49 protein-coding genes and 1 pseudogene are annotated in these 57,671 nt (G+C 57.8%); 26 read left to right on the top strand and 24 right to left on the bottom strand.

From position 1 onward, the window contains the following. Positions 1–169: 169 nt before the first annotated feature. Positions 170–376, bottom strand: coding sequence for a hypothetical protein (locus I6F37_RS34225; protein ID WP_225130962.1), 207 nt, complete (start codon positions 374–376; stop codon positions 170–172). Between the two features lie 302 nt (positions 377–678). Here I6F37_RS34225 and I6F37_RS34220 point away from each other — a divergent pair, with 302 nt between their 5' ends. From I6F37_RS34220 to I6F37_RS34195, 6 genes are all read left to right on the top strand, one after another. Continuing rightward, positions 679–948: a hypothetical protein gene (locus tag I6F37_RS34220; protein WP_225130964.1), complete on the top strand. Its 270-nt coding sequence runs from the start codon at positions 679–681 to the stop codon at positions 946–948. Positions 949–1,855: 907 nt separating this feature from the next. Beyond that, positions 1,856–3,325, top strand: coding sequence for an acetyl/propionyl/methylcrotonyl-CoA carboxylase subunit alpha (locus tag I6F37_RS34215; protein WP_225130966.1), 1,470 nt, complete (start codon positions 1,856–1,858; stop codon positions 3,323–3,325). A 1-nt stretch (position 3,326) separates the two neighbouring features. After that, positions 3,327–3,830 (top strand): biotin/lipoyl-containing protein, encoded by a 504-nt coding sequence (locus tag I6F37_RS45800; RefSeq protein WP_225130967.1) that lies wholly within the window; start codon positions 3,327–3,329, stop codon positions 3,828–3,830. Position 3,831: 1 nt separating this feature from the next. Next, complete coding sequence (locus I6F37_RS34205) at positions 3,832–5,439, top strand: acyl-CoA carboxylase subunit beta (RefSeq protein ID WP_225130969.1); 1,608 nt, start codon at positions 3,832–3,834, stop codon at positions 5,437–5,439. A 490-nt stretch (positions 5,440–5,929) separates the two neighbouring features. Continuing rightward, the gene (trpD, locus tag I6F37_RS34200; protein WP_225130979.1) at positions 5,930–6,940 is read left to right on the top strand and encodes an anthranilate phosphoribosyltransferase; all 1,011 of its coding nucleotides are present in this window, start codon (positions 5,930–5,932) and stop codon (positions 6,938–6,940) included. A gap of 256 nt (positions 6,941–7,196) precedes the next feature. Next, positions 7,197–7,382 carry a hypothetical protein gene (locus tag I6F37_RS34195; protein ID WP_225130980.1) on the top strand — a complete coding sequence of 62 codons (186 nt, stop codon included), beginning with the start codon at positions 7,197–7,199 and terminating at the stop codon, positions 7,380–7,382. 281 nt (positions 7,383–7,663) lie between these two features. Here I6F37_RS34195 and I6F37_RS34190 read toward each other — a convergent pair whose 3' ends face one another. After that, the gene (locus I6F37_RS34190) at positions 7,664–7,954 is read right to left on the bottom strand and encodes a hypothetical protein (protein WP_225130982.1); all 291 of its coding nucleotides are present in this window, start codon (positions 7,952–7,954) and stop codon (positions 7,664–7,666) included. A gap of 740 nt (positions 7,955–8,694) precedes the next feature. Here I6F37_RS34190 and I6F37_RS34185 point away from each other — a divergent pair. The 6 genes and pseudogenes from I6F37_RS34185 (at position 8,695) to I6F37_RS46020 (ending at position 15,589) form a co-directional block, all read left to right on the top strand. Beyond that, on the top strand, positions 8,695–9,819 hold the full coding sequence (locus tag I6F37_RS34185; protein ID WP_225130984.1) for a M20 family metallopeptidase: 1,125 nt from the start codon (positions 8,695–8,697) through the stop codon (positions 9,817–9,819). Between the two features lie 840 nt (positions 9,820–10,659). Beyond that, positions 10,660–11,037, top strand: coding sequence for a hypothetical protein (locus I6F37_RS34180; protein ID WP_225130986.1), 378 nt, complete (start codon positions 10,660–10,662; stop codon positions 11,035–11,037). 151 nt (positions 11,038–11,188) lie between these two features. Continuing rightward, a complete protein-coding gene (locus I6F37_RS34175; RefSeq protein ID WP_225131013.1) occupies positions 11,189–12,721 on the top strand; it encodes a class I adenylate-forming enzyme family protein in 1,533 nt (510 codons plus the stop codon). A 163-nt stretch (positions 12,722–12,884) separates the two neighbouring features. After that, positions 12,885–14,201 (top strand): peptide ligase PGM1-related protein, encoded by a 1,317-nt coding sequence (locus I6F37_RS34170; protein ID WP_225130996.1) that lies wholly within the window; start codon positions 12,885–12,887, stop codon positions 14,199–14,201. Positions 14,202–14,842: 641 nt separating this feature from the next. Beyond that, positions 14,843–15,163, top strand: a complete 321-nt coding sequence (gene tnpB / locus I6F37_RS34165) for an IS66 family insertion sequence element accessory protein TnpB (protein ID WP_345944123.1) — start codon at positions 14,843–14,845, stop codon at positions 15,161–15,163. A gap of 96 nt (positions 15,164–15,259) precedes the next feature. Beyond that, positions 15,260–15,589 (top strand): annotated as a pseudogene (locus tag I6F37_RS46020) (hypothetical protein). 1,698 nt (positions 15,590–17,287) lie between these two features. On the opposite strand, the gene I6F37_RS34155 reads toward I6F37_RS46020, so the two are convergent. From I6F37_RS34155 to I6F37_RS34145, 3 genes are all read right to left on the bottom strand, one after another. Beyond that, on the bottom strand, positions 17,288–17,857 hold the full coding sequence (locus I6F37_RS34155; protein ID WP_225153935.1) for a hypothetical protein: 570 nt from the start codon (positions 17,855–17,857) through the stop codon (positions 17,288–17,290). A gap of 587 nt (positions 17,858–18,444) precedes the next feature. Beyond that, positions 18,445–19,122 carry a 2OG-Fe(II) oxygenase gene (locus I6F37_RS34150; protein ID WP_225129664.1) on the bottom strand — a complete coding sequence of 226 codons (678 nt, stop codon included), beginning with the start codon at positions 19,120–19,122 and terminating at the stop codon, positions 18,445–18,447. A gap of 6 nt (positions 19,123–19,128) precedes the next feature. Continuing rightward, positions 19,129–20,271, bottom strand: a complete 1,143-nt coding sequence (locus tag I6F37_RS34145; protein WP_225129665.1) for a GFA family protein — start codon at positions 20,269–20,271, stop codon at positions 19,129–19,131. 158 nt (positions 20,272–20,429) lie between these two features. Between I6F37_RS34145 and I6F37_RS34140 the strand changes: the two genes are divergently transcribed. Continuing rightward, positions 20,430–20,732: a hypothetical protein gene (locus I6F37_RS34140; RefSeq protein WP_225129667.1), complete on the top strand. Its 303-nt coding sequence runs from the start codon at positions 20,430–20,432 to the stop codon at positions 20,730–20,732. Between the two features lie 741 nt (positions 20,733–21,473). Here I6F37_RS34140 and I6F37_RS34135 read toward each other — a convergent pair. The 14 genes from I6F37_RS34135 to I6F37_RS34070 form a co-directional block, all read right to left on the bottom strand. Further along, on the bottom strand, positions 21,474–22,316 hold the full coding sequence (locus I6F37_RS34135) for an electron transfer flavoprotein subunit beta/FixA family protein (RefSeq protein ID WP_225129669.1): 843 nt from the start codon (positions 22,314–22,316) through the stop codon (positions 21,474–21,476). 655 nt (positions 22,317–22,971) lie between these two features. Further along, positions 22,972–24,795 (bottom strand): nif-specific transcriptional activator NifA, encoded by a 1,824-nt coding sequence (gene nifA / locus I6F37_RS34130; protein WP_225129671.1) that lies wholly within the window; start codon positions 24,793–24,795, stop codon positions 22,972–22,974. Positions 24,796–24,979: 184 nt separating this feature from the next. Beyond that, positions 24,980–25,816: an SDR family oxidoreductase gene (locus I6F37_RS34125; RefSeq protein WP_225129673.1), complete on the bottom strand. Its 837-nt coding sequence runs from the start codon at positions 25,814–25,816 to the stop codon at positions 24,980–24,982. 611 nt (positions 25,817–26,427) lie between these two features. Beyond that, positions 26,428–26,616: a hypothetical protein gene (locus I6F37_RS34120; RefSeq protein ID WP_225129675.1), complete on the bottom strand. Its 189-nt coding sequence runs from the start codon at positions 26,614–26,616 to the stop codon at positions 26,428–26,430. 14 nt (positions 26,617–26,630) lie between these two features. Further along, on the bottom strand, positions 26,631–27,743 hold the full coding sequence (locus tag I6F37_RS34115) for a nodulation protein NodZ (protein WP_275945329.1): 1,113 nt from the start codon (positions 27,741–27,743) through the stop codon (positions 26,631–26,633). A gap of 171 nt (positions 27,744–27,914) precedes the next feature. Further along, positions 27,915–29,939 carry a carbamoyltransferase gene (locus I6F37_RS34110; RefSeq protein WP_225129677.1) on the bottom strand — a complete coding sequence of 675 codons (2,025 nt, stop codon included), beginning with the start codon at positions 29,937–29,939 and terminating at the stop codon, positions 27,915–27,917. A 324-nt stretch (positions 29,940–30,263) separates the two neighbouring features. Beyond that, a complete protein-coding gene (locus tag I6F37_RS34105; RefSeq protein ID WP_225147986.1) occupies positions 30,264–31,052 on the bottom strand; it encodes an ABC transporter permease in 789 nt (262 codons plus the stop codon). 3 nt (positions 31,053–31,055) lie between these two features. Further along, the gene (gene nodI / locus I6F37_RS34100; RefSeq protein WP_225129681.1) at positions 31,056–31,970 is read right to left on the bottom strand and encodes a nodulation factor ABC transporter ATP-binding protein NodI; all 915 of its coding nucleotides are present in this window, start codon (positions 31,968–31,970) and stop codon (positions 31,056–31,058) included. A gap of 8 nt (positions 31,971–31,978) precedes the next feature. Continuing rightward, entirely contained in the window at positions 31,979–33,688 is a 1,710-nt protein-coding gene (gene nodU / locus I6F37_RS34095; protein ID WP_225129684.1) for a nodulation protein NodU, read from the bottom strand. A gap of 13 nt (positions 33,689–33,701) precedes the next feature. Then, positions 33,702–34,331 (bottom strand): nodulation methyltransferase NodS, encoded by a 630-nt coding sequence (nodS, locus tag I6F37_RS34090; protein ID WP_225129686.1) that lies wholly within the window; start codon positions 34,329–34,331, stop codon positions 33,702–33,704. A gap of 11 nt (positions 34,332–34,342) precedes the next feature. Then, on the bottom strand, positions 34,343–35,719 hold the full coding sequence (nodC, locus tag I6F37_RS34085; RefSeq protein ID WP_225129688.1) for a chitooligosaccharide synthase NodC: 1,377 nt from the start codon (positions 35,717–35,719) through the stop codon (positions 34,343–34,345). A gap of 17 nt (positions 35,720–35,736) precedes the next feature. Then, a complete protein-coding gene (nodB, locus tag I6F37_RS34080) occupies positions 35,737–36,348 on the bottom strand; it encodes a chitooligosaccharide deacetylase NodB (protein WP_225129818.1) in 612 nt (203 codons plus the stop codon). A gap of 44 nt (positions 36,349–36,392) precedes the next feature. Beyond that, entirely contained in the window at positions 36,393–37,025 is a 633-nt protein-coding gene (locus I6F37_RS34075) for a NodA family N-acyltransferase (protein ID WP_225129690.1), read from the bottom strand. Between the two features lie 56 nt (positions 37,026–37,081). Further along, positions 37,082–37,405 (bottom strand): hypothetical protein, encoded by a 324-nt coding sequence (locus tag I6F37_RS34070; RefSeq protein WP_225129692.1) that lies wholly within the window; start codon positions 37,403–37,405, stop codon positions 37,082–37,084. A 452-nt stretch (positions 37,406–37,857) separates the two neighbouring features. On the opposite strand from I6F37_RS34070, the gene nodD1 reads away from it, so the two are divergent. The 6 genes from nodD1 (at position 37,858) to I6F37_RS34040 (ending at position 45,024) form a co-directional block, all read left to right on the top strand. Further along, the gene (gene nodD1 / locus I6F37_RS34065) at positions 37,858–38,802 is read left to right on the top strand and encodes a transcriptional regulator NodD1 (protein WP_225129694.1); all 945 of its coding nucleotides are present in this window, start codon (positions 37,858–37,860) and stop codon (positions 38,800–38,802) included. A 635-nt stretch (positions 38,803–39,437) separates the two neighbouring features. After that, positions 39,438–40,430 (top strand): LysR family transcriptional regulator, encoded by a 993-nt coding sequence (locus I6F37_RS34060; protein ID WP_225129696.1) that lies wholly within the window; start codon positions 39,438–39,440, stop codon positions 40,428–40,430. Positions 40,431–40,791: 361 nt separating this feature from the next. Further along, complete coding sequence (locus I6F37_RS34055; RefSeq protein WP_225129698.1) at positions 40,792–41,208, top strand: hypothetical protein; 417 nt, start codon at positions 40,792–40,794, stop codon at positions 41,206–41,208. 121 nt (positions 41,209–41,329) lie between these two features. Continuing rightward, complete coding sequence (locus I6F37_RS34050; protein ID WP_225129819.1) at positions 41,330–42,049, top strand: MerR family transcriptional regulator; 720 nt, start codon at positions 41,330–41,332, stop codon at positions 42,047–42,049. A 266-nt stretch (positions 42,050–42,315) separates the two neighbouring features. Then, positions 42,316–43,428 (top strand): branched-chain amino acid ABC transporter substrate-binding protein, encoded by a 1,113-nt coding sequence (locus I6F37_RS34045; protein ID WP_225129700.1) that lies wholly within the window; start codon positions 42,316–42,318, stop codon positions 43,426–43,428. A 564-nt stretch (positions 43,429–43,992) separates the two neighbouring features. Continuing rightward, the gene (locus tag I6F37_RS34040; RefSeq protein WP_225129702.1) at positions 43,993–45,024 is read left to right on the top strand and encodes an LLM class flavin-dependent oxidoreductase; all 1,032 of its coding nucleotides are present in this window, start codon (positions 43,993–43,995) and stop codon (positions 45,022–45,024) included. A 397-nt stretch (positions 45,025–45,421) separates the two neighbouring features. Here I6F37_RS34040 and I6F37_RS34035 read toward each other — a convergent pair whose 3' ends face one another. After that, entirely contained in the window at positions 45,422–45,703 is a 282-nt protein-coding gene (locus I6F37_RS34035) for a hypothetical protein (protein ID WP_225129704.1), read from the bottom strand. A gap of 1,376 nt (positions 45,704–47,079) precedes the next feature. On the opposite strand from I6F37_RS34035, the gene I6F37_RS34030 reads away from it, so the two are divergent. The 3 genes from I6F37_RS34030 to I6F37_RS34020 all read left to right on the top strand — a co-directional run bounded on the left by I6F37_RS34030 (position 47,080) and on the right by I6F37_RS34020 (position 49,988). Continuing rightward, the gene (locus I6F37_RS34030; protein ID WP_225129706.1) at positions 47,080–47,460 is read left to right on the top strand and encodes a NolY; all 381 of its coding nucleotides are present in this window, start codon (positions 47,080–47,082) and stop codon (positions 47,458–47,460) included. A gap of 682 nt (positions 47,461–48,142) precedes the next feature. Next, positions 48,143–48,388, top strand: coding sequence for a hypothetical protein (locus tag I6F37_RS34025; protein ID WP_225129708.1), 246 nt, complete (start codon positions 48,143–48,145; stop codon positions 48,386–48,388). Between the two features lie 877 nt (positions 48,389–49,265). Then, a complete protein-coding gene (locus I6F37_RS34020) occupies positions 49,266–49,988 on the top strand; it encodes an outer membrane protein (protein WP_225129710.1) in 723 nt (240 codons plus the stop codon). Positions 49,989–50,288: 300 nt separating this feature from the next. Here I6F37_RS34020 and I6F37_RS34015 read toward each other — a convergent pair whose 3' ends face one another. The 3 genes from I6F37_RS34015 to I6F37_RS34005 form a co-directional block, all read right to left on the bottom strand. After that, a complete protein-coding gene (locus tag I6F37_RS34015; RefSeq protein WP_225129711.1) occupies positions 50,289–50,546 on the bottom strand; it encodes a response regulator transcription factor in 258 nt (85 codons plus the stop codon). Positions 50,547–50,611: 65 nt separating this feature from the next. Further along, positions 50,612–51,421 (bottom strand): LuxR family transcriptional regulator, encoded by an 810-nt coding sequence (locus I6F37_RS34010; protein ID WP_225129713.1) that lies wholly within the window; start codon positions 51,419–51,421, stop codon positions 50,612–50,614. A gap of 298 nt (positions 51,422–51,719) precedes the next feature. After that, positions 51,720–52,064 carry a hypothetical protein gene (locus tag I6F37_RS34005; protein ID WP_225129714.1) on the bottom strand — a complete coding sequence of 115 codons (345 nt, stop codon included), beginning with the start codon at positions 52,062–52,064 and terminating at the stop codon, positions 51,720–51,722. A gap of 562 nt (positions 52,065–52,626) precedes the next feature. On the opposite strand from I6F37_RS34005, the gene I6F37_RS34000 reads away from it, so the two are divergent. Then, on the top strand, positions 52,627–52,794 hold the full coding sequence (locus I6F37_RS34000) for a hypothetical protein (RefSeq protein WP_225129716.1): 168 nt from the start codon (positions 52,627–52,629) through the stop codon (positions 52,792–52,794). A 1,415-nt stretch (positions 52,795–54,209) separates the two neighbouring features. Further along, positions 54,210–55,544: an oxygen-independent coproporphyrinogen III oxidase gene (hemN, locus tag I6F37_RS33995; protein WP_225129718.1), complete on the top strand. Its 1,335-nt coding sequence runs from the start codon at positions 54,210–54,212 to the stop codon at positions 55,542–55,544. Positions 55,545–55,958: 414 nt separating this feature from the next. On the opposite strand, the gene I6F37_RS33990 is transcribed toward hemN, so the two are convergent. Continuing rightward, positions 55,959–56,291 carry a hypothetical protein gene (locus tag I6F37_RS33990; protein WP_225129721.1) on the bottom strand — a complete coding sequence of 111 codons (333 nt, stop codon included), beginning with the start codon at positions 56,289–56,291 and terminating at the stop codon, positions 55,959–55,961. Positions 56,292–56,459: 168 nt separating this feature from the next. Between I6F37_RS33990 and I6F37_RS33985 the strand changes: the two genes are divergently transcribed. Together I6F37_RS33985 and I6F37_RS33980 are read left to right on the top strand one after the other, a co-directional pair. Next, a complete protein-coding gene (locus I6F37_RS33985; protein ID WP_225129722.1) occupies positions 56,460–56,618 on the top strand; it encodes a hypothetical protein in 159 nt (52 codons plus the stop codon). Between the two features lie 300 nt (positions 56,619–56,918). After that, positions 56,919–57,320, top strand: coding sequence for a hypothetical protein (locus tag I6F37_RS33980; RefSeq protein ID WP_225129724.1), 402 nt, complete (start codon positions 56,919–56,921; stop codon positions 57,318–57,320). The last annotated feature ends 351 nt before the right edge of the window (positions 57,321–57,671 follow it).

Genomic DNA, 57,671 nt, shown 5'->3' with positions numbered 1-57,671 from the left:
CGTGTCGCGATCAGGAGCGCGCCACAGGACCGTCAGGATGCCTTGGCCCACGGTGCCCCTCAACGTCCCTTCCAGGCACTGACTTGCAGCTGAGCGACATTTTGCGCGGACCATTAGGTCGGGTAGCGATCAACGGGCTGGGGGCCTTTTGATGATCCGCAGGGACGCTTTACAGCTCTTCCTCAGGCCACGTATCGTCCTCGTTTTTGTGCATCCGCCACACGTGGGCACGCCGAGCCAGCTTGTCGTATTCCACGGCAATTTTAAGCAGCCTGTCTTTGGCTTTTCCGTCAGCGAGCGCTTCCGCTTTCTTTCGCGTTGCTTCCGCACGGCCTCGCCAGTGGTCGGGCTGGTAGAGTTTACTTTTCGGATTCATGCCGAGAGCATGCAATTGGCAGATCAAAGAAATGCGACACCGGCGCTCCGTATAATCACGTAACAGCGACGCTCGTGGCCTCGGTTGCCGAAGCGGGCAGTCGCCATGCACAGCTGCTATTCTGAAACACCAAAGTGCGCCTTGCAGCCGAGGCTCGTACGAAGAATGCACAGCCCCGACATCCTCAGACGATGGGATGCACGAGGGGCTTGAATCGGACCTAGCGTTAGATTGTACGATCCTGGACAAGTGGGAACCACGTCCGACAATCCAGCGGTCCGGACACGTCATGAGAATTGCGAATGTTTGAAACATCTAAACTCACCTGGCGCGACTCGATCAGGACGATAAGATCTTCCAGGCGCATCGTTGTCCGCGCTTCGTCGGAGCTGTTCCTGTCGCGGCTGGACGAAATCGCGCGTTTCGAGATCTGCACGGCAGGCGCTTCCATCACCGTAGCCTCGCCGGAACGGACGCAAGACGGAGGCTCCGCCTCAGATACCCCACCCAACGAACACGGGCGCGACTACACCAAACACAGTCTCGGCCCGCGCCATCATGGTTCGCTCTGAACGATCGAATGCATCATCAACCGTGGCTTGAGCGCACCTGGCTTTTGCCCGATCTCTCTGCCTCGCGATAGTTGGCACGTGCCCTTCCCGCCGGCTACCGCGTCAATAGTCGCCTGGCGGATAGGCTCAGCCAGAGTACCTAAGCACATGTCACGCCCAAGCAATGCCTCGCAACATCCAAGCATGCACAACCGCACAATCACCGGAAGCTCCGAAATGATCACTTGTTTGGCCAGCTCACCCGCCAGTGCATCCCCTCTTCGCGGAGCTCCACCACTAGGGCAGGTGTCGTTTCGTCGTGCCGGACAGATGACCAGCACCGTACAGTCAGACCGCAAAAGTGAAAGGACGAGCTTGCCGGCACAGCACTTAAGCAGTTCCAGCTTGTTTCGCGGTTGACAGGTCATGTTGGCACTTCGCGCAGGAAGAACAATACCGCTGCCCGACCGACCTAAAGGGATATCATGACTCAAAATCAACGAACTCAGCTGCCTTCGCGCCTCACACTCTACTACTGCGCCGTCGCTCTTGCCGTCGCAATGACAGCTCTAATACCCAGGCTGGTCAACGCGCGCGATCAAGCGCCGACCGCAGAGGAGAAAGAGGCTTGCATGGAGGACGTGTTCCGCCTTTGTAGCAGCCACATACCAGATCGCACCGCTATCACTGCCTGCCTCAGATCCAAGCAAGCGAGCCTCAGTCAGCAATGTCGCTACGTGATCTCCGTGCGCGACACTGGCAAAAAAAGCAGCGACTCGAAGTGAAGATGTGCTGCCTGTTCGTTTGCCTCATCCACAGAAGTGGTCCAAGCCTGACCTGCAGGACGGTCACCCGAGGTCAGATGACGAGCATGGCCGCCTACAATTGACCGACGCTCTGGTTCAATCGCGCTTGTCCGGATAGGCGAATGCATAAATTACCCTTCGATACGGTTCTGATCGCCAATAGGGGTGAGATAGCCGCACGTATCATCAAAACCTTGAACAAGCTTGGGCTTCGGTCTGCAATTGCCTACCATGAGGTTGACGCGGGAACCCCGGCCGTCTCAATGGCCGACCTGGCTATTCCGATCAGCGGCCGCACGCCGATCGCAAGCTATCTGGATATCGAGCAGATCATCGCTGCCGCCCGCAAGGCGAACGCCGGCGCGATACATCCCGGTTATGGAATGCTTTCCGAGAATGCGGAATTCGCCAGTAGAGTGACAAAGGCCTGTATTGTATTCATCGGACCCGCTCCAGAAACCATCGAGCTAATGGGCGATAAGATCCGCGCCCGTGAGTTCGTTCAAAGCAACGGCTTTCCAGTCGCACCCTGCGCCATCGAGGAAGATGATCCGGCCACATTCGTTTCGAGAGCGCGGGCTATTGGAGTTCCTTTGCTCGTGAAGCCATCATCTGGCGGTGGCGGCAAGGGAATGCGGATTGTACGCGACCTCGCTACGTTGGAGGCAGCCATTGAGCAGGCGAGCAGTGAAGCGCGTCGCTACTTTGGAGATGGCCGACTTTATGTTGAACGATATATCGAAAGACCGCGACACATTGAAGTACAGGTGCTCGGTGACGCCTTCGGTAACTTGGTCCATCTCTTCGAGCGCGAATGCTCGGTGCAGCGCCGTTTCCAGAAGATCATCGAGGAAACGCCCTCGCCAGCGCTATCACCAGAATTGCGGACCCGGATTTGCGAAACCGCCGTCGGCATCGCCCGTGCAGCGAACTATCAGAATGCAGGAACGGTCGAGTTCATTTTCAGCGGCGGAGAGTTCTACTTTCTAGAAATGAATACACGCCTTCAGGTCGAACATCCGGTGACCGAGATGATCACCGGCGTCGATCTGATCGCCGAACAAGTCTATGCGGCAGCGGGCCGAAAACTTGCACTTTCGCAGTCCGACATTCTTTCAAATGGGCATGCAATCGAGCTCAGGCTTTGCGCCGAGGCTCCCGAACGCGGATACGTCCCGACCACCGGCAAAGTACTTCTTCTCGAGTATCCGGATGGCGCACGAATCGACAGCGGCATCATGCAAGGCCAGCACATCACGGCGGCATTCGATCCCATGCTCGCCAAGATCATTGTGCATTCACCGAGCCGCATAGAGGCTGCTCTGAAAGCCTACCGCGCCGTTCGCGAACTGGTTCTACTTGGGTGCGGGACCAACGCGAGCTTGCTCGCACGGATTCTTTGCGACGAGGCATTTCTTGGCGGTCAGTTCCATACGGGATACCTAGAAGAAAATCCACATCTCGCCGCCGACAACTTTGCTGCCGAAATGTCTGCGTTCCTGGCATCTGCGGCTCTCCTGACAAGACCGGTCCGCGAGTCGGCCGATGCCGTGCCCGAGTTTCACGCAGCGCTCGGTAGTTGGAGAAATTGACGTGTATCACTCATTCGAGGTCGACGGCGTATATCATGAATTGTGGCTTTCACCCAACCAGCGAGACTACCGGCTCCATCTTCGAGACCAGGTGATTGCCCCTGTCGCGTTCAGCCATTGCAATGACAGTAGCGGCATCTTGACCATTGCGGGCCAGAGCGAACCGGTCAGATTCGCCATCGAGGGGGAGCTAATTCACCTCCACATCCGCGGCAGGACGCGCATTTTGCGCTACAACGACCCGTTGCGAGCGTGCGCATCCGGCAATAACGAGACTCACGCTTTGGAGGCCCGGGCGCCGATGCCCGGCTTTGTTGTTGCGATCACAGTTTCGTCCGGTCAATCGGTCTCGGCGGGAATGGCACTGATGACGATTGAAAGCATGAAGCTGGAAACGATCATACGCTCACCACAGGATGGCATCGTCCATCGGATTCACGTCAAGGAAGGTGAGAGCTTCGAGCACGACGCTGTGCTGGTCACGCTCTCTAAAGAAGGGCGCTGAAATGCAGCGGATCGGTTCCGTGGCGAACGTGAACTCGCAGGAATTTCGTCGCAACGACCTGCACAACAGACAACTTGCCGCCGAATTGAAAGAGCGCCAACGCGTTGCCCGCTTCCACAGGCCTGAGCGGGACTTCGAGCGGCTGCGTCGGCAGAATAAACTTTTTGTTCGTGAGCGGCTCGCGGCCTTGCTCGATCCGGAAACTCCGTTCCTAGAGCTTTCGACGCTGGCGGCTAACAAGGCATACGACGGCGAGGTGCCCGGCGCCGCCCAGGTTGTCGGCATCGGCATTGTGGCGGGGCGAGAGGTTATTGTTCACGCCGACGATGCCAGCGTGAAGAGCGGCGCATGGTATCCACTCTCGGTCAAGAAGATCGTGCGGACACTGGATATAGCCATCGAAAACCGTCTGCCGGTGGTTCACCTGTGCGACTGCGCCGGCGGATTTCTGCCTTTGCAGGCGGAATTCTTTGCTGATCGCTACCATGCCGGTCGAATTCTCCGCAATCAATCCGTTCTCTCGAAGATGGGGGTGCCGCAGGTCGCCATCGTCATGGGCCACTGCACCGCGGCAGGGGCCTACGTCCCTGCGCTTAGTGAATACAACATTATCGTCGAAGGCACTGGAGCGATTTTTCTCGGCGGTCCTCCGGTCGTGAAGGCTGCCACCGGCGAACAAGTGTCCGCCGACGAACTTGGCGGCGCTCTCATGCATACCAGCGTGTCGGGCACCTGTGATTACTTCGCAAGCTCCGAAATCCATGCGATTGCGATTGCCCGCGACGTCGTTGCTCGCTTCCACCAACCGGCGAAGACCTCGATCGATCGAGTGGTCCCCGAGCCGCCCGCCTATAGTGCGTCCGAACTCTACGGTATCATTCCAAACGACGCGCGAGCGCAGTTCGACATGCGAGAGATCATCGCTCGTCTGGTCGATGGCAGCCGATTTCAAGAATACCAGCCGCGGTATGCGACATCACTCGTGTGCGGCTTTGCGCGGCTTTATGGATATCAAATCGGGATCATTGCCAATAATGGCGTGCTGTTCGGCGACAGCGCGCTAAAGGGGGCTCATTTCATTCAACTGTGCGACAAGAACCGGACGCCCCTGCTCTTCCTGCAGAACGTAACTGGCTTTATGGTTGGCCGCGAATATGAACGGCGTGGGATCACCAAGGACGGCGCCAAGCTGATCATGGCGGTGTCCGGAGCGTCCGTGCCGAAGTTTACGATCGTTTGCAATAGCTCGCACGGCGCAGGAACTTACGCTATGTCGGGACGCGCGTTTGATCCTCGATTCGTGTTCAGCTGGCCGAATTCTCAGATATCTGCGATGGGCGCCGAGCAGGCCGCCGGAGTTCTCACACACGTCAAGGCGAGACAATTGGCTCGCGCCGGAGGGCGCCTCTCGGAGCAGGAATTGGCAGCCATTCGAGCACCAATTCTTGAAGAATATCGCGAGCGGTCAAGTGCCTATTATGCGACCTCGGAAATCTGGGACGACGGCATTCTTGATCCTGTCGATACCAGAACTGCCCTCGCAATCGCATTGAGCGCTTCGCTCAATGCGCCGATCGATGCGCCGCAATACGGCGTATTCCGACTGTAAGGCAGGACCGAACACGGCTGGCTCACCGCTTCATGCGCGCGGATCAACGGGACGCGTCGATCGCTCTATGAAGGCCGTCCTGCGCACCTTCATTTACAATCCGGTGGCGTTATTTTGTAGAGCCCAGCTGAGATCGGGCTCCATCTCCCCAGCACCAATACTCGCGAAGCAGGTAGAGGAAGCCGCTTCAATGCTCCACGACGGCGGCGCCCGACGCTAAAAGGCTTTGGCGGTGATCCGGTCGGAACACCGCGGTAAAGAGGCCGCTGCGGGCGTGGCAAGCGGGCGCGAGAGAGTGCCATCGGTCCTGGCATCAAGAAACTACAGTGTTCTACTGGCCGACGACCTCCTCTCGACGGCACGAAATGGAGAGCTTGACCCTCACGTAGCGTCAGGTTGTAGCCTCGCCGAGGGCGCCCACACTCAACCGACTGCCGCCTCAAACGTCGCGGAAGAGATCGAGGTTTGAACAAGGAACGTGTAAAGTTCGATGGAAGAGCTTAGATCGATCATTGGCAAAGTTGCCAGCGGCGCCACTCTGACGCGCGAGGAAACTGCGTCAGCCTTCGACAGCGTGATGTCGGGTTACGCGACTCCCTCGCAAATCGGAGGCTTGTTGATGGGGATGCGGGTCCGGGGCGAGACGGTCGAAGAAGTCACCGGGGCCGCCTCCGCGATGCGGAATAGAATGCTGCGCGTGGAGGCGGCTTGCGACCCCGTCGGTATCGCTGGCACGAACGACACCCCTATATATTCGGTCAACGTGTCGACGTGTGCTTCCTTCATCGTCGCCGGGGTCGGCATTCCTGTCGCCAAGCATGCCAACCGCGCTGCGTCTTCGGGTTCAAGCACCGCAGACGTGTTGGCGCGCCTCGGCGTGAAGGTCGATCTCAAGCCTGAAGCTATTGCACGTTGTGTACAGGAAGCCAACATCGGCTTCATGTTTGCCTCGGCCCATTATCCGGCGATGCAGCGCGTCGGCCAGATCCGGACAGCACTTGGAATCCACACGATCTTCAATCTAATCGAGCCTCTGTCCAATCCGGCCAGGGTCAAGCGGCAGATCGTTGGGGTATTATCTCCCGAATGGGTCCAGCCTCTGGCGTACGTCTTGAAGAACCTCGGTGCCGAGTCGGTATGGGTTGTTCATGGCTCGGACGGGCTCGACGAAATAACCCTTACCGGTCCAACCTTTGTTGCTGCGCTTGAGGCGGGTATAGTCCGCACCTTCGAAGTGACGCCGGAAGAAGCCGGGCTCCCCCGCTGCCGCGACGCGCTGGAGAGCGGCGATGCAGAGGCTAATGCCGTTGCGCTGCAAAATGTGCTTGATGGCGTACCAGGTCGATTTCGCGACGCTGCGCTTTTGAACGCGGCAGCGGCATTGGTTGTGGCCGGGCGGGCCTCGACCCTGCGGGAAGGCGTAGCACTTGGACAAGAATCACTTGATGGCGGCGCCGCAGCCGCTCGACTGAAGCGCCTGATCGCGGTTTCGAACGCGTGACAGCCGAGCTGGCCGATGTTCCAGTATTCCGACCAAGACTGTTGCTCACGAGCGCGAAAGTATTGCAGGCGTGAATGCGCGTCACTTCTGCGGGATTTCAAGGAGCGTGCGCCGCCTGCGCTCGCCCTCATCAAAGCAAGTCGCGCTGAGCACGCGGCCCGAGCGCCAACTTTTTTTCGACGAGAGTCTGCTGCAGCCAGAGTTGCCGAGGTGAGGACCCACGAGGAAGCGCGCTGCGCGCCAAAGGAGAGAATCGATGATGTCCTGGCTGAAGGTTGAAGCACAAGGATCTATTGCAGTGTTAGAACACATCATTCGGAAGTTCCGAGAATTGATCGATACAGATGGCTCGATCCCGCCGGAGTTGCGGGGAGCGCTGCACGCGACGCTGGATAAGCATCTTCTCGAGGCAAAAAAACGTATTCTCCTAAAGGCGCTTTAGGTACGCCGATGCCGTCTACATGCGGAGAAACTCTGGTAGCCGCGCGCCGGTACCGAAATCGGCATCATCCCCTCCGCCCGGCGGCCCAGCGAGGTTCCAGCCCAGCTGGTCGGATCGCGACCACAACTCTGTGTGCACTGGCGCGTCGGCGGCCGCTCAGCGCGGTTCTGCTTGAGAAGGGTCCTATTGAAACTCCTGGCGGCGGCAATTCTCAGTTCTGCCGCTGCAATCGCCGATCCCGATAACAAGGTGAGATACTGCACGTCCGTCTGGTCATGACTTCAGCTAATCCAGAGGACATCGAAGTCATAGCCGAGCTCGACCTGAGCTTGCTCGTCACGTAATTCCGACACCGGATACCTTATTAGGGGCCGCCCAATACGGATAAAAGTCGGAATCGGGTACAAGTCCAGAGGCAGATCATGAGCCACCAGTTTGAAATGCCGTCTATCCGACCGACAGAGTTCCGTCAGACCATGCGCAATCTGGCCAGCGGGTGTCGCCATCGTGACGAGCGGAACGGCAGCCGGACGACGTGGACTGGCGGTGAGTTCTTTGACGTCCATCTGCATGGAGCCGCCGTGCCGCTGGCGGTCGGGAGGGGCCCAAGGGTGTTCACCGCTTCGATACAGCGCCCACCGCTATTGCCGAACGCATTTTGCGCGCTCGAATGCGTTTTGTATGACCACAAGGTGCTTGGCACACATACCATCTTTATCGGATGAATTTATCGCGACCCGACAAGGCCGTGGCAATCCATTGATCAACTTCCGGGGCGCGGAACCCTACTGCTTGACTGAGCGCGGTGGCATCGATCCCTGGCCGCTTCCAGCGACAGTCGTCGAACAATCGACCGGGCTGCAACTGTTTCACTGATTAGAGCTCGTATTGAGAGGTCCGTCCCCTCAGCTCAGGCGATTTCGGCGCTTCGCCGCTCGTACGATGCTGCCGCTGGCCGGCGACCTTCCGCGTTGAGAGGCGTGGGGGTCACCTGGTCAGGACAATGCGATTTGCGCGGATCTCGCAGGAAGGTCCTGATCAGAATAATTACAGCTCACCAGAACGACCAACTCCAGAAGGGCCTTCTTCTTAGGTCCGCATAATCCCGTCGAAAACTACCAGCTTTGGTAGCTCAAGTTAAGATCGACAGGCGCGTACATCGTTGCCGCAGCAAGATCGGATCCAGAGGCACGCCTGGGTCACAACGGCTGGCGACCCTTTAGATGTTCGGCCTCGATTCTGATGTGAGTACATGGTTGATGTCATGATCTTGCAGAACGATAACAATCGAATTCAAAGGCGTCAGACAACTATGTCCAGCAACGCGTTCGAAATCGCCCCGATTCTCGAGGGCATTCGCCGCTGGGTCATGATCGAATCTCCGACGGAGCGGCCGGATCAGATCAACAAACTGGCTGATGTCGTCGCAGCAGGCTATCGCGACCTGCCCGCCAGCGTCGAGCGCGTTGCGGGGCATGACGGCTGCGGCGATCATTTGGTTATCCGCTCTTCTTGGGGGCAGGGCGTACCGGGCCTTCTAATCTTGAGCCATCTCGACACAGTCCATCCGATGGGATCCATCGAACGGCTACCCTTCAAGATCGACGGCGACAGTGCGTTCGGCCCCGGCATCTACGACATGAAGGGCGGCGCCTACCTCGCCTATCACGCATTCCGGCAGATCTGCGCCGATGACGCACGCCCGCCGCTCGGCATCACCCAGCTCTACGTCTCGGACGAAGAGATTGGCAGCCCAACCTCGCGCGCGCTGATCGAGGCCGAGGGCCGCAAGGCCAAATACGTGCTCGTGACCGAGCCGGCGCGCGACGGCGGCAAGGTCATCACCGGGCGCAAGGGCGTTGCGCGCTTCGAGGTATTCATAAAGGGTGCGGCCGCGCATGCCGGCACGCGCCCCGAGGACGGCCGCAGCGCGATTCGGGAACTCGGCCATGTGATCCAGACGCTGGAGGCGATGAACGATCTCACGCGCGGTATCACCGTCAATGTCGGCGTCGTCCGCGGCGGCACCAGGCCAAACGTGATCGCGGAACTGGCCTACGCGCAAGTCGACATGCGCGTCCCGACCATGGCCCATGCCGACGAGCTGGTGCCGAAGATTCTGGGCATCAGCTCGCGCACCGAGGGCGTCAAGGTGAAGGTATCAGGCGAATTGAACCGTCCGCCATATGAGAAGACCAGCGCCGGCGCCGCGCTTTACGCACACGCCAAACAGCTTGCTGCCGAGCTTGGATTCGAGCTGCTCGACGCGTTCAGCGGCGGCGGCTCCGATAGCAATTTCACCGCGCCGCATACCGCGACCCTTGACGGCCTTGGCGTCGATGGCAAGGGCGCGCATACGCATTATGAGCAACTCTACATCTCGTCGATTGAACCTCGCGCGCGGCTGCTGTACCGCCTCTATCAGACACTGCGATAATCGCGAAGTCAGTGACCACGAGGTACGTTGGATGACGCCCGCCGGCACATTCGCGGGATCGTTTCTCCAACGCCGCAAGGGCTATAGGCTGGTGCCCCTATCAGGCCGACCTCATCGAAAACTATCGGTCGGCCGCATTTGGCATCGCACGGTCGGCGCCAGATAGACGTGACTGAGCTATTCAATGACGGCGCAGCGGACTTCACGCGCGCAATCGGCTGCAAGGGCAGCGAGCGCCTGGTCGAAGGGCAAGCGTTTCCGGCAATGGGCTCATCGGCAGGCGACCCTGATCTCGACGGGAGACGAACTTTCTTGGCTCACATCGCAGCGCTGAATGCTTGCGACAGCACACCGGCCGGCGGCCCTTTTCCGGCAGCCTGAGAGCTTGGCCACGTTGTCACAGGCCCAAAAAAGGGCTTGAATCTCACGTAACGTTAAGTTGTACGGTCTTGAGGTTAGCACCTATCTCGGTCTGTCGCCGGGATTGTGAAGGATTGAGAATGTCTCAGCTGGTCAGATCCAAGCCCCCATGGTCGGTCGTGATCCTCATCCCCGATGCTGGGTCGGTCGGAAGGGCTATGCAGCGAGTGCCGGTTGCGGAGCTACTGCTCGCACGTAGCTTTGAATGGTTCGGCATTCCGGAACCGAGACTATGTGACTGTGCTGGGCCGGGCCACCAGACAGGCGTTGAGGTCAGAATTGATGGACGTAGACCTCCATCCGAAGCCCCAGCGGAGGGTCGCTGCTTCCTGAATCTGAACCAAACCCCTCCTCTGGCGCGACACCGCGCCAAAATCAGTTGGCCGAACCGGCTTTCCGCTCTGTTCAAACTGCTTTCCCATGGCTGGCAAGGCAGACGGCGGGCCTGCGCAGGTTTTCAAAGAGCCTGAGCTGCAAGTGCCGCTCCGCGCAACCACCCGGCATCGCAGATATTGCTTGGCATTCTGGAGCAGCAAGTTGAAAGCGCCCGACGACGTCAAGAAGGTCCTGTTAATCGACCATATTGAAGGCCAATGCCGTTGCATCATCGGCTTCAAAGATGGAGATGCCAGAGCGGCCTATATGTGCGGCGAGCCTGTATATCAAAGACGCGGCAAGAAACTGTCTTCGTGGTGTGCCTATCACTACCGACAGATGCACACGACCGCCGCCGAGCAGAGAGTCAGTGATCAATCGCCCGAGATCCCTCAAGCAATATCCATTGTTCGCAACCCATGACATCCATCAAGAAGGCCTAGGCCGTGTCATCATAGCCTGTACAAGGGCCAACCGAAGCATGTGATCGGAGCCTCGCCAAGCAATTCCGGGTTGCGGCTGAAGCGCATCGGGACAAACGTAATTTGCGAGCCTGAGGCGCATGGATAACAAGTTGGATCTCTGCACACTGATCGAGCGAAACGCTGCGTATACTCCCGGCAAAACCGCGATCCGTTTCGAAGGGCAGAGTCTCAGCTACGCCAGCCTCAATCGACGGATCGAGCGGATCGCTCGCGCCTTCAAGAGCCAGCTCGGCGTCCAAAGGGGAGACCGGATCGCGATCCTCAGCCTCAACAGGCCTGATTATCTGGCGCTGCTCTATGCGTGCGCGAGGCTCGGCGCAATCCTCATACCATTGAATTGGCGTCTTGCGGCCGCCGAGCACGCTTTCATTTTGTCGGACTCCGGGGCAAAAGTGCTCGTTCTTGAGCAGTGCTTCGGCGCAGCTTTGCCTGTCCTGACGAAGCAAGTGCCCCATGCCTCTCTTGTCGGGTTGGACTTTACGCCTCTCGGCGGCTGCAAATTGGACGATCTCCTGGACGGAGACTGTGGCGACGGACGCAATCCTCGCGCGGAGCCGTCTTGCCCGCTTCTGATCGTCTATACTTCGGGCACCACAGGGCGACCGAAAGGCGCCGTGCTGCGTCAGGAAGCGTTGCTCTGGAACGGCATCATGAGTCAGCACATGCATGACCTCACCTCGGCCGATCATACGCTGGCTGTTTTGCCGTTCTTCCACGTTGGTGGCTTGAACATCCAGACGACGCCGACTTTGCATCACGGCGCGACGGTGAGTATCCACACCCGCTTTGGGGCGGAGACCATGCTTGATGCGTTCGAGCGTGACCGGCCGAGCTTGGCAGCCCTGGTGCCAGCCATGATGCAAGCCCTGGCCAGCAATGGTCGATGGGAAAGCACCGACCTATCCTCGCTCAGAGCAATCTGTACCGGATCGACGATGGTGCCTCAGCACCTTGTCGAGCGCTTTGTCGCGCGCGGCGTTCCAGTCCTGCAGGTTTACGGTTCAACGGAGACCTGCCCGATCGCTGTGTATACGAAGCTCGGCGGAAATCTCGTGCCTGAGGGCTCAAGCGGCTTGGCAGGTCTCTGCTGCGAAGCGGCGATCCTGGATGATTCGGGCCGCAAGTTGCCGCCCGGTAACCCAGGCGAAATCGCAGTCCGTGGACCCAACGTTTTCTGCGGATATTGGGGCAATCAACAGGCAACGCGTGAGGCTCTTAGCAATGGTTGGTATCGCACTGGGGACATTGGCCGCTGCGACGCAGATGGATATATTTGGGTCCACGACCGCAAGAAAAACCTGATCATTTCGGGCGGAGAGAATATCTATCCGGCAGAAGTAGAGCGTGTGCTTGCGGACCATCCGGATGTCGCGGAATGCGCCGTGGTCGGTCGACCCGATGCGCGCTGGGAAGAAGTACCGGTCGCTTATGTGATCAAGCGACCGGGCGCCCGGGTCGAGGCGGAAGCGCTGACGGCACATGTCCAGTCACAGCTCGCCCGTTTTAAGGTGCCGCGCGAAATCATTTTCACACAAGAACTACCGAAAACCGCGTTGGGCAAGATCCAGCATTTTTTGCTGAAGGATCGCCACGTGATCAGCCCGAAAGGAGCTATCAATTGAGATCGGCAGATTGGAGGCGCGCCGTACTCTCCCGCTACATCGCAGGTGATATCGAGACGGCGCAAAATCAACCTTCGCTCAGTGCCTCACCACGGCGCAGCAAGTTCAACATTGTGGCCTGACGATCCCTGTCTGATCGCGTCCAGATGCCCGGAGGTCGCGGATGCCGCGGATCTTGATCATGAATGCCGGTACGGCTCAAATGTCGGGCGCCGATCTGACATCAGCTCAACTTTCGCTGGCCGCCAACTCGGCATACCGTTCAGCGTGGTTTGCCCAGCACGGCGACCTAATAGTCTCCCCGGTAGTCATCCCGGCGGATCTGCTATCCTTCATTGGCGCGACGCTCGATTTCGACGCATCGAGTCTTTTTCTCCTTGTACCTGAAGGCGGCCGCCAATCGCCGGTCCTTGATGACTGCACATTGCTGTCCAAGACTGTCGTTGAGCGCATCAACCGACATATTCGTCAGAAATCAAACTGGCGATTGCATCCCTGCTACTCTACTGAAGGCGTCGCACGCCTGGCGGCCATGCTGGGCATACCGCAGACCGGCGACGACTTCGCTCTGCAGCGAGGGCCTGATCTGTTGAACCGCAAGAGCCACTTCCGTCAATTGGCGACAAGCGTCGCACTTCCGCTGCCCAATGGATCTGTCACGACGGACTCAAACGAACTATTCAGAGCGGTCACTTCCCTCAGATCCGAGACCGGCAGAGTCATTGTAAAGCTGGACAATGGAGCCGGTGGGGTCGGAAATGTCATCCTGACCGGCAAAGAAAGCGATCCACTACCTGGGGCAAGAGATACCCGGCTAATTTCATGGCCGTCGTTTGATCCTGACGCGCTTTGGTCTGAGATGACAACAGCGTCGTGTAGGACGCTGGTCGTGGAGTCGTACCACCTGGCCCGGTCTTTGTTCTATCTCGAGTATGAAATCGAGGATGATGGTTCAATCGTTTTCATCAACAGTGGAAACATACGTCTGCGTAAAAGCACAGATCGATCCGAAAGAGCTCTGATCTGGACAGGACTTGAGCTTCCAAGTGACCTGACGAACGAGCAATGGTTGACCGCCCAGGCACACGCCTACCGATTTGTGGCACTTGCGCGAGACCTGGGATATCGCGGAATGATCAACATTGACGCCATTTTCGCGAATCACGGTCGGTTGCTGTTTAATGAAGCGAACGGCCGCTGGGGTGGCGGCTCGGTGTTACACAGTATTGCGGTCCGACTGCTGGGCTTCGACTATTCCGGTTGCAACGTTATTTTATCCGTGAGAAATGTTCGATCACGATCCCTCCAAACAGCGCATGATCGTTTCGGCAAGGAAGGATTTCTATTCGACCGCACACGCAAGGAGGGCGTGATCCCGCTTGCTGCCGACGAAGAGGCTGGCACGGTGGAGTGCCTTGTGATCGCGCGCGACAGGCCCGCGGCCCGCGATCTGCAGCACCGCCTACTGAGAATTGCTTGATTGAGATCCCATCGACCATATCTTGGACCGTTCAATTGATCCGAACTTGCCCCTGCTTTCGATCGCACCTTGAAACCCGTACCTGAGGACGTGACGTGAATGTCTGCTCCGTCTCGCTCTGGCTCTGTCAGCCCAAATCGCGGCTACCCTTAAGTCGCTCGTGCGTGCCGATCGGCGGTAAGCCTCCGAGAAGAGACGCCTTGCAGCGGACTGGCCTGATAGTTGAGAAGATCAGTGCGCTGAATCGACTTGAGGTGGTGGAAACAGGCCGGCGGCGCTGGTCTGAGAGGATAAGGCTCGGATTGCTTTGGAAAGCATGTCCGAGCCACGCCTGGTTGCGGCGACAGCGCGGCGATATGGCTTGTCGCGTTCTCTGCTGGTGACTTGGCGAAGGGCCGTCGCGGCAGACCGGACCAAATCCGAGGCTGGCTTTGTCAAGGCAGTTGTGGCCGAGGGTGGGGCATGGCCCCGGTGGCGGCCTCATCGGAGAGCGCGACAGCACATTGGACGGAGCATCGGATTGAGATAGAGCTGGCTGGCGGGCGGCGCGTCATTGCCGATGCGAGGCTCGACGTTGAGGCGCTTCGTCGGACTATCGAGGCTCCGGATCCGGGGTGATTCCAATCCCTAGGGGAGTTCGGGTGTGGCTGGCGACGGGCCACACCGACATGCGCAAAGGCTTCGTCTCAATTTCGTTGCAGGTCCAAGAGGTGCTGCGCCGTGATCCCCTGAGCGGTCGCTTGTTCTGCTTCCGCGGGCGCCGGGGCGATCTATTGAAGGTGATCTGGCATAACGGCCAGGGAGCATGCCTGTTTACAAAGAAGTTGGAGAGAGGTCGTCTTATATGGCCGTCGCTGGCGGACGGCGTGGTGTCGATCTCGCAGGCACAGATGAGCTATCTTTTGTCCGGCATCGATTGGCGCAATCCCCAGGAGTCCTTGCGTCCAACCAGCGTGGGCTGAGAGTTTGTCGTTTGAATCCGGCGGCGAACATGATTCCATTTGGTCATGGACTCCGCCGGCGACGGACTGCCGCCCGATCTCGCTGCCGCGCATGCAATGATCCTGGCCGAGCGTGCGGCCAGGCTTGCGGCGGGGGGCCAAACTTGCTGAAGCGGCCAATGCCCAAGCAAAGCAATCGAGCAGCAAGCGCTGATCTCCCACCTCAAGCTCGAGATTGAGAAGCTGCGGCGGACATTTTATGGGACGCGCTCGGAGCGGTCGGCGCGACTGCTCGATCAATTGGAGCTGGAACTTGAGGAGCTCAGGCGGCCGCAACTGAAGATCTACAAAGGAAGCGCCAATCAGATCATGGCCTTCAAGATGGACGTTTCGGTGCTGTCCAGGCCAACGAAACCGCTGACCCGCTCTACTCTCCGAACTACCTGAACCTTAAGCTTGCGGAGTGATCCGCTCAAAACGCGCGGCCCTGAGAGCGGGCCGCGAGTTAGACCACCGCACCCGTATAGCTTTCGAGCAGTCCGCACCCGTTTGTTCGGGCGGCATTCGCACACAATCAACATCCACAACAGCACGACCGCTAGGGGGTCCGTCAGGCCAATCCAAGTGGGACCGCACAGAAGTTCAACGAGAAGGGGCGGCATGGTAGCAAACGCTTTTCTCCATGGGCCTCATTCATCAATGATACTCAGCCACCCCGGGCTCCAAGCGCCCACAGGCAAGCGACCGTGATTGCGGTGAAAACGAACACAGCGCCAATTGCTAGCGCAATTTCCATCGTCGGCTTCCTTCTATTGCGCGGACCACCCACCAGACGGTGTATGTGAAGGAATTCCTCCGCCAATCGACTATCTGGACACCATTGTCCGTCACTCTCACGGAGAAGTGGGTTGAGGTGCAATAATCAAGGCCGCTGTAGAGTCGTGGGCACTTGGGCCCCGGTAGCCAATGCGGCTCCGCACCGAAGTGATATATACTCGGTAGCGCACCGGCCATGGGACATTCACTTTCGAAGTCGTAACCGTTTGTTATGCTCGCGGTTACGCGGACTCTGATTCTGTTGTACCTGCGGCCTTCATGTTCGTACACGCTGAGGACTTCACGACCGAACGCATGAGCGAACGCGATAGCCGCTGAAGCCGCTCGAATACGTTGCTCCATGTTGCCTCGCGAGCAATAGCGGGGCGGACCCGAAATGGCACTGAAACATGTCAGGCCCGCCCCAGCATCACAGCCCCTGCAAGACCGGTGACGCTCACTGCACCCAAGCAAGCAACGTGCCTTTTTTCAAAAGGCTGCTGTACCTCGCCTGGCTGTGTGTACTTGTCCAGTTTGTCCTATTTTGTTCTGTCCCATAGTCCGTTAGGACGCAAAATGTTTGCAACCCGACATTCGCGTGTCAACGTTGAACTCAAGCGCAGGTAAGCTCGCAATCGCACAGAAGGGCGATCGCATCGCTCCGGAAGTAGCGCTGACGCTTGCAATCTACACCCTGCCGATCCCAAGCAGCGATGGGAATTACTCAAGAGTCCAGGTTTTATTCTGAGTATCGCCGACAATAAGCTGTGCATCGACAACAAAACCGCGTCACGAAAGATGGCAATCCTACTTGGCTCTACCAATTCAACGGGTCAGTTGCTCAGCAGTGGAATTTTGTACCCCTAATGGAGCTTAGTGTTCCAGAGTGACTGCCTCAAGGGGCGCGACGATTCGCGGCGCGCACAAACCGAATTCCGCTGATTACTCGCAAAGTGCGTCTGGTACGATCATCCTGCAGGCGCAAATCCGAGTCGTAAGGCAAGCACGAAAATGAGTTCATGGGACGGGCTTAGCCCTGGCCAGTTCTTGGCGCGAGTAGCGTTTTCACTCGCTGTAACGTCCGCCGTCGTCGCCGTGACTTTCTTCGTAATCCGCTACATGGCGGGCTTTCATCGATGATCACAGCAGGCGCAGTGATCAAACATCGCGCTCTGCCGGACAAACCGATAATACGCGCAGCAAAACCGCGAAAGAAGGCGATGGAATGCCGAATTTAGGCGCCCATGCGGGATTTGTTGCATTAGTCGGTTTTCATTGAGCATTGAGCGCTACGATTTCATCGCTGAACGAGTGGCCTCACGAGGCAATCTAGGCGGCCTGGAAGGAACACAACGGGAGTCTTTTGGCTATTTGCTGCACAGGAGCAGAACATCGGTAACCATTTGTACCGTATGGGCAGGTTCGGCGGATGAGGTGCTCGATGTGCAGCGGCTTCGTCTGGCCGCTCGCCCCTCGCGACAATCGTCTAATCAGCGCTCGCTTCGCGTCTACCACAAAGTACTCCGCAATTAGGCCGTTCTGCTGCCGGGCCATGCCGGCCGCTTGCAGACGGGAGCCGAGACGTGCTGCGAGCTGCTCTGCGACGGTGTTGTTGTGAGACCCAGCGGAGTCATAGTGATAGGCAACAGGGGCGGCGGGCACGCGGCGATCAACCAGCAGCAGCGACCAGTCGGCGCCGCCGCCAGTAACACCACCATCGTTCACAGTCACGAACAGGAAGTTGGCGGTACCTTTGTCATCCTGATCATTGACAATCTGCCGGAAGGTTTGTGCGTCGTCGCTCCGGCTCCGGATTAAGCGCACCAGCTGGGCTTGCTCGGGTTGAACGAATCGGGTCTGGGCGATGAGATCCGGATCGTTCCTGTGCAACTCGTCCACGAGGGCGTGGTCGGCCGGGCGTCTGCCGACGGGGAGACCGACAAGTTCTCTTTGCTGGCCCGCGCTGCCCGACTCATGGAGCTTCCCTCGAGTTGAGGTAAAGTCCATCCGTTCTCTCTTTCGAAATGAATACTCAGGACTCGGCTAATGCAGGACGATCGAGCAAAACACCGCGCGCGATTAGGGGCTTCAGACGAGACTTCTCTTCTGATGGACCCTGCAAAGGCCCAGTCCCCGCACATCCGTCGCAAATTAGCCCGAGCATTCGGCTGTTTGCTAGGTGTGTAGCTGTCGAGAACCTGACGACAACAGGGCCTTCCCGCGCGCGGCGCGATTACACCATCACGCGCCGACACGCCTCTCGGTTCGAGGCAGCGACGATGACTTACCACAACTACCCTGAGCAAACCTTTGCTCGGATTACGCGTGGTGGCCTTTATACAGGCAGCAAAGCTAGCTGTGGCTTCTGACCTGCATTGTGGCAGCCTTTGCGAGCGACAGTCTGACCACAAGATGGCCAAGCTACCAATCTCTCCTGAGAGCTCACCCGTTACCCAACTCATTCGAAGCCATTTCAGCCACCTCATTCAAGGGCCCTTGGTAGAGCTTTCGATGATCCGGCGGTTCGCGCCGCTGCGCTTTGAACAGAAGTAGACCAGCGATCGGCGCTCGCCGGTCAGCACAGGCATCACCTCATGCCGGAGCTTACATGTGGTGACAAGTACCGTACCAAATGGCGGTTGGAACACCTGCTGTTCGTACCCGCTTGGATATACCACGAACTCACCCCCCTCAAAGTCTCTCGCCAGCTGCACAATCACCGAGTACTCGAAATCCGGGTCGCTCGCAGCATCCAGATGAATGCCAACAAAGGAGCCAGGGGGCATCCGATGCATTTGGCATCGGCGAATCACGTAATCTGACGTGGCTCCCAAAATCTTTCTTAGCGCGAAGGTGCGGTCTTTCCTTTCAAGTAGTTCCATGATCTCCCTTGGAGCTGCACCACTCGCGTCGCTAGGAGCGCGGCCGGGCGGGTCTATCCTCACGCGTTTGACGAAAACATTGTGCGAGTCGCCGGCATCTCCCTCCCTCACTTCTTCTTCGGGAATCTCAGCCTGCAGCTGATCGATCTTGGCCAAGTCATCTTGGGTGAACAATACCTGGGGGCCAATCACGACCGTACCCTTCACCAACAGCTCTATGCGGTATTTTGTCAAAGCCTCTTCTGAAAGCAGACGGGATTTATGATTCATTGCGCGCGCCATTCGAGTTCACTCCAGGGTTTTATCTTCGACGCAGGGCTCCAGGTCCTGGTGCATCGAGCGGAACGCTTGGTCCCAATGCTCGCCATCGAAGTCGCTTATTGTTATGCGTTCGATGGTCCTGTTATCCAGACATCGAATATTTACGCTGAATCCGGACGGGTTCGACCGCGGCCTATAGAATGGCTTTACGCCACAAACCCGGCAAAACGTGTGCCGAGCGATGTTCTTGTTGAACTGGTACGCCGTGAGGAATTCTTCGCCGCACTCAATGCCAAGCTTTTTGCCAGGTACGAGCAAGTGCAGAAATCCAGACATTTGACAGATTGAGCAATTGCATCGAACTGCAGAGAGCTCTCGCGGCGCTTGGACGTAGAACTTGACAGAACCACAATGACAACGGCCATGGTGTTCGATCTCCGACCGATCATCATGAAGTGAGACAATTCGGAGCAGATCGCGGCACCACTGTAAGCTGAGCCGATAGGCTCGATCGAATTCATCCAAAAAGCGATCGTTACGGTCAGCCGGGACAAGTTCGCCAATCAGCCGGCTTGTCATTTTTCCGTGATACTTCTCCGCGGGATCTTCTCCGCCGACATGGCTGCGGAAGTACTCAAGATCGTCAGGCCGCGCCTTAAAGGTTTTGACCAGAGTGGTCCATAGCGACTGGATCATATCTGCAGCGTGTAGCTCAAAAGCGACCATGTAGGCGCAACGCACCAAAGGATCTTTGGATGACAATCCGGCATAGAGAGAATGCAGGTACCGCTTCGTCGTGGCGCTGTAGTTGGGCCGTATTGCTCTGCCGAGTAGTTGCGACGCATCCTTTCTAAACAGGTTCGAGTGGAAGTTTTCAGTCACCAGAATATCGGGTAGCGCCGCCTTTCCGCCCTGGAGAATTTGGCCATAACCACCCGTCTCATCCCAACAGATGAAATTTGCGACCACGCTGGTCAGTTCAACGTCCCTCGCAAGATCTCGATTGTGATTCATTGCATCGAATATGAGATCCTTTTGCGACCCCGCCTGCAGGTACGGGAACGCCTGTGACATCGCCAGATATTCAGGCAGCAGGCTAGCGACCTGGTCCTGGGACATCTCCGCAGCGAACGGGTGCGGGCCGAACAGGGCTCGCGCTTGCTCGGTCAAATACTCGCAGCATATCTGCGGAGGCTGACCGGGTGTAAATCGAGACGCTTGAGATGCCATTTGACCCCTGGCGATGAGGAGAGAACGGTCCTTGACGGAGCAACTTCGTATCCGGGCCAACTATTGGCTACCGCCATTTCGTTGGTTTCGATGAGCTTGTGATCGCGTTTACCATCCAGGCGAAATTCTTGGTGGCCAGCTTCGCGGTAGCAGACAGCGGCATGTTCAGTCCTGTTCGCGCGCATGGAAGGGAACGCGTTCATCAGCTGAGCGGCGGCGATCCAGACGAATTCCGGTGCACGAAAAGTCCGATGCCGCGAATTCCCGACACGGCCAGCATTCGCTTGCAGAGCCATGGCGAGATTTGCGCCGCGCAGGCCCTCTCGATTTCTGCTCCTGCCAGTTGGTCGAACCGCTATGATCTTCGTACAGCATTACAAGGACTATCCGCATCCACCTGACTCTTGGGGCCTTCGCCCGCAAGCCGCGCGAATGCCGGCTGCTGGCCGGCACGAGCTTTTCAAAGAGACCGCCGCTAGGTTTCGCGCTTCGCGAGCACCGCCCCGCCGCTTTCTTGCATGCTTACAGCAATCACCGTGCCAACTCTTGCACTCACCCCACAGGTTCTGAATACATTGAAACAAAGCGCTGGCGACCGATTTCTCATTGCAAGTGTATTGAACCTGATGGCGCTTGCACGGCCGTCAAAAACCAACCGGCGAAGAGCCAGCCGCCACTCACAATGGGTATAGGGCTGTTGAATCGCGGAGATTGGTCCAAAGGTGCCACATAGGTGGGCTTCGCACTTTCAACAGCGGGACAGTGCTTTGGGCGTTCGGGCGCTAGTATGGTGGTCCCGGTCGCGGACGTATTCCGTCCTTGCTCGTGACAACTACGCGCGAAACAGTCGCCTCAACGCCGTCGAACACGACCATGCAGTGGGATCTGGACGCATGCGCAGCCCTTTGTCGATCTGCCTGACAATCGCGGCCAACTCCGGACATCGATCGAGGCCATAACGTGGTCTACGGAACATGCGGTCCCAGGTGATCGCGAGCAATCGAGAACGGCATGCACCCCGAATGCGCTGGTCGCGGGCCCCGATGCCTAGCTACATCTTGCGCGCTCACTTGACTCGGGTGCCTCTTGGCGTTGGCACATCCTTGGACCGTTTCAATCTGTTGTTGCCAGGACTCTCCAGATCAAGCGTCACGGACAAGTGCCTTAAGATCGGCTTCGAGCTTCGGTTCACGCTTGAAAATCGCGTCTATCAGCGCTTGCGCCGGTTGTTCGGCGGCCTCAACCAACGCCGCCTTCTCAGCCCGCGCAGAGGGGGCGAACACTCGCTTGACGACGGTCGGCGATCCCTTGAGGCCGCATTTGGAGACGTCTTCGATACCGGCATCGTGCGCGCTCCATTTCACAATTTTAGCACGCGCGGCACGCAAGGCATCCACCATCGCGCCGCGCCGAATCTGATTCGTTGCCTCCAGCATGGTGATGAGACAGGGCAGCCTCGTGTGCAGCACCTGGACACCACCTTCGGAGCGTCGTTCCGCTTCAATTGTATGGTTGGCGAGATCTAAGGATCTGACCTTCGCAACGTAAGTTAGCTGCATTACGCCCAGCCGCTTTGCGATGCCGGGCCCAACCTGCGCCGTATCGCCGTCGATGGTCTGCTTTCCCGTGAAGATGAGCTTTGTCGGGCCATATTCCTTATCAATTTTTCGGATGGCTGTTGCAAGTGCATACGTTGTTGCCAGGGTGTCGGAGCCCGCAAAGCAGCGATCGGTGAGTAGGACGGCGCGATCGGCGCCATAAGTCAGCGCCTTTCGCAAAGACTCTTCCGCCGATGGCGGTCCCATTGTAAGCACGGTAATTTCGCCGCCGAACCGATCGCGCAGCTCGAGCGCGGCCTCGAGCGCGAAGAGGTCATATGGGTTGATGATGGTCGGCACTCCCTGACGCATGATTGTGTTGGTCACGGGGTGCACGCGGATCTGCGCCGAGTCCGGAACCTGTTTGATGCAGACGACATTGTGCACGGTGTTGCTCCAACAATTGCGACAGCTGCGAAGAGCAGAGCAAGTGTTGTACCATCACCCGCCCCTTTGGAATCGGCTTGCTATCACACAGGCTTAGATCGGGTGATGCGCCCCTCTAGCTCGCTCTTCCCAACGAACAATGCCAACATAAGTCAGGGCTGCGACAGCGCTGTTCCGCACGGCGCGCCAGCTGAGTGAGGCCAGCCTTTTGACAGATTACCGTCGCTAATCACCAGCGGGCGGCGGACCGATTGACGTTTTTTGAGCATTGCCGCTCACTAAAGCGCGATGAGATTAAGATGAATCATCATCGCGCTTTAGATCTTTGTTTGAGCATGATCTTTTCGGAAAACGCTTCACACTTTTCCGGGGATCGGCGGATAGGCATCATAGCTTGTTAGAGGTGAGCAACCGACGATTCGCGATTGCATGGCCCACAGGTGACGCTCGGTATGTCATGGCGCGCGAGTCCATCTCTCACCGAACCAGGTAAACCCGCCTTTCGACAGCAGTCCCGCAAGCGGGCGGGTGGTTTCGCTCGGGGCCAAGTTGCCGCCGAGGGCGGACCATTCCGTTCAGATTGCGATGAGATTGCCTATCGGAGATCGTCCTCATATAGCTATTTGGGAGTAGCAGTTCCGGCCGATGTCGTCGTTCAGAACCGCTTTATCTCGATTCCATATTTCCTCAGCGCGTAGCCAATCTGGCGCGGCGTTAGTCCGAGCAGGCGCGCTGCTTTTGCCTGCACCCAGCCAGATTTTTCCATGGCCGCAACGACCCGTTCGCGATCGGCCATCTTCGCGCCACTAACGAGAGCTGTGCCGGGAGGCCCCAGTGAGGCCAGTTCGTCGCCGACAGACTGGACCGGCTGGCTCGCTTCAGCTAGCGGAATGATGGGCTTTGCCGGCACCGCTGGCATGGGTACGGGCTGCTCTTTCCTCTCGTCCGACGTGCTTTTCCACAGCATCGCGGAAAGGCACTGGCCGTGGCAGCATGCAAAGTCACTTCTCACGATCGATGATCCGGCGCACAGCGTCGCTGTTCGCTCGATGCAGTTTTCGAGTTCGCGGACATTTCCCGGAAAGCCGCAGTTCATCAGTACATCGATCGCACTCGGCTCCAAAGTCAGAGTACGGCCATTCTCGTTATTGAAATTTCTGAGGAACTCCCTGGCAAGCGGAGGAATATCACTGCGTCTTTCGCGTAGCGGTGGCAACAGTAAGGGAACTACGCTGATGCGATAGTAAAGGTCCGCCCGGAACTCGCTCTTTGCGACAGCCTCTTCGAGGTTCTTGTTGGTCGCAGCTATCACTCGAACATCGACCTTAATAGTCTGGTTGCTCCCGACGCGCTCGAACTCCTGCTCTTGCAAAACGCGCAGCAACTTCGCCTGGAACGGAGCTGAGATCTCGCCGATCTCGTCAAGAAAAAGCGTTCCCTTGTCAGCAAGTTCGAAGCGTCCCTTGCGCGAGCTAAACGCACCGGTAAAGGCGCCTTTCTCATGACCAAATAATTCGGATTCCAGGACGGTCTCAGGAAGCGCCGCGCAATTCAGCTTAACGAACGGGCGCTTGGCGCGGGACGATGATTCGTGAATGGCCTTGGCTACGAGTTCCTTTCCGGTGCCGGATTCACCACGCAGCAGAACCGTGCTGTTCGATCTGGCTACAACGGCAATCTTCTCGAGCAGCCCGCGCAGCGCCGGACTGTCGCCAATGATCCCATGGGCGTGTAGCTTCTTGCGCTCCCGAGAGGGTTGCCTGAGCTCTAATACCTCCTTTTGTAGCCGGTCTTTCTCCGCCATCAGTCGTTCGCGATCGCAGGCGAACAAGCGGTGTAACTTCACTGTTTGACCCACCAGGTTGGCGATCATGGCGAGCAGTCGCGCATCGTACTCGAGCCGGAGACTCGACCTATCGTCCCGGATGCGGTCGACCGTCAGCGTGCCCACGACCTTACGGTCAATGCGAATGGGAACCCCGATGAACGACACTGGCATACTATCGGAGGCGCCGAGCACTTCCCGGTCGGCAGCGCTGAATACCAGCTCGGCGGCCACGTTCTCGGCGACAAGAGGCCTGTCCGTCGCGATGATCTGGTCGATTGCGTTCCGCGGCAGTCGCATCCGGTAACTTTCGTCGCTGCCTTCGTTCCAGCCGGCGCCCACCGTAATATCCGGCATGCCGTCCTCGTCGAACAGTGAGACGATGCCGTGTCGCATCTGCACAAACGATTGCAAAAGACCAACAACGTTGGCCAACGTGACTTCGAGCCGACAAGGAGCGGCAAGAATTTTCGATATTTCGAAGATGCCGGTGAGCGCGCTCTCACGCAACGGCTCCCCCGGGGGCTTACCCTCCGGCTCAGGTTGCGAGGCAGATCTTTCGTGTGAGAAAGGGATATCCAGCATGAGGCGGCCTCCGTTGTCTTGATCGTCCTCCCTGGTACCTTGTCCTGGTTGGCGAGCTTCGTTTTGCATGTCACTCTCGATCTAACGCCAAGTGTTGACGAGATGACATAGAACCGTGACACCTTTTCATGGCACGACGATAAACTTACAGTGTGCCTTCATTCATTTTTGCGGATTGCGTGCGCATCGTCAGCGGAGACCATAAGCGCCGCTGCTGCAGCTCAAGTTAGCTGTGTCGCCAAGGCCGGCCGATTCACAGATGTTGCCCACCATTGACCGGCACCTCGGCCCCCGTGACATAGCTCGCCGCATCCGAGCACAGGAAGAAGATGACCTTGGCCACTTCATCCGGGGTTCCCACTCTGCGCAGCGGGATGCTTGGCACGAGACGCGCTTCTGTGTCGGGCGATAACATGTCCGTCCTGATTTCGCCGGGCGCAATTGCATTCACACGAATGCCATGCGGCGCATAATCGTGCGCCATTTCGCGTGTGAGGCTCGCAAGCGCAGCTTTCGACGTCGCATAGGCACTGCCGGCAAACGGGTGCACCCGCGAGCCCGCGATCGAAGTCACGTTCACGATCGATCCTGACGCGGCTCTTAGCTCGTCAAACAAACCCTGCGCCAGCAGGATCGGGGCCACCAAATTGAGATGGAACACCCTCATCCAGGTCTCGGTAGACGTCGTCAACGACGTCATCCGATCGCCAGCGGGCGTTTTCGGCGAGACACCAGCATTGTTCACTAGTGCGTGCAAAGGTGCACCGGCCAAGCGCTTCTTGACCTCAGTGATCGCGCGCGGCAGCATTCGATGATTACTGAGGTCGATCTGGACATGATCCTCGTCCCCTGCGTGCCAGGGACATCGCTCGCCGTCGAACGGTTGACGCGCGCAAGAAATGATGCGCCAGCCCGCCTCCGAGAACAGCTTGGCAGTGGCATGACCAATTCCGCGCGATGCTCCGGTGAGCAGCATCGCCTTCTGTTCTCCGCCATGAACGCGGGCTTTATCGGCGTGAAAGGGGCAACCCAAATGTGTTTCGGGCAGCGAGCCTGTGATCAGATCGTCATTTGGCAGATCGAGATCCACGCCCGCCTCCCCTCCTGTTGCGCGCCGCACGCGTAGCAGGATTTGGGCCACCGCGATGCAGGTAAATCCGCTTCCGTTTTGCGTCCTAATGTCGCGCACGCGGAATGCTTGGCGTATTCAAGACACGGTGCGTTTGCTTTGTGACAGCGATGGTGCATCGGCTACGTAACGTCACGAGCACACTCGCCTGCGCCAAGACCCGGCGGCAAGACGCACGTTATCTCCTGACTGCACAGGAGGAAGAGCCAGCGGAGGCCAGTGCTCTCGTCGAAGCAACGATCGATCAGGATCGCGGCCACGGCCAGTAGCCGCGTCAACTCGAAAACTGACGTCACCAGCTTCGTACGTTAGATTCTGTGGCAGCTGATGCTGACTTCATCGCGCCCTTGTTCTGCTGTGTCCAGCACCGGCACATCGCCGGGCGGATTGATTCCAGACCACGACCTGGCGTGATTGTTTCGCCAAAATAGTGGATCTCGAGAGCGCCCGACCGCCACGACGGAACTCGCCGGCTGAACGGCGAACCTTTCGATATGTTCATCCGCGATCGACCGCCGATCAGCTTCGACTTGCGGGTCCGCCCGAGGAAGACGAAGACGTGTTCCACTTGTTTAACGCGGCTGCAGCGCATTGCCGCCATTGTTGTCGACGTCGAGCTTCTGCGGAAGGCATTCGCCCGCCGCATCGTTCTGTTCTCCGCTGGAAGTTCGCGGCAGCGCATCCCTTTGGACAGACAATTGCCGCCCCGAAAAGAACTGCCAGTACTGCTGGATGCAAAGAGCGGCTATCAGATCGATCAATCGAGCTACGACTTTCATGAAGCTACGAGATCTTTCGATTCTTCTTCAATCAAGATCAATCGGCTCGGATCATTCAAATCGAATTCTATAACGCGTGGGGCAAAGAGACGCGCATAGCGCGTGAAGGCGCTCGTCGGGGGAAAACGGATCACGGTGTCGCAGCACGCAAGGAGATACATTTCGATGAGAGCGGAAAAGCCGCCCTCGGCTCCGAGCGCCGAGTTGTGCAATGGGCCAGCCTGAGGCGCCTGGAATCGTTTTGGGATCGTGAAAACATCAGGGAATATAGTCGAAACCTTCTCAAGGACGAGCGCGCTGTCCGTGCACAGGAAAGCCCTCACGGGTTTTGCGTGGGGTAACCCCATGGCCTTATCAATGGCGTTACAGACCTGTCGCAAGGCGCGCTCCGGGTCAGCCCAGTAGGGAGCATGCCCCATGATATCCTCGCCGTTGCCATGCCGGACATGGATGCCGATTACGCTGTACGATTCAAAGTTCTCGCGGTAGATAGCATCAATCCGAGCCTGAATTTCAGGTCGTGGCTTGATGCTTCGAAAGATTTCTCGTTCGGCCTCCTGATCACAGCGCCACATCAGGCAGGCGTCACACACAACCGTGTTAGCCTCACTATCTTTCTGACTTTGGAACAGTTGATCGAGTTCGTCGCGTTCCCGGAAAATCTGCTCGTCCGGGCGATAGACGCAATCGATGGATGGCTTGTTCCACCATGCCGGGAAGAATGGTCCCGGAAATGAACACTGGTTAATCTCGTCACCGCAAATCACCCGCACGCCAGCAATGTCTTGAACCGGTTCGAAGAAGACTGGAAAGGCATTGGTGAATGGCTCATCGAGATAACAAGACCCCCGCCAATCAATGGCTAGCGTCCGTCCCGTCTGCTTTGCAAAACGCCAGGCTGCCGCCAGTGACCACAGGCAATCGCCGAACCCCGTACGTCGCCGGGAAACTACGAACCGGTCATTCCTCGAACCGCTAAGCATCTGCATTTCCTCTTCCCGGGCTCCTGGTTGGACAATAGACGTCATCGCAGACATCTCACGTATCATCTCGTCCGAGGCCATGGCCTGATTTCGCGGTGCCGGCGAGCTGCGTCGGTAGAACTTCATAGCAGCGCTATCCCTGGTGAGCCGCGTTCTTTCAACAGTTTGCGTATTTTCTTCAGCGGTGTTGCGTCGACGTACCCGATTTCAGGCGGATGCCCGATGCCACCCTCTGCGCTGGATAGCCTTGCCCCCTCACATGCAGGTATAGCCATGGCCATTGCTCATGAGTTCGGGCTATGTTTCGTTTTGCACTTTATTGTGCCCTCGAGCGCGCGGAGGATGCAGGCGAACGCCCCGCACCTCCCACACGAGCCGCAATTCCTTCACGAGATCTTCACGCTTGGCCTGGTCCAGCATGGTTGCGTCGAAAAGACAGCTGAGCGACGCCTCGCCCTCGATCCGCATCAAGATCTCGAAAAGCTCATGTGAGATACGCATACTATGGTGGGCGGAATGTCCCGTGCGGATCTCGCACACCGTTTCCTGGCGATCTGGCGCTGTGTAGGATCGAACACGATGAAGGGATGCATACGGCGGCAATGACACGCCCAGTGCACACCAATCCTGCAGTGAAGCTGGCCGCTTCCTGACGAGGAAAGGGCCAACAACAAGTCCGTCCAGGTCAGTCGTCAAGAATGTGGTGATCGCATCTGACACGGACTGCACGATCGGCTCGGCATTGTTGTTAAACGAGGTATTTAGAAGTATCGGAATGCCCGTTCGCTTCTTGAACGCACTAATTACATCCCAATAGGTGGGGTTTGTCCTTCGCGATACTGTCTGCAGCCGAGCGGTCCCATCAACGTGGGTAACCGCACCGAGCACGTTACGCTTGGCTTCACGCACACGAACCACGAAATTCATGAAGGGGAGCTGCCGCGTGCCGTCCGGCAGCTCAAAGAACTCGCTCGCATCCTCTTCCAGTACAGATGGCGCAAAGGGGCGATAGCCCTCGCGCTTCTTGACCATCGCGTTGATGCGGTCCTTGTTTTCCGCAGGCCTCGGATCCGCAAGAATGCTGCGGTTACCAAGCGCACGTGGGCCGAACTCAGAGCGGCCCTGCACCCAGCCGATTACAGCACCATTTGCCATCCAGTCTGCCGCACTGGATGCTATGTCATCACTTCGTTGAATGTCGAGGTGGCCTGACCATGCGTTGAGCTCATGCTCTACGGCTTGCTCGCTCCCGAGATCAGGCCCCCAATAAACGTCCGGCAGTCGCTCGCGCGGCGCTGGCCTCCCCAGTTCGTTTGAGACCATCAATGCAGCGCCGAGCGCGCAACCGGCGTCGTGCGCCGCGGGTTGAACAAAGATGTCATCAAATAGCCCGGAATAAAGCAGCTTACCGTTCAGCGTGCAATTATGGGCTACCCCGCCAGCCAGGCACAAGCGTCTCATGCCCGTCGCTTCACGATGGTGCCGCAGGATGTGAAACACGATCCGCTCAAGCGCTTCCTGCAGCGAAGCGCTGACATCTCGATGCTGTTGGGTGAATGGCATTCCTTTTCGCCGAACATCGATGTTGCGGACCAGGGCCGGACCGATTCGATCCAGGTGAACGCGATAGCCACCGTTGTCCAACAATTCGTAGAACTGCGCGAAGAGTTCGCGATAGGGAGTGGGATCACCGTATGGGGCAAGTCCCATCACTTTGTACTCATCGAACAACCCGTAGCCGAGATATCGAATCGTCTCGAGATAGAACAGTCCCAGGGAGTTATGTTCCGGGAAGCTTGCAAGTTGCGCAATTTCAGTGCCAGACCCCGCCGCCAATAAGCCCGAGAGAAAATCGCCACCGCCGTCGATCGTAAAAACGAGACTTTGCTCGAACCCGGACATGGAAAACGCGCTCACGGCATGTGCCTCGTGGTGATTCACGAAGGAAAGCCGAGACGGATCGATCTCGGCGCCGAACTCCCGTGCCAGCAGCTGCCGCAGCAACAGTTTGGGGTCCAAGGGAACGGGCTGAGAAACAGAAAGACGCTCGAGCATGGTTTTGCAGTAGGCTTCAGTCGCGTAGAACGCGATACGGTCGATCTCGCCGAGCGAGACTCCTGCGGTAGAAAGGCAGTATCGGATCGAATTGCTCGGGAACTTGTTAGAGTGCTTGACGCGGTTGAGGCGCTCCTCTTCGACAGCAGCAATTACGCGGCCATCCTGCACAAGAACCGCAGCGCCATCGTGAAGAAATGTAGTCGGCAGCTCCGGAGAGCTCTCATAGACTTTATCAAGACCGCCACTCACTCCCAGGCACAACATCCCGTTCTCCATTTGAACATGACAGGAAGGCTAACTGCCGCCCCACCGATCTAATCTGTACAGTCGCGCCCCGCCGGGCGCGCGTGCCAGACAGCACAACACAACTTTGCTGGGTCCATCTCGGCGCCTAGCGACAGGCGCTCAGAAGCAAGGCTGCTAGCCCCCGACACCGATCGACCGAACAGGCGGCCGTAGAACCGGCTCGATTGCGGCCTCTTAAGGCCATTGCAGAAGCTGCTCTAATAGACGAGGTCACCCCCGAGCTACCGCAGAAGCATCGTGACACTGCATCGATTTGACTTTGTCCGTTTCGCTCAACTCACGTCAACGCAGCAGGCGGCGCCGAAATAGTGCTGTCGACGCGAAAAAGGGCAAAACCGCGTAAACGCAGAGCGCACCTACGTGCAGGGCAGCACTGTCGGCACCGCGCTCAAGCATCGCTGGGCGAATAAGGTCGACCGAATGTGCGAGAGGCAATAAGCTGACGAAGTGCCGAAATGAGTCGGGCAGTTGGCTTGACGGAAAGACCACGCCGCACAGAAACACCATAGGAGTGAGGACAAGTGTCTGGTAAAACACGAAGTAATCGTAACTTGGCGCAAGGGATATGACGACCATCGCCAAGCTGGCGAAGACAAGGCCAGTAAGGGCGATTGTTGGCATCGCATAGAGAATGGATAGCCATGATGCGTAACCGAGAGCGGCGGCGACGATCGCGATCGCTGTTCCGGCCAGAACGGACTTACTGGCCGCCCACACCAGTTCACCTAGGACGATATCGCCAAGCGTTAGCTGAGTAGAGAGAATTGCTTCCCAGGTGCGCTTGGCGTCCATGCGTGCAAAGGCTGCATACATGGTTTCAAAGGTCGCCGACGTCATGGCGCTGGTCGCGACCATGCCTGCCGCCAGGAAGGCGATGTACGACGTCCCCTCAACGCGCCCCAGGATCAGTCCAAGGCCAAAGCCGAGGCCAAACAGATTGGTTAGAGGATCTGCGAGGTTGCCGAGAATCGATGCAAGTGCGACTTTCTTCCATGCGAGGAAGTTCCGACGCCATACCGCGATCCAGTTGTACGCGTTAGCGGGCATCACCGCCGCATAACTTTCACCCATCGCTCACTTCTCCATCTCGCGCCCGGTCAGCCGCAAAAACACGTCTTCGAGATTCGGGGGGCGCTGCAGAATACGAAGGCTCGCATGCCCATGCAGTTGCACGCGCACCTGCTCCGGATATGGCGCATAACAAAAGAGCGTTTCTCCACTCACTTCAACGCGCCGGGCATACGGCCTGATCAGCTCGCGGAGCTGATGTGGATCACCCCCATAGATTTCGATCACATTGCAGCCAATATGCTCGTCGATCAGGTCGTCTGGCTTGCCTTCAGCGATCTTGCGTCCACCCTCGAGGACACACAGCCGATCGCACAAGCGCTCGGCCTCTTCCATGAAGTGAGTGGTCAAGAGAATCGTCTTGCCCCGCGCAAGTAGAACTCGCAGACGTTCCCAAATCAGGTGGCGGGCGTGCGGATCCAAACCAGTCGTCGGCTCATCCATCACGAGCAAATGCGGGTCATTGATTAGCGCACGTGCCAGCGTCAGCCGCCGTTTCATGCCACCGGACAGCGCGGCAACGCGCGTGTCCGCTTTTCTCTCGAGGCGTGCGAACTCGAGCAGCGAGGGGGCGATCGCCTCGATCTCGCGAGCGCTCATGCCGAAGTAGCGGCCAAACACCAGCAAATTCTCTCGTACGGTGAACTCGAGTTCAAGATTATCGAATTGCGGCACCACGCCGATACGCACACGTGCGACACGAGCGCGTGCAGGCACAGGCTCATTGAGCACCGTAATCTTTCCTCCGTCCGGCGAGATCATGCCAAGCAGCATGCGCGCGATCGTGCTCTTGCCGGCTCCATTCGGCCCGAGAAGGCCAAAGCATTCTCCGCGCGCGACCGAGAACGACAGCTCATTGACGATGACCTTGTCGCCAAATGATTTTCTCACGCCGGCAAGGTCGATTGCTACGGTGGACATGATCACTCTTAGGCTGAGAGAAGTCGTTCGTCCGACAATGGCTTCCCTACCACCGTTTTGGTCCAGAGCAGGCCGTCGCACCACACATGCTCAACGCGTCCCCAGTGGCAGGCCGCGGCAGCATCCGGGAAGAATCCACGCCCGTGGAGGTTAGCACTGGTATTGCAGAGCAGCGGAATGCCGGTAAGCTTCTCAAATTCGACGAGAAGCTCGGCGATTTTGTGCGGAGAGTTGCGGGAGATTGTCTGCAGCCGCGCCGAACCGTCGAGATGGACGACAGCGGGGACCCTGTCGCGCCATTCCGCGCGGGTCTGGTGATCGAACAGCATGTAGGGATCTGGCGTACCTGGGCTGAAAATCTCCGGCGCCCGATCCTCCAGACAGATCGGCGCCACCGGTCGGAACTGCTCGCGACGCTTGATGTCGTTGAGATGATCCTTCATTGCCGGGGAGGTCGGGGCTGCAAGAATGCTTCTGCCGCCCAACGCCCGCGGACCAAGTTCGGCGCGCCCGGAAAGGAAGATGACCGGCTTGTCGTCCGCGAGAATCGCCGCAAGTTCACGCAGACTGCACGGCGCCGCCTCCCAATCCGGCGGAAGCTCGCTGTCGTGCAGGGCCGGACCACTGTAGACTGACCATTCCAATGGCCCGAAGCCATTTTGCGCCGCCATCGCGCCGCAAGCAGCGCCGATCGCCGAGCCGCTGTCATTCGGAAACGGCGGCACCCAAACATCATCGAACAATCCAGTCGCACGAAGCGCGCTGTTCCACTTGATATTGAGACCGCAGCCGCCGGCGATACATAGATTTCGCGCTCCCGGAAGCGACGAGTGTTGCAGCAGAACCATCGCCATTTCCTTGACAAGAAGACGTTCCACGAACACATGAAACGACGCAAGGACGTCCTCCGCTCGCTTGGCCGTCAGGCGCAAAGCGCTTGCCTCGAAGAAGTCGTGCAGAGCTGCAAGAGACGCTTCCGGATTGTTGATCTCAGCGCGGTACCGACGTGCCTGCTCCGTGTCAGCGGCGAAGCGCTTTTCATAGAGCTCCTGAAACACTGCGACGATGCTTTCGTCGACAGAGCCTAGCGCGATGTAAGCCATCAGCTTGCCGGCGATGCCCAAATCCCAACTGGAGCGGTTCGGCTGCCTGTATGGGCCGAAGTGAAGGCCCGCGGCAGCATAGGCATGTCCGATCATCGGAAACAGGCATGCAATGAGCCGTGCCCCCCGAGGTTCCACATAGTAAAGACGTGGAAAGATGCAGCCGTCCCATACCAGACAGAACGTGGGTTTTCCCGCACCTGCAAAGGGACTGGTGCTATATGCTGACGCGACGTGGCCTGTAACGTGCGGGTAGCTCTTATATGGAAACACCTTGTCTCCGAGGATCACGCCAAAGCCGTCGACGGAATCAAGAAGGCCCTCAGCATGGCGCTCGACATATGGCGCCCCCTTCAGCGCGATCGGCACAGCTCCACTTAGGACCTGGAACTGCGACTCAATCTCCCCATCCCAGCCGTCGATGACGAACTGATCGATATCCCGCGGATCCAGGCCATGCTCCGCCAAGGCGAGCACGACTGCATCGAGATTCTCGACGGATTGGTAGCGTGGACCGTTGCCGCACTTCTCTTGCTCGGTGCAAAAGACAAGTCGCCCGTCCTCGATGACAGCAATTGCCCCGTCATGGGTTAACTTGATGCCGCAGATGCGCATACGATCCCCTGGTCTAGTGGCCGACGTTTGATTGTTCTGACGAGTGACCCGGCTTCCGGAACCGGACTATCAAGGAGTCTTCGTTGATTGACTCGGTGTGGCAGTGCAGACGTTCGACCTCCGATAGGCTCTCGTTGAAGAGGGCGATCACCGTTTCGGCACCAGCAGCAAGCCCCCACCGTTGACATGTGGCATCACGTGCGGACCCGAATATCAGAGCCCCATTTGGCGCTAGGATCCTCACCAGGTTGCGGATAGCCGCTTGCATCTCGACAATGTCCTTGAGGTAGTAAAGAACCTCGGCCACGACGATCAAATCGAACTGTTCAGTGGTCGAGAACCGCTGAATGTCGCAGGTCACCCACGTGATATGTGACCACTTCCTGGTCCGTAGTCGCGCTCGCTCGATCGCCTGCGGCATGACATCGACCACGGTGAGTCGTTCGCATAGCGGAGCCAGCATGTCCGTGAATGCACCGGCTGCACATCCTACTTCGAGGCCACACGAAACATCTCCGTTGCAACCCGACATCCGGAGCATTTGAGCGTATCGCTCCTGCTCGAAGGCACTACTGTCGAGACGCCATGGATCGTCGGCAGCCAGCTCTCGCGCTAATTGCTGATGGTTTGCGTCCAGGGTCATGAGCCAATTACCTACTTGCAGGCAGTCGAACGATCGCTACCGCAAACACTCTTTGTTGCCGTCAGGCTCGATGGGCTCTGGGAAACCCTCGCCTTACGACTTATACTAGACATTCCCCATTTACTTGCAGCACTTCGTCCAGCGTTCGGGTGCAGAATGACAGATTGCTTTTCCCCATCGGCCGGCACGTTGGCGACCTTGCGCGAGAGCCAATCGCTGTTGCTCAATGTACAAAGCGCATAAGCCTTCAAAGGAAGTAAGAGAAAGATATTGATCGGTGTGTGGAGCGAGAAGCCGAGAAACCGCAGTTCGCGAGCACGAATGGCTGCCACACTGCACCGGACCATTGTCATTGCTGCAATCGTCAATACCGTCCACCAGGGTACAGAGCCTGCCATTAGGAGCTGCGCGAGCGCAGCGAGTGATGAAAAGGCGAGAAGCAACGGGCCGAGATTTTGCCCGATAACGTCTAGCGTCAGATAGCCATCGAGCTCTGGCAGCAGGCGCAATGCGAGGAACGTGTCCCGGAAGGTACTGCGGGCCCAGCGGAGTTGCTGACGTAGATATGGCCCAATGCGGTCCGGGACGACTGTTGCTGCGATCGCGTCCGAGACGTATTCGGTTCGAAAGCCCGCCTTGAGCATGAGGATCGTTAGATGGCGATCCTCGCCGAAATCGCTCGGCTTCCCTCGAAAGAATTGCGCTTCATATTGATCAAGAAGCAAGGCGAGCGCGGAGCGACGATACATGGCACATGGGCCGCAGCAGCACATGACCGCACCGAAACGCGCCTGCGCCGCGCGCTCTTCGTTGCATGCCAACCAGTATTCCATATCGATCAGCCTGGTCAGCCAGGTTTGGCTGCGATTGCTCGCTATCAACTGACCCATGGCCGCACCGATTTGCGGGTCATGCATCTTCAATACCAGCTTCGTGACAACGTCAGCGGCAAGTATCGTATCCGAGTCGACGTTGAGGACCAGGTCACCGGATGAGCTGCGTATCGCAGCGATCTGCGCCTTGCGTTTTCCAACGTTGTTTGCCAGCAAGATGATGCTGAACCTCGGATCGTTCGCATAGATTTTGTGCACAGGCGCGACAAGGTCGCGATTTGCAGATCCGTCGTCGACCACATAAACCTGTAGCTTTCCGGTGTAGTCTTGACTCGCAAGCGACTCCAGACATTCGGCGAGCGTGATTGGATCCTCGTTGAAGCACGGCACGATGACGTCTACACTAGGAAGGACAACCTCCGATCGTCCCAGGTTGTCCTGCAGCGATGAGTTAATCGCCGGTTGAGCATAAAGCGCTTGCGCGCTCTTGTAGATCGTCGAGAGCAGCGCATAAGACGAAACAGCGACAGCACTGGTTGTAGCGAGCAGGTCCATAGGGTGTCAGTTTTTGCTCAGTGAAGTTGAGGGAGTGGATGGATTACAAACCCGCGCCGTTGTAGTGCCGGGATCAGATGTGACAGGGCCATCGTGGTCTGATCGCGCAGCGTGGCATCAGTGCACGGTCGCTCCTCATCAGGAGGATATCCGTCGTGCAGGAGCACAATTGCACCCGGGCGAACGCTCGCGAGTACTGAATTCACAATTCTATCGACCCCGGGGCGGGACCAATCTCTCGGATCGACCGACCAGTGCACAGCTGTGAGACCGGCGCTCGCTGACACAGCGAGCACCTCGTGCGTCCACATGCCGTAAGGTGCTCGCATGTGCCTAGGTGAGGCCTGCGGGCACGCCGAACGGATCGCCTCGCTCGCCGTGAGAACTTCATCGCGTACCTCCGCTGGTCCGCATCTGGAAAGATCCGGATGGGTCATCGTGTGGTTCGCAACCTCGTGACCTTCCGCGATCATTCGTCGAATGAGTTCAGGTTGTTCGGCCGCGTACGTGCCGATCACAAAGAACGTCGCCGGAATCCCATGTTGCGCCAGCACCTCGAGCACCTCTGGCGTGCAAAATGGATTTGGCCCGTCATCGAACGTCAAATAGACGGGGCGACTTCCGGCCACGTCAGCATAGTCGCAACGGACAGCAGATAGGGGGAGATGTTCTTTCACAACTCAGGCCCATTCCGATCGATGACCGTCCCGGCCGGCCACTCGCCTATCGAGCGTCCAACCGGGAAAACCACCACGATCACGTCTTCGATGCGGGTCGGCGACAAATTGGGATAGACATCCGGATGCGTGGAGCGGACGCGAATGCCGGACATGAGGGTGGCGAGCCCCTGCCTTCCGAGCAGTCGGGTCATGTGTTTCTCAAGCGCAGGCCGAACCGTGCCAAAGCCGAATGGAATCCCGAGCTCCTGCAGTGTGGGATACATCACGCGCATTGCGTGGCTGATTCCCAGCCCTTCGAGATCCGGACGCACCGCATACAATCCCAGTTCGGCCACGAGGAGATCGACCCCACCAATCTTGATGAAGCGGCGTAGTAGCCCGAGGTGAGCAGCTATCCCGCGCGCGTCGTAACCAATTACGCGGAGCTCAGGTCTTGCCCCGGCCCAACTTCGGTTGCCCTCAAATGGCTGCGCATTGAACGCACCGGTCGGCCCGTAGCTCTTGCGGAAGAACTCGGCGAGTTCGGCATGATCGGTGAGCCGCAGTTCGTTTTCCCAGCGACGGCTCCACTGCACTTGAGTGCGTGTAGAAGGAGCTTCCGCAGTCCGGGATACGGCAATGTTCATGGCGAGCTTCCTTGTGCCCCAGTGGAATGAAGAGCGGAGATGGTCACTTGAACTCGCTAGTCGCCGAAGCGCTGGTCAACAGTGAAATGCGCTGCTATGACCCGTCGGAGCGCGGCACTCCTCGCCTGCACCGCGCCGTGCGCCTTCGCTCGCGATGAAGATATCGCATGGTTCGCGCTCGTGATCCGGCCAAAGCCCTGCGCGAGATATGCCGAAAGATGCCGACGAGGCGATTGGACTGGCGAGAGCCTGTCTGCACCACGAAGCTTTGCCGCCTCGTCTAGCATCGCTGTCGACGCTTTGGAGGGCAGGTCTTCGATGCGCGGGGCCTCATCGATGGCGCATCGGAACGCCATCAAATCACACTGGTTCTTATCCATCTTCGACACGCCCTGAATGCGGTGGATAGGCGAGCCATTTGCAGAGTCGCCTGAATTACTTGGCATCCGCAATCTGCGCCTGCCGTTATGTCGCGACACTAGAATGCGGCTGAACGCGCTCTCAAGTGTACGCGGGTAAACCTGCAATATGGAAAGGGATGGAACACGCATACCAAGGTTTATCGAGGTCCGCCTGACGTCTCGATCGAGCGAGCTTCGCACAGAGAAGAAGCGACGCGGCTCGCGCGGCGCGCCCATAGCCGCTCTCGAAACACATGCGGCGCCAGCTCGCACGTCCAGGAGTTGTTCTCTGAGTCCGCGTGAACGAGCAGCAGCCATGGTGATATACTCGATTATTTTTTCCAAACTGATGTTTGCTATCCAACATCCCGCTATTTGGTAAAATCGATAGTTCCGATGGAACACATCCACACGATGGATAGACTTACAAGATGCGGTTCAAGGGACTTGATCTAAACCTTCTCGTTGCGCTCGATGCTCTGATGACGGAGCGCAACCTCACAGCGGCGGCGCGCAAAATTAACCTGAGCCAGCCCGCTATGAGCGCTGCCATCGCTCGGCTGCGTACCTATTTCCGCGATGAACTATTTACCATGAGAGGTCGAGAGCTCGTCCCGACACCTGGCGCGGAGGCGCTTGCAGGCCCGGTTCGCGAGGCGCTGCTGCACATCCAACTCTCGATCATATCACGGGACGCGTTCGACCCGACTCAGTCGAGCCGACGCTTCAGGATCATTCTCTCCGATTTCATGACGATCGTCTTTTTGCGCAAGATTGTGGACCGTCTTGCACAGGAAGCTCCCGCGGTGCGCTTCGAATTGCTGCCATTTTCCGATGAACCCGATGAGCTGCTCCGCCGGGGCGAGGTCGACTTTCTCATTCTGCCGGAACTGTTCATGTCGAGCGCGCATCCTAAGGCGACGCTGTTCGACGAGACCCTCGTATGCGTGGGATGCCGCACGAACAAGCAGCTATCGCGGCAACTTACGTTCGAGAAATACATTTCGATGGGCCACGTTACGGCGAAATTCGGACGGGCGCTCAGACCAAACCTCGAAGAATGGTTCTTGCTCGAGCACGGCGTCAAGAGACGCATTGAGATCGTTGTGCAGGGCTTTAGCCTGATTCCGCCCATATTGTTAGATACGCGCCGTATCGGCACAATGCCCTTACGACTCGCCAAACACTTCGAACAGCGGATGCCACTGCGGATCGTCGAACCACCGCTCCCTCTGCCCACATTCACCGAGGCTGTGCAGTGGCCTGCGTTCCACAATACCGACCCGGCAAGCATTTGGATGCGGCGGATATTGCTGGAGGAAGCATCCAACATGGCATCTGGGCCTCAGGAGACTCCAACTCGCAGGCGCTGCTAGAATCATAAGCCGCTCTCGGCAAGTTCCAAATACGCTCCGAACCCTTGGACATGCTCGGCCGCTTTCGTCACTTCAACGTTTCTGGCGCGAAGCGGCCAGAGATGGCGATCGGTTGCGAAGAATTGCCGAGTGCCGAGCGGTGATCTCGCTGGTGAGGTTTGGTGCGCTTGCACCTCAAACCGGCGACGCCCGGCACTATCGCGTCAGAACTCGCCTCCACCAGTGCGACAATGTTTGGCTTGCCCGATAAAATCGCTTGAATCGCACCCCGCGTCAGGTTGTAGGTTGGCCGCCGTGCTAACGCTGCGCTACGCGACCGTCGACTGGGCGGTTTGGTGAACTGACGGCGCTGGCCGGACACTGGGTTGAACTGCCATTAACCAACTGATCGGGTCCTGTTGCGTGGCTCGCTGGAAGCGGCGAGACCGATCAGCTTCGGGACTCCTGACGGTTTCTGGCCGCCGCTGGGTGGCCGGCCGCCTTGCTCTCCATTGTTGCGGTCATTTTACGAGCGTCTTCTCGCGATCGCAGGATGGAAACGAAGTCCATTCGGGCGAGCCAATAGGACCTCTCCAGACGCAGCCGTCACCGCTCGTTGTATGCGCCGCAGTTACGTTCCTGCCGGATAAGAAGACATGCGTTTCAAAGGTCTAGATCTAAATCTTCTCGTCGCGCTGGATGCTCTCATGACTGAGCGCAACCTCAGCGCGGCGGCACGCAAGATTAACCTTAGTCAGCCGGCCATGAGCGCAGCCGTTGCCCGCCTGCGCTCCTATTTCGATGACGAGCTGTTTGGGATGAGGGGGCGGGAACTTGTCCCCACCTCACGCGCGGAAGGACTCGCAGCTCCTGTGCGCGAAGCTCTAACGCGCATTGAGCTCTCAATAATCGCGCGGGACGCGTTCGACCCAGCTCGATCGAACCGGCGATTCAGGATCGGCTTTTCTGATTTTATAACAGTCGTATTCTTTCGAAATATCGTGGAGCGCGTCGCGCGAGAAGCGCCTGCCGTCAGCTTCGAACTCGTGACGCTCACCGATGAGCACGATGAGCTTCTCCGCCGCGGCGAAGTCGATTTTGTTATCTTGCCGGAATTATTCATGTCCAGCGTGCACCCCAGGGCGGCCCTATTCGAGGAGAGACTCGTTTGTGTAGGTTGCTGCACGAACAGCCAACTACTACGGCGGCTTACATTTGATCGGTATATGTCGATGGGCCATGTTGCGGTTAAGCTCGGAGGTGCGCGCAAGACGCTGGTCGAGGAATCCTTTCTACTCGATCTCTGTCTCAATCGGCGGATCGACATTCTCGTGCAGAGCTTCAGCATGATCCCGCCCCTGCTGGTAGGCACGAACCGCATAGGGACGATGCCATTAGGGATTGTAAAGCATTTCCAAAGAACGATCCCCCTTCGGATTGCCGAGCTTCCGCAGCCATTCCCCGCCTTCACTGAGGCGGTCCAATGGCCCGTGCTTCACAATAGCGATCCGGAAAGCCAGTGGATGCGAGAGATATTGTTGCAGGAGGCTACCCGCATGGCAACTGGACAAGAGCCCTCCATCATCTGCACTTCGGAACGACCGGATACTGCCGGAGATTTCGCACGACCCGTCTCGCCGTTGTCGTAAGGACGATCTCAAGATCGTGCGAACCTCACATCCCAACGAATGTCTCAACGCACAATTTAGGCTCGCCTCTCTCGAATTCGTGGTCGCTCTATAAAGATCGTCGCAGGGGACGGCTATGATGACGACGTTGTGTAGGTCTTTCGCACGTTGGCATTAGGCTCGACGTGCGAGCGGCGGCTGGACCGTTGGCCTGCTTTTGGAGACAGGGACGCACGTTGCACCTGGCCGTCGGGCGCACCTGCCTCGATACAGCAGAATCGGCGCCGGGTTGTCGTCGTCAACTCTCCGAATCGGTAGTGGCTCCCGACGAGCGGAGACGGTTCTTTGCGGTTACCGAGTCGTACCACCACGCACAGTGAGCGTGGTGGTCATCGATCATGCACATGACCACGATCTCTTGCGCTGTCGAAGCAAGCATCGCGCACGCGTGTTGCCCTATCGCATCAGCCTGGAGTACATCGCATCTTCGTCGCTCCGTGCCGCGGGTCTGACTTCTTTTGGCCCTATCGCCGCCAAACGTCTTGACGACGTGCGCTGCCATTACGCAATGACAAACAAGGAGCTGACGTTGGAGCAATGCAGCGGCGTGTTCGATCCGGAAGAGCTTTCCGTCCTGGGAAGCCTTTATGATAGTGCGGTCACCGCGCTACCCCCATCGATGCGAAATCCGGAAAATCGCAAAGCAATCGCCAAACTCATCTTGGAGCGTACGGCGGCCGGCGATGCTCAACTGGCATGCCTGACGAGCTTGTTGACCGCCATTTCCCCTCAGGGTTGATCCCCCGCCATTCTGAGGATAGTCACCACTCTCGCGCTGGAATGGAAGACGATCCAGCTAGAGCTTTGAAATAACTTGAATCACACGTGACGTAAGGTTGTAGGCTTTGAAATTGAACAACATGAGCAAAGCTACACCACGAAGGCGTCGATGGCGCATTGGCGAACTTGCAGAGGCGACCGGAGTAACGGTACGCACGCTGCATCATTATGAACATACGGGACTCCTAGCAGCCTCAGAGCGTACTGACGGCGGCCACCGGATGTACGACCGCGAAAGTGTTCAACGGGTTCACCAGATTCGGGCGCTACGTGAGCTTGGCTTCTCCCTTGTCGAGATCCGCAAAGCTATGGAGGGCACGACCTCACTCACCGACCTGCTGCGCAAGCATCTAGAGCGCATAGAACTTCAGGTAGCTCGGGCAACTCTGTTGCGAGATCGCCTGCGCAACATGACCATCGACAGTGAGATCCAGGTAAGTGTGGATGACCTGCCAGCTACCTTGAATGCCATGTCGCGGGTCGAGACGCGTAGTCAGAAATCCCGATGCACCTGCAAGCTAGCTGCAGATCGCGAGGAGCGGTGGCGGCAGATCCGCGACGACCTGCGTGATTGTATGGATCGGGGCGAGCCCCCTTGCGGCGATCGAGCAAAAGCTGTCGCAGTTGCAGCCCGCCTGCTGATCAGCGAAATCGCCGGCGCCGATTCACGCGTTTCGATGATCCTGAAGGTACTTGCACGATTAAGCGCCCCCCGCAGTCTGGCTGGTTGGGATCCCTGCCTCATGCAATATCTCGATCTCGCCCTTGGCGGGTTGGAGGATCAGCCGTACTTTGGCTGATCGGCGGCTCTGATGCTGGCCGACAGTTTTACGGGTTCGAGCGGACAGATCGTCATGGCCTCGCCGATCCGGGGCTCCCTGACGCCTTGATCGAGACTCCCTTCAAACGGGGCTTGAACCGCACGTAACGTCAAATTGTAGGCTCTTACGTGGTCGCAATCTGGCCGACCTGACGCACGCTTCGCTTGGCTGGCGGCCTCGACCTGCAGGCACGTCTGATCACAGCTGTTGGCGGTTCACTTTAGGTGAGCATTGGGAGCTCTACAATGTTAAATGGGCATTACGCTTCTGCTGCGAGTGCAGCGCTTCTCTTCTGCGCCCTCGCCTCGGCTGCGCGCGGCTCCGAAGTCAAGATTGCCGTGGCTGGCCCAATGAGCGGAAGCAGCGCTGCGTTCGGCTTGCAAATGCGCGATGGTGCGGCTGCGGCGGTCGAGGCGCTGAACGCTTCGGGCCTACTTCCCGATACCAGGGTGGTTATGAGTGTCGCCGACGACGCCTGCGACCCGAAGCAAGCCGTCGCAGTCGCGAATAAGCTCACAACAGAGCGGGTACGGTTGGTCATTGGTCATTTTTGTTCCTCTTCGTCGATCCCGGCCTCCGACATCTATGCCGAAGCAGGCATCGTTCAGGTCTCCCCTGGCTCGACAAATCCTCAGCTAACAGAACGAGGCCTTCAGACCGTCTTTCGGATCTGCGGCCGCGACGACCAACAGGGCACCGCTGCCGCTGAGTACATTCACAGGAACTACCCTAACGCCAAGATCGCAGTGCTCGACGACAAGAGCACCGCAGGCAAGGGTATTGCCGACGTGGTTGAGGCACAGCTTCAGAGGTTCGGTGAACAAGTCATTCGGCAAAGCTACGTAGCCGGCGAAAAGGATTACAGGGCCCTGGTCTCAAGAATGAAGAAGGATGGGGTGCGCGTCGTCTATATCGGCGGCTATCATACCGAAATCGGCTTGTTTGTACGCCAGGCATCAGAGGCAGGAGCGGGCCTCGTCGTCATGGCGAACGATCCGTTGATGACCTCTGAATTCTGGGCCATTACCAGCACCGCTGGAAATGGCACGTTGTTTACCTTCATGCCGGATCCCGCCAGGAATGCCAATGCGGCCGGCGTGGTAGCCGGACTCAAAGCTTCCAACCTGTCCGCTGAAGGCTACACGCTTTACGCCTATGCTGCCGTGCAAGCATGGGCAGAGGCGGTGAACCGGACCGGCTCGCTCAATGCTGCGCGCGTCGCCAGCGCACTTCGTTCACGGGCGATCGATACCGTGATTGGGCCAGTGCGGTTCGATACAAAGGGAGATAATGCGGTTCCTGGTTTTCTGGTTTACCGCTGGCGCGACGGCCGTGTTGAAACTGTCGAGCAGAACTGATTGGCGTCAACGCCGCCTCCCCAAACCCAAAGTGACACGGATGATGAGACGCCCTCAGGACGTTGGAGCAGCGATACTCGCAAGCTCTCTTATTATTGCAGCTTTCGTAGCGTTCGTCGCGTTCGCTGCAGCCCTCGCAGAGCTACCTGATGTCGACCTGAACGAGACGCTGCGTCCGACCATAGACAAATAGTAGCCTGTCGCGCTGATCCGGCTCGCGGGCACATGACCTCTGAAGCGGCCATCTACAATGGTGCTAGGTTAGGTGGCATGGACATTTCTGCGGCCAAGCGTTGGGGCAGGCGAAGAAGAGGAGAACGCGAAGCTAACGGTGCTTCTGGTCGAGCACATGCTCGGTGAGGAGGCGCTTCGCCACCTCTTTTCAAAGTAACTGCCGGACCGCCATCTACGCATTCTCGTGACCCAATCACACGTGCAACCTCAGATCCACGCACCCAAAGAGAAACGCCCTAAGCCGTCAAATGAGGAACAACACCTCTTTGAGCGCGACGGCATGAAGCAACCAGGGCTCGCCGTCCCGGCCCATAATCGGAGATTGATCGAGTGAAGAGTGGCCTTCCTTCAAGACTAAGGTGCGGCATTTTCGACCATTTGGATGACGACGGTCGAGATGCCGCACGACAATATGAAGATCGTCTCAAGCTGGCGGAGACCTGTGATTCTCTGGGCTTCTACGCTTATCACCTGGCCGAACACCATTGCACACCTCATGGCAGAGGGCCCTCGCCGAACCTGTTTCTATCAAGCCTGGCGCAGCGCACCCGGCAATTGCGCTTTGGTCCGCTCGTCCTGTTGCTCAACCTTTATCACCCATTGCGCGCATTCGAAGAGATCTGCATGCTTGACCAGTTGAGCGGCGGCAGGCTCGAGCTCGGGATCGGCCGCGGCTCCCAGCCGATTGAATGGGGCTATTTCGGCATCAGTGCAGAAACCGCACCAGGCCGTTATACTGAAGCCAGCGAAATCCTGAATATTGCACTGAAGGGACATACGCTATCCTATCAGGGACACCACTTTGAGCTGAGCGAAATACCCTTAACCTTGAGGACTCATCAACGTCCATATCCGCCGACCTGGATCGCCAGCAATCGGGCCGAGTCGGCGCAGTGGGCCGCTGCAAATGGCGCCAATCTGGCGTGCATAGGCCCCGCCTCTGTTGTCCGGAAAGTTACGGAGGCCTACCGCTCCCAACGCGGCCACAATACAACCGCACATGGCCGCGAGCCATTTCTCGGCCTCGCCCGCATGGTCGTAATTGCTAAGTCTGACCAGGACGCTCATGCGGCGGCCAAAACTGCGTATGGACGATGGCTGGAGAGCTTCAAGTTTCTTTACGACCTGAACGCCATTCCGACGCCGCCCGCCCTTCCGCTGACCTTCGATGCAGCACTTGAGAGCGAATTGTGTGTCGTTGGAACGCCAGCTTCCGTCCGGCAGCTTCTTCTTCAGCAGATGGAAGAGGCAGGTGCCAACTACTTGCTTTGCCAGCTTGCATTTGGAAACCTTCCGCTGGAGGTCTCCCTGTACACGGCAACCGCAATCAAAGCTGAAATTCTCGATAGCTTTGGTGGCTAATGTCTACATTGGGGAATCATATGCTTGGCAAAGGAGACCGGCGCACTGAGGTTGTTCGAATCTGGTTGCGATTTTGGTTGTCGTTTGCCCTTTGCGCGAAGGCGATCGTCAGCCTCAATGGCAACGATCAAGCATTCACTTTTTCTGACTGCGCTTCTTCTTACTTCGGCACATGAAACTCTGCTTTCGAAGAGAATTCTTCGTTGTGAGCGCGCTTTACGCAATGGACTGTCTGCATGGGCGAACTGGCGGCGGTGCCGTCTACGTCGGCAACGGCAAGATTGTCGGGGTCGATGTTGGAAACCTTCGCTATAGTGGTACCTACATCGAGCAGGCGGCCGCATAAAGGGGACTGTCACTTATATGCGCCAACCGGCGGCACGCATGTAATTGGCGCTCAAGTACCGGCAGACAACAGATGGAGCCTGACGCTCGATTGGCCTGCCAACTTCTCAGATGGGAAGCCACAGGCGCTCATGGTTGAGGTAGTCCGGTACACGTTATACTGGAGAAAATCGGCGATATCTGACCCGCCTGGCGCTTCTATTTGGGAGCGAGCTTTGGCTAGGGAGTGTTTGCGAGCCTTTATCAACTCATCCGCAGGCGGACGCTCTTCGTCCGCTTCGATCTCGCGGGCCTTTTCAATGAAGGCCAGCGATTGCTCGGGGTCATCCTGCATCTGCGGGAGGCCGGAGCTGGTGGATAGTCGCCGTCGAGATTGCACGGCCTTCTCTTCTTACGCGCATCGGTGGAGTTTTTGTGGAACCCTCGTGACATCTGGAGTCCAATCTAGCCGTATTCGCTGCGATTTTTTGTCTTCTCTATCATGGCCGGTCATCAACGAATCAGCAGGCTCGCCTAAAGGCCCTCAAACTCACTGAACCAAGACTGCGGGAAAACACTAAATAACCCATTTTCGATGTACGCGATGAGATTACTCGTGTACGCGATCCACGAACTGGATGCGTCCCATCAACACTTTCGATTTTACCAATTTCAGCCAAATACCCATAAGTCGATCGCCGGTTTCCGGAAAGCACATTTCACGAATGTCGTGTGACCATGGATCCCTCTTGCTTTCAGCATAATCGCAGGCCGATTCAAGCTTCTCGTGGCTGCATCCCTAACGACACCCATCAATCTTTGGAATCGAGACGCGTGCGGCGCAAATCCAGTCGGATGGCCAATCGCAACGTCTGGCGCGCAACGTATCGCGCTGTCGCCTCCCCCTTTGCAATCTTACTAAGGCGCTCCAAGAAGATCGGCTCTCGCGCACACTGCTTGGCCAAAGTAAATGCGTGCGCTGCATAGAATTCGGGCAGTCGAACTGCCCTCTACACCGGTGCGGGCGGGACTTTCCGCCCTGACCAGGCGGGCAGCGTCGACAATCCGCCGCTGTCGCGGCCTTCAGGCAAAGCAGTGCGATCAGCTATCTGACCAGGCTAAGTGCAAGCGACATATCCTCCGGCCAGGACGATGCACTGATGTCGATCGGCGTGATGAGACCAGTCTGGCGATCTTGCTGCCCACGCCCATACGTCGTGTGATCGCGGATTCTCACTCCGCTCGCATGCACAGTACTCGTCGGCGGGCCGCCCCCACATCCACTGCTTACAGACTGACGCCACCCTATCTCATTCTATGCGCCGGCGCTCTTCGACCATATCCCGACGCGGTTATCCCTCGTCTGGCGAGGCCTCCGGTTACGTCTAGATCGCTATGTCAGGCGGCAAGCAATCCCGCAGCAGTTCGGGCCTCGCTTCTCGACTTGCCGTCATCAGCGGTGTCCCCGCTAGCTGGAGTCACTGCCACGGCCCAACGCGCTGGACCGGCTCGACGATCCAATCAAATGACGGGCCATCTACAAGCAGTTCGCAGCGCTCTATACCGTCGATTCCGCCTTTGCGGTCGTTTCGCGGCACATGCCTGCCATCCCCTGCCTTCGGCGACCGTGCGTGCGCACCTTGCCTTGTGCAGCAGCCATTTGTTCTATCGCCGTCTGCCACAACCGTTAATCAGCCTGCTGCCTGCATTTAACCACTTTGGAGCAACACCGTGGAACTTGACCCTTCCAATTCACGCGCAGAGGACCTTGAGGAACGCATCGACCTGCAACTCGACATCGTGGCCGCCCTCATAGGCGAAGAAGGCAACGAGCTCGAAGCGATCCGACTGCTGAACGCACTCACAAACCAAATGATTACGGCGGAAGTGGAGCTCGGCCAGCTAGGCGATACCAGTACCGGGGGCCGCGCCAGCGACCAGCGAACGACGCGACTGTCGCGAGACCGTGGCGTTTACTACCCAGAAGACCTTCAGGTTTTGGGACGCCTTCTCGATCAGGCCGTGGCAGCATTACCGGCAGTGCTTCGAACTCCCGCCAATCAACTGAAGATCGCGAAACTAATACTGTCACGTTCAGCAGCAGCCGACTGAACTTTTCATTTGCCTTTTTCTGCGGTTGATGGCGCGCTTATCGAACGTCCCTGGGCTGACTGCTGCGGCCGTACGTACCGGGGATCGACGACTTGGCGTCTATGCGCACACCGTCCCGTAAGCGCGCCGGTTCCGCTGGCTTTTCCATATCGCAACTGTTCGCCACCATGCTCGAAAGCTGGAGCCTGCACCGAGAGCAGGAGACCACGCGCAGGGCGGAGCAAAGGACGACGGGCCCCGGACACGTATCAGAAAGCAAACAAGCAGTGCTCGGAAAACGCCACACGCTTCCAGAAACGCTTCTTAGCTTGAGACTGCGAATGGAGCGGAACGATCCATTTTCATTGTGGCTTTAGTCGTGATTGGCATGGCGCCGATTTTCCGATTGCAGGAAGAGCCGCAGTTATTGACCGATGCCGAGCAACAAGAGCACTGCGGTAACGAAGTCGCGCGACGCGTGCTCGTTTCAGCCGCTTCAGAATTATTCGAATTGCGCCTGGCAATACGACTGCGGGGTCATCGGAACTTCAACAAACATCTATAGATTCATTGAAGCACCGAGAGCAGCTCGATGTCCGAGCGTCCTGCTGCTCTGATGTCTTACTTGCTGGGACAAGCCACAGGCTCTCGGTTAGTTTTTGCCAAAGTACCTCCTTGTATCAGGACGTCGTGGAGTGTTGAGATGGATCAGTTCTTACCGGAGCAAGTGCAGATGACAGATGCTATCGTGAGCGTCGCATTTGATAAGGCCTGGCGCTTTGTTGAGAAGGATCCGTTGCTGGCGCATAATCTCAAGACGGTCCTCCACAGCCGGTTGCGCACTTTCCTTGAGTCTTCGATAAGGAAAGGCGAACGGAATACTTTAAATCTGGCAAACGAGGCGATACGCAGCTTGCGGGCTGAACTGGCGCCGTCGACGGAGCAATAAGGCGCTTGAACCTCTACTGCCATATAAGTTCGCCTTCGTTAAGGCTCTTGGGGACCTTATGCGGCGGGAAAACAACCGGGGCAGAGCGTGCTCGAGCTGACCTTCCTCCACTCACGTTCAGCCCCGCTGAAGACGAGCACGTTCGCGACGACTGTTGCCTATGCAGCTCTTCTAGTGACCCCAGACCAGTAACCTGGAACCCAGAGCAAGTCGGCGACGGGACGGAACAGCCGCGCTAATATTCGCTCGCGCCAGGAAACGCCCTAGCGTTTTCTCTCCTGACCTTGGCTCGGCACGAGCTTGCTCAACTTCAAGCGAGAGCCTCGTCAGGCACAGCCGCATCGGCTTCTTGGCATCGTCGATCGAGGTCTTAGCAGAGGAAAATCGTGCTGCACTTATGATAGGTCGGGAGCCAAAGCGATCCAGGCCTGTGATCGATCATCGCCGCATCGCCCATGACTGCAAGCGGCAGCACGGCCCTCCTGCCGGAAGAATGAGCTTTTGCGCGCCCGAGACGTCTTCGATCAGCGGTCTTCATTTGCCGAACTCTCTGAACAGCGAGCATGCACGGGACGTGTTGGCGCAGACTGGCCTTGTCGCTAGTTAGCGAGAGGGAACGAAACACCTCGCAGCATTGCGTCCCATCACAAGCCATCACGAACGGCTCGTATTCAAAGAAGCATCTGCGCGAAGCGACCACTGTCAGGCCGCAGCATTTCGGCCGAGGCAGTGCATGGCAAGTTGCGCGCGCCACAATCTGACGCGGCGTGCGATTTGACCCTTTTCTTTCGAGGACATGTTGTGCGGCAGTTACAGCAATTCGCGATCATGTTGTTAAACGCACGGCGCTGGGGGCACCGAAAGGAACGACACTCGAATGAAGAATTTTCTGATTCTGACCGCAAGCATCGGCGCACTCAGTGCGGCCGCTCCCGCATTCGGCACGGACCTCGCCGGGCAGCCCGTCCAGGTCAAGGCGCCACCGCTCCGGGTCGCAGCCCCGATTATCGATTGGTCCGGCTACTATATCGGTGTCAATGGCGGCTGGGGAACGAGCCGCAACTGCTGGGATTTCAATGGAGTCACTCCCGAGGGTTGCCATAATTCGACTGGCGGTACCGTTGGCGGCCAGATTGGTTATCGTTGGCACATCTTCAACATGGTCTACGGGATCGAAGGCCAGGGCAATTGGGCCGACTTCAGCGGCTCCAATGTCAGCGCCGCCTTCCCAGCAAACACCATTGGCACCAAGACAGATGCGTTCGGTCTGCTCACCGGCCATATTGGCTACACGTTCAATGCCGTGCTGCTGTACGCCAAGGGCGGTGCTGCGGTGACCAGCAACACCTATCACTTGAACTCGGTGGCTACTGGCACCGAGATTGTAGACAATGATGTGCGTTGGGGTGGCGCGCTGGGCGCCGGTGCCGAAGTCAGCCTCGCGCCCAGCTGGTCAGCTGGCGTCGAGTATACCCACTTGTTCATGCAGCGCAGCAACGTAAGCTTCCCAGCGGCCGTTGCGGCCGATCGCGTCCACCAGGACGTCGATCTCATCACGGCACGGCTCAATTACAAGTTCGGCCCTGGGTTTGCCAAATAGTGATCTCGACGCGGTTGCGTGAATCGGGAGCCCCGACCGCGGTCGGGGTTCTTTCTTCACACGCTCCTACCCCTTCCGAAGCACCAGGTCCGAGTTCGTCTAAGCAGGGATCACCGGCTGGATGGAACGACGCCGCCTGACCTCAACACTGGCGGACGAGGTCCGTCGATTCAACATCTGATGGCACTTTCGGCGAAGCCGCAAATACAACACTCCTTGAGGCAAGTCCGAAACCTCTCGCCGCGTGAGGTTGCGGAGCTCCATAAGCATCGATTAACCTGCCAGAAGCTGAAGCAAGATTTAGCACTTGGTGCTCGTTCCGTTCGACTGATGAATTCGAAGAAGATTGAGGCGAATTGCTATAGTGACCGCCTGAATCCGGCTGGTCGCACCGAGCTTTCGCATCGCATTTTTGATATGAAAATTGACTGTATTCTCGCTGATGTTCATGATCTTCCCCATTTCCCAAGACAATTTCCCCCTTGCGAGCCACCTCAAGCAACTGATTTCCCGCTGCGATAGTGCAACGTTTCTTTCGCAATCATTATCGCGGGGCATCGATTAACCTGCCAGAAGCTGAAGCAAGATTGGCGCTTGGTGCTCGTTCCATTCGACTGATGAATTCAAAGAAGATTGAGGCGAACCGCCATAAGGACCGCTTGAATCCGGCTGGTCGCGCCCAGCTTTCGCATCGCATTTTTGATATGAAAATTGACTGTATTCTCGCTGATATTCAGGATCTTCCCAATTTCCCATGACGATTTCCCCTCTCCCACCCACCGCAAGCAATTGATCTCCCGCTGCGATAGTGCAATTTTTCTTTCGCAATCATTATCGCAGGGACGAGCGATGTCGCCATAGGCGGTGTGAAACTGCGACGCCAGCGCGTTGAGATGACCGATGTGATCCTGAGGATCAGCATCGTCGGACGCAGATGCAAACGACACCACGGATACCCGACCCAACGGGCCAAACAATGGCACGCTCATGCCATGCTTCAGGCCCGCCTCTCTCGCCTCGTCCAATACGCGTCTCTCGTCCGGTTGAAGTTGATAGCGGTCGGCGAGTTGGTCCCACAAAAACGGCCGCGATTGCATCGGCGTCCTCCGGATCACCGGATCGATAGTATGGTACTTGTGTTTGAAGTATCGGTCGCACCAGTCCGGCGGCCACTTCACAGCCACAGCCGGAGGTGGATACTCCGCCAGCCGAAGTGGCTCGACGAAGTTGAGAGCGCCGAAAGCGACTTCACTGAACCCTTCCTTGGTAGAACAGCTTACAAGAAGCTCGAACAACGCTCTGAGCGAATGCGTCTGTTTCGCGCATTCGGTGAAGCTAAAGAGATCCGTGATGGGCGCCTCAGAACCTCGATCAAGCTCCCTGTCATTGTGTTCGATTGCGCTTGTTTCAGGCGGAGCCAAATTCAAATCCATGACCTGAACCCTTTGGTTTGTTCTTCGTGAAGTCTGAGCGCCACACCCTGCGTCAGATGCCATTCCCGGATTCGTGCCCTGCCGCTGGCTGCGCCGGCATGATCGTCCCGTCAAACAGCCGAGATACCGCCATCATCCCTGGTCCGAGGCTGAACGGCACGGCGCAATCGAAGCGCCGTTGCACAGGCAAAGTGATTGGTCGAGCTCGCCGATAGCGTACTGGCGAAATCGGAGATCACCGGGCGGTCGTCCGTGTTGATGGCCTGGCGGTGATAGAAAGCCCGATGGCCCTGACGACTCAGCTGGCGAGACGAACCAAACAGCACGAGCGGTCACAGGCCCAGCTCTGTTTAGATTGGATGGCGAGAAACCATGGTCCTGTCCGAAAGACGGTTCGCTTTGTCTCGAGGCCAAGCACGAGGACATGCTGGGCACTAAACTCCGCGATACAGGTAAGGTAGAGCACGCCCATGCGGTTGGCGGTGCCGGACTCGACTTGCGCGTTGTAGGTATCGATTCTCTGCTTGCCGACGAAGACAACAGGAGCGTCATTTTTCTTCCCAATCTTGCGAATTGCCATCGCTAACCGTTGGCTGATGCTCCGCCCTATGACGGCGTCGGGGACGCGATCGATGAGCAACACGGAACAGCCGAAGCCATACTCCTCGCATCATCTCCCGGCGTCTCAGCGGGTCCGTCCGGCAGGTCCGGCGCAAATGAGTCGAAGGGGCAGAAAATGGCCACGTCAAAGACGCAATGGGAGATACTCGCAGTCGCGAGACCCGCTTGATGCAGAGGACACTTTGCATGCGCATCTCCAGAAGGGAGAGGACCCCGGATCGGATCGCACCAGTCCAGCAAGTGTCATACCAACTGCTGATTTCGCGAAAATCACCGCCGGGACAAGGGCTTGAAAGGCGGCCGGTTGGTCGCAAGGTAAGTGCATTGAAGCAATCATGACATTGGGAGGCAAAGGCGACAGCGCCATTTGCGCGAGCCGCAGCACGAGTAGGGGCCAGGAGATCTTTATCAGTATTCTGAAAAGGTGCGCCAATCTCGTTATCGGCTCGCGCATCGACTAAGTCTGCAAGCCATCTTAGTCCAAGTTCGGAGAAAGTTGGGTTAAGTCCGTCCTTGCAGCGCGCTGCTAATGGAGATTGTCAGGGAAGATGTGCTGAGCGCCAGAAAGTTGCAGTCAATTCGAAATGGGCAAGGATGCGGAGGCGCGGCAATGCGCCCCCTCCGCCACGAAGCTGCCACCATCGCGCCGCCCCTATGAAATCAAGCACGCCGAGAGAGTCATCCTTCACCGGTTCTCCGATGAGTTCGACGCCGTTTTACAACAGGAATGGCGCTTGCTGCCGCAATGGTGAGTCGACGCGGTCGTTCTTCGATCCCATCTCCATCTGAAACACGCCGAGACCCTCTCACGCGGTCTCGCTAAAGGCTGCTGATAGAGTCAGGCGGTTTGGGGGCGTGAAGTATTGACATTTGCCGCAAACGTTTCAACAGCGAACTGAAGGCGATGATCGCCACAGATCATATACTGACGTACGTAGCCGTCGCTGTGCTTGATTGTTGCTGCCAACCGTCTTGCGGGGAGTCGTCATCAGCTCTCATTCGCGGAAGATGAGCTTCAGACCCGATCGGCTTATGAAGCACAAACTTTCTCGATCCAGTGTGAATGGGCTGGAATGCCAGGGTGCGATCCCGCCGTCTAATGATCCCGTGCAAGATCTCCGAGCTGGCTTCTGCCTAGATGGCCTCCAGGCCGCCGCGCGAGAACGATTCCTTGTGACGGGATAATCGACGCTTCACCAGGCGGGCTATGTGAAACAGTGAGAGCTGCTGCTGGTGCACCGGATTGATCGCGAGGCCAATGAGGGGCAACTGCAATTGTGCGCGCTCTGCCGGTTCCGCTAGCCGCAAAGGCGATATCAAAAAACAAAAGACATCAAGCGCTGAAGTAATATTGCAGATAGTGTCACGTGTGAGGTTTCTGGCCGGGCTCGCGTTCGCTATAAGCAGGACCTGCAAGTTGTTGTGAGTTGGCGAGCTGCATTGGAGCCGGAACGAGACGCCGCCGAACCAAGGCGCACCCGACGCACTTTGCCGGGTGTGAAAGTGCGCCGGGCTCGCCCCAACATCATCAGTACATCCGTGATGATGCTCGCGGCAATGAGACAAGTAGCGTGGCGGAATTGAGGCTCATTGCGTTTTGTACTTGAACTTCGACAATGTTTTTCGTGAGCTGATCCAAAGGACTTGAATCGCACGCAGCGTCACATTGTACGATCGCGAACTTGGCGCTCTTCATCCAGCAAGCAACGTATTTTCCGTGACACGCCGGCCTTGGACGGGAGGCACCGGTCGAATGCTGCGAGCATGCACATCGATTTTTCCACGAAAAGCCAGTTTGAACGTCTCGGGACAGCCTGCCCGCTCTTGATGATGCCTTTAGATCCCTGTCTTCGTCACAAAACGGCTGCATGTCAGGGAGTACAGAAGCGACGCGCCCTCGGATGAATGATTGACACTGCACACAGCCTAGTCGGAGGACGTCTAGCCGCTTGGGCCGTACTCGTAAGACACGTTCATTCTACCCACAAGACTCCAGATAATCGCCAAGGAGCGACGCTCACTCCCACTGCCGGCCCTAAGGTGGGTTGGCAGCGACATCGAGAGCGGGATCAATCTCAAGAACAGTTAGGCGCGTTTGACATAACGCAAAGACACAAGAGAGGGCACCGGTCAGTTTCACGCTGTTTGCGCATGGGAAAGTTAAGCCTTGCAGACCTCCCTCATAAACAAGTATTGCGATGCTCGCCTGCCTTGGTACACCATCTACCCAACCGTACCGGATTTCTCCGCGATGGTCGGTCCCAAGATTTGTGAGACATGGTTGAGGCGGCTGCCGCCGAACGAACCCGTATCGCTCTACCTCCACGTTCCGTTCTGTCGCTCGATCTGCTGGTATTGCGGCTTCCCTACAGGCCTCACTCGCAGCGAGCGTCCGATCCGCAATTATTTGGCGGCGGTGCGGGATGAAATACGCTTGGTCGCAGAGCAAGCGCCGCCCGCTCTGCCGGTGAGCGACGTGCATTTCGGCGGCGGGACGCCGACCACCATTGCGCCGACTGATCTCCTGGGCTTGATGGAACTCCTGCGTCGCTGCTTCGCGTTCAGCAAATCAGCTACCATCGCCATAGAAATCGACCCGCGTGCGTTCACGGCCGAGATGGCCGAAACGTTAGAAGCGGCGGGGATCAGTCGCGCGAGCATAGGCGTGCAAAGCTTCGACCCCGTGGTTCAAAGGGCGGTCAACCGCGTCCAGAGTGAGGTGCAGACGGCTTCTGTCGTCGAAAGCCTTCGCCAGCATGGGATAAGGCGCATCAATTTCGACCTTCTCTTCGGACTGCCACATCAGACGGTGCGGTCCTGCGTGGACTCCGCGCGGACGGCCCTGGCCATGCGGCCAGACCGGCTTGCGGTTTTCGGCTATGCTCACGTCCCCTCCTATATGAAACGTCAGCGCCAGATCGATGAGACGGCGCTGCCGGATAATGTCGCCCGCGCCGAGCAAGCCGCGGCTATTGCAGATACGCTGGTCTCGGCCGGCTACCGCCTGATCGGGCTCGACCATTTCGCCCTGCCCAACGACGAGCTGGCGCTGGCGCAGAAAGCCGGTCAGCTGCGCCGCAACTCCCTGGGTTATTCAGCTGATACCTGCAAAACCGTAATCGGCTTAGGTCCGTCAGCCATCGGCCGTCTGCGTGACGGTTACGTCCAGAACGAGAGCGCAACCGCTTCCTATGGCCAACACATTCAGGCTGGTCGTCTGGCAACCTCAAAAGGCTACTGTCTCTCCCCCGAAGATCGGCTCCGCGCCGCAATTATCGAGCGTCTGATGTGCGATTTGCAGGCCGACGTACCAGCGATCTGTGCTGCTCACGGATTTGATCCGATTCCTCTTCTCAATTCGGCCGACCGGCTGGGAATGCTTGCCGAAGACGGGATAGTGGACATTGAAGAGGGATTCATTCGGGTCAAGCAGGAACACCGGTTTGTCATTCGTGCTGTTGCTGCCGCATTCGACACTTATCTCGACCGTACCCCCTATTAACTAAGCCGCGCATGTGAGCAGATCCCAAAGATCTAAGCTTTTCTCGACGTAATGATCTGAAGAGGCACCTCCGGCAGACAGGCCAGATTTCGAGGATGCAGCGGCGGTGTCATGACAACAATCTTTCAGATATGGCCTCAAACCGGGAGGGCTGACTAAAAGGAAGCTGATTTGAAGGAGAAGCGCAGCGGATTCCGCCGTTCAGGGCCACGGCTCGATCATGCCGAAAGGGCTCTGCCCCACCTCTCCTTGAGTGCTCTTGATAATGGTGACTGCCTCAGCGCGACGTGCCGTTGGAGACGCCGGCGTCCGCACCGGCTTCGGGAATTTTACGGCTGGAGGCAGCTTTGCGAAGCTATGGTCCACCTCCTCGAGCACAGTTGGACACTCGACCACGCCCGCAGCGTCTCAGACTCAAGGCTCGGCTGTCTTCGGTCCGGCAATCACTGGCGCGCCTCCGACGGAAACAGGTCCATGTGGTTTGGACCGCCCGAAGCGTTTCCTGGCGACGCTCGAAACAGCCCGGGGTGGCGACAAAGGAGGCTCGGAAGCAGCAGAAGGGACAGGTGTTGAACTCTGCAGCGCATCGATCCGCGAAGTCAGCATGGTGATCTGATCCAGGATCCCTTTGAGGACATCCCGCTGGGCATCGATCTGGCGGTTGAGTTCTGCGATCTCATCGCCAGCTTTCTGCTGTGCCCAATTTATCTCGAATAGGGATGCCCTGTCCTCCAGTGACAGGCTCATTGTTGAAGCGACATCCCTGCTTTCCGGCGTCTCGACAGGCTCTTCAAGGTTAGCCCAAAGCCAGGCGCCAGCAGCACACGAGCCGACGAGGACAAGCGGGAGCACCAAGACCGGGAGAATCCGTCTTGACGGCCCGTGCAAGAGCGGGCGCAAGTCTGAAGCGGCCGCATGTTCAATCAAGTCCATTGTTTCTCGCTCAAGATCCCATTCCAGCAGGCTTATTTTGTCGACGCGATCGCCCGCGATGCTCCCGCGCTCCAGGAGCTGCCAGCGTCGACAATAATCAATCTTGGCGAGCTTCCCGATCGGCTGCGCCTGCTCCTATGAAACGCTCCTTCTTGAGCAACGCAAGGCGACAATTTGCGCGCGTTCTCCATGATAGCGCCACCAGCGAGCAATGGTTCTCGTCTTCGTCGGCGATGGCGCAGCATTTTCTCATCATTCAGAAGAACCTTGCAGATCGTCTTTTCTTGCCCCGGCACGAATGCAAACCGTCCACTGATCCGGCAGTGTGTTCGATGGACTCCCGCCTCACGCCTTGCCTGACCAGCAACTTCATCTGGGACGGGCCACGTAAGCGCAACGGCTGATCGGCCGAGCCGCAATGGCCGATTGGACTGGCAACCATTGCACCTGATCAACTACCAGTTCCGGCAGGTTGTTCGAGATGACGGGCACGTGCCAAGCGTGACCAACGAACGCCGCGCACATCAAGGATTCGGATGCAAGATAAGTTTTGCCGCGCTGACGGCAACCAGCAACTGCTCGCCGATATCCGCCAGAGCTGCTCGATGGCTGATTCGTCCGGTCTCCTGGGCCATCACGTTGGATGTTGTGGTGTGGTTGCCGCGCGCGCAAATTCAAAGGCTCTTCGGCCTTCAAGCCCGCCGATTGTCTCGTGTTTCGCTGACAACGATACCAATGAAGCGCTTCGTGAAGCCACGCCTCTTGCACGGCGAGCCTTGCTTTCGGGTAGCTGCCGTTTGGCTCAGAAAGCCGCCTTCGATGCAGATGCGCGCCACCGCCTGACTCACAGTGAGCAAGGTGGACGTTCGCAATATTCTGGTGGCCAGGACAGCAAGCCCCGCGCGCTCGTCGTCAGCATATGCCGAGCCAGCGCTCTCCGCTGGCTCTCGGCGCACCGACGTCATGCACAAGCAAAGTTTCGGACCAGATCATCATCGCGCCGCGAGCTGAGAGGTTCAGGAAGCCTGAGTGGCTCTGTTCGGATAGATCGCGTTCTGGCTCGTCCCCAGAGCTGGCTCCGGAAATCTGGACAGGGCGGTAAGTGGAGTTTCTGCCTGACGGCGGGCAAGATTGTCCCGCGAATCAGGAGAGACGATGAGCAGACGAGCCCGCCGGCAACACGCACCGGCATTC

Source organism: Bradyrhizobium sp. NBAIM08 (assembly GCF_020193935.1).
Lineage (GTDB): Bacteria > Pseudomonadota > Alphaproteobacteria > Rhizobiales > Xanthobacteraceae > Bradyrhizobium > Bradyrhizobium yuanmingense.
The sequence above is the reverse complement of the archived record's forward strand: the minus strand, read 5'-3'. Positions and strand labels throughout refer to the sequence as shown.

Bases quoted from the DNA above. Each gene is read 5' to 3' on its own strand.
- I6F37_RS34225 (WP_225130962.1), bottom strand. From the start codon at position 376: ATGAATCCGAAAAGTAAACTCTACCAGCCCGACCACTGGCGAGGCCGT.
- I6F37_RS34220 (WP_225130964.1), top strand. From the start codon at position 679: ATGTTTGAAACATCTAAACTCACCTGGCGCGACTCGATCAGGACGATA.
- I6F37_RS34215 (WP_225130966.1), top strand. From the start codon at position 1,856: ATGCATAAATTACCCTTCGATACGGTTCTGATCGCCAATAGGGGTGAG.
- I6F37_RS34205 (WP_225130969.1), top strand. From the start codon at position 3,832: ATGCAGCGGATCGGTTCCGTGGCGAACGTGAACTCGCAGGAATTTCGT.
- trpD (WP_225130979.1), top strand. From the start codon at position 5,930: ATGGAAGAGCTTAGATCGATCATTGGCAAAGTTGCCAGCGGCGCCACT.
- I6F37_RS34195 (WP_225130980.1), top strand. From the start codon at position 7,197: ATGATGTCCTGGCTGAAGGTTGAAGCACAAGGATCTATTGCAGTGTTA.
- I6F37_RS34190 (WP_225130982.1), bottom strand. From the start codon at position 7,954: ATGCAGATGGACGTCAAAGAACTCACCGCCAGTCCACGTCGTCCGGCT.
- I6F37_RS34185 (WP_225130984.1), top strand. From the start codon at position 8,695: ATGTCCAGCAACGCGTTCGAAATCGCCCCGATTCTCGAGGGCATTCGC.
- I6F37_RS34180 (WP_225130986.1), top strand. From the start codon at position 10,660: ATGGCTGGCAAGGCAGACGGCGGGCCTGCGCAGGTTTTCAAAGAGCCT.
- I6F37_RS34170 (WP_225130996.1), top strand. From the start codon at position 12,885: ATGCCGCGGATCTTGATCATGAATGCCGGTACGGCTCAAATGTCGGGC.
- I6F37_RS34150 (WP_225129664.1), bottom strand. From the start codon at position 19,122: ATGGCGCGCGCAATGAATCATAAATCCCGTCTGCTTTCAGAAGAGGCT.
- nifA (WP_225129671.1), bottom strand. From the start codon at position 24,795: ATGCAAAACGAAGCTCGCCAACCAGGACAAGGTACCAGGGAGGACGAT.
- I6F37_RS34115 (WP_275945329.1), bottom strand. From the start codon at position 27,743: ATGAAGTTCTACCGACGCAGCTCGCCGGCACCGCGAAATCAGGCCATG.
- I6F37_RS34110 (WP_225129677.1), bottom strand. From the start codon at position 29,939: ATGTTGTGCCTGGGAGTGAGTGGCGGTCTTGATAAAGTCTATGAGAGC.
- I6F37_RS34105 (WP_225147986.1), bottom strand. From the start codon at position 31,052: ATGGGTGAAAGTTATGCGGCGGTGATGCCCGCTAACGCGTACAACTGG.
- nodI (WP_225129681.1), bottom strand. From the start codon at position 31,970: ATGTCCACCGTAGCAATCGACCTTGCCGGCGTGAGAAAATCATTTGGC.
- nodU (WP_225129684.1), bottom strand. From the start codon at position 33,688: ATGCGCATCTGCGGCATCAAGTTAACCCATGACGGGGCAATTGCTGTC.
- nodS (WP_225129686.1), bottom strand. From the start codon at position 34,331: ATGACCCTGGACGCAAACCATCAGCAATTAGCGCGAGAGCTGGCTGCC.
- nodC (WP_225129688.1), bottom strand. From the start codon at position 35,719: ATGGACCTGCTCGCTACAACCAGTGCTGTCGCTGTTTCGTCTTATGCG.
- I6F37_RS34075 (WP_225129690.1), bottom strand. From the start codon at position 37,025: ATGAACATTGCCGTATCCCGGACTGCGGAAGCTCCTTCTACACGCACT.
- I6F37_RS34070 (WP_225129692.1), bottom strand. From the start codon at position 37,405: ATGGATAAGAACCAGTGTGATTTGATGGCGTTCCGATGCGCCATCGAT.
- nodD1 (WP_225129694.1), top strand. From the start codon at position 37,858: ATGCGGTTCAAGGGACTTGATCTAAACCTTCTCGTTGCGCTCGATGCT.
- I6F37_RS34060 (WP_225129696.1), top strand. From the start codon at position 39,438: ATGCGTTTCAAAGGTCTAGATCTAAATCTTCTCGTCGCGCTGGATGCT.
- I6F37_RS34050 (WP_225129819.1), top strand. From the start codon at position 41,330: ATGAGCAAAGCTACACCACGAAGGCGTCGATGGCGCATTGGCGAACTT.
- I6F37_RS34045 (WP_225129700.1), top strand. From the start codon at position 42,316: ATGTTAAATGGGCATTACGCTTCTGCTGCGAGTGCAGCGCTTCTCTTC.
- I6F37_RS34035 (WP_225129704.1), bottom strand. From the start codon at position 45,703: ATGCAGGATGACCCCGAGCAATCGCTGGCCTTCATTGAAAAGGCCCGC.
- I6F37_RS34025 (WP_225129708.1), top strand. From the start codon at position 48,143: ATGGATCAGTTCTTACCGGAGCAAGTGCAGATGACAGATGCTATCGTG.
- I6F37_RS34020 (WP_225129710.1), top strand. From the start codon at position 49,266: ATGAAGAATTTTCTGATTCTGACCGCAAGCATCGGCGCACTCAGTGCG.
- I6F37_RS34015 (WP_225129711.1), bottom strand. From the start codon at position 50,546: ATGCCCCGCGATAATGATTGCGAAAGAAACGTTGCACTATCGCAGCGG.
- I6F37_RS34010 (WP_225129713.1), bottom strand. From the start codon at position 51,421: ATGGATTTGAATTTGGCTCCGCCTGAAACAAGCGCAATCGAACACAAT.
- I6F37_RS34000 (WP_225129716.1), top strand. From the start codon at position 52,627: ATGGGCAAGGATGCGGAGGCGCGGCAATGCGCCCCCTCCGCCACGAAG.
- I6F37_RS33990 (WP_225129721.1), bottom strand. From the start codon at position 56,291: ATGAGCCTGTCACTGGAGGACAGGGCATCCCTATTCGAGATAAATTGG.
- I6F37_RS33985 (WP_225129722.1), top strand. From the start codon at position 56,460: ATGTTCAATCAAGTCCATTGTTTCTCGCTCAAGATCCCATTCCAGCAG.